This is a genomic window from Eggerthella sinensis (assembly GCF_003339815.1).
Taxonomy (GTDB): domain Bacteria; phylum Actinomycetota; class Coriobacteriia; order Coriobacteriales; family Eggerthellaceae; genus Eggerthella; species Eggerthella sinensis.
The window spans coordinates 1-46,973 of the sequence record NZ_PPTT01000030.1 but is presented as its reverse complement, the minus strand read 5'-3'; the positions used below and the strand labels follow the sequence as shown (position 1 = coordinate 46,973).

Here is a 46,973-nt window from a genome sequence, read left to right as displayed (position 1 = left end):
AGGGGGGTTCGCCTCGGGCCGGGTTTCCGTACAACAAGATTCATGTGCTTGGCTATGTTAATTCTTGCTTCTCAGTATCCGGTTTTCAAGGTTCTGCGGCGCCCCTGCGGGCGCCCCGCGCTTTCGTCTTTCTCAGAAGCGCAAGGAGATATATTACCGAACCGTTTACCCGCCGTCAAGAACTTTTTTCCAGTTTCTCGAAAAAGTTTTCCGGGCCGGCGCTCGCGCGCCCTCTCCCGGGAAGCCGGCGGAACCGGCGCCGCGCCCCTCTCCCGGAAAACGCAGCCCGAGTATATTACCCGCCCCGGGCGAAGCGCGCAAGGGGGCAATTTGAAACATGCAGGAATTGTGGAGAGGAGCCCCATGCCGGTACGCCGACAATGTCGTGACCGCTCCGCTTTTGCCGGTACGCCGAACGCGTGCATATATTAGTATAGGGAGCGACCGAAAGGAGCTGCGTCATGCCGAACCACACCGACCTCGATGCGATGGTGGACATACCCCTGCCGCCCTACGCCCTCGAGGCGCTTGCCGTGCTGGAAGCCGACGGCTACGAGTCGTGGGTGGTGGGCGGCTACGTGCGCGACGCCCTGCTCGGCCGTCCCTCGGTGGACATCGACATCGCCACGGTGGCGCACTGGCAGGACGTGCAGCGGACGTTCGAGGCCTGCGGGCATCGCACGCACGAGACGGGGACGGCGCACGGCACGCTCACGGTGATCGTGGACGAGCAGGCTCTTGAGATCACGACGTTTCGCAGCGACGGAGCCTACGCCGACGCGCGACATCCGAAGCAGGTGTCGTTCGTGCGCACCATCCGCGAGGACCTCGCGCGCCGCGACTTCACCATGAACGCCCTCGCCTACCATCCCGCGCGCGGGTTGTTCGACCCCTACGGTGGCTATGCCGACCTGCAGGCGGGCGTCATCCGCGCGGTGGGCGACCCGAACCGTCGGTTCTCCGAGGATGCGCTGCGCATGCTGCGCGCCTGCCGCTTCGCCGCCGAGCTCGGCTTCGCCATCGACCCCGCCACCTTCGAGGGCATGCTGGCGAACAAGGGGCTGCTCCCCCGCATCTCCATCGAGCGCGTCACCCATGAGCTGCAGCGCCTGTTGCTGGGAGCGCATGCGGGCGACGCCCTCGTTGCAACCGCGGGCGTGCTGGCCGCGGTGCTGCCGGAACTCGTGGCCATGCAGGGCTTCGAGCAGCGCACGCCCTACCATATATACGACGTGCTTGAGCACACGGCGCGCGTGATCGACGGCGTGCCGCCCTACCCGCTCGTGCGCTGGGCCGCGCTGTTCCACGACATGGGCAAACCCGCGGCGTTCTTCACCGACGAGGACGGCACGGGGCACTTCTACGGGCACGCCGCCATCAGCGTGATGCTGGCGCGCGGCATCATGGAGCGCCTGGCGCTGTCGTCGGCCTTCATCACGCGCGTGCTCGTGCTGGTGGAACGCCACGACGACGTGATCGAACGCACGCCGAAGGCCGTGAAGCGCGCGCTGTCGCGTCTTGGCGGCGACACCGAGCTGTTCGCCGCGCTTTGCGACCTCAAGCGCGGCGATGCGCGCGGGCAGGCGCCGCACTGCATCGGGCGTGTGGACGAAACCGACGAACTCGAGCGCATCCTGGCGAGCATCATCGCCGCCGACGAGGCCTTCTCGCTCAAAAAGCTCGCGCTGAACGGCGGCGACGTCATAGAGCTCGGCGTGCCGCAGGGCCCCTTCGTCGGACGCGCCCTGGCCGAAGCGCTCGACGCGGTCATCGACGAGCGCGTTGCGAACGAGCCCGACGCGTTGCGCGCCTTCATCGCAGGCTGGCGCGACGAACACGAGGACCGCGGCGCTTGGTGACGGCCGAACGACCGCCCGGTGACGAGTTCGCATACGGCACGCGCGACGCCGCTTCGCTTCCTATACTGATCTGATGCATCGTCATCACCTCAGGAAAGCGAGGAACGCCCCATGACTCCACCCTCCGCCCCCGCCCAGGCGCAGCCGGAAACCCAACCCGTTGCCGCGGACGAGCACGCCATGAGCATCACCATCACGCACAACGGCCCCTATCTCGTGAACGGCAGCGTGCCGCTCACCATCGAGGTCATCACGCCCGTCGGCGGGCATCGCGAATACCGCACGGTACGTTCCTTCCCCGAGCAGGAATCGTACGCGCTCTGCCGCTGCGGTCGCACGACAACCCCGCCGTTCTGCGACGGCTCGCACGTGTCCGCCAACTTCCACGGCACGGAAACCGCCTCGCGCGCTCCCTTCGAAGAGCGTGCCGACATCTACCCCGGTCCCGGCGTCACGCTCTACGACGACAACCGCTGCGCATTCGCCCGGTTCTGTCACCGCGAGGACGGCGACGTGTGGACGCTCACCGAGCTGTCCGGCGACGAGCGTCTCAAGCGCGAGGCCGTCAAGGAGTCCACCGACTGTCCCGCGGGGCGCCTCGTGCACATCGATTCCGAGACGGGCGCCATCTACGAGCCGGACTTCACGCCGTCCATCGCCCTGCTCGAAGACCCCGAGGAAGGGGTGAGCGGCCCGCTGTACGTGCGCGGGGGCATTCCGCTCATCGGCTCCGACGGCTCGATGTACGAGATGCGCAACCGCTATGCACTCTGTCGCTGCGGCGAATCGCGCAACAAGCCGTTCTGCGACGCCATGCATGTGACCGTCGGGTTCGAGGACGGGCTTGATTAGCTGCCCACCAGGCAAAACACCCGCGCAAGGCGGATCGACGCCCCGCGTGCGCATCAAATTCGTCAACTTTTCCAGAAAAATTTGGCAATAAGGCTTGACGAAGCAGCGCACACCCCGTAATATACCAACTCGCGCTTGCGACTGTTGCGAAAGCAGCACGAACACATCGGTTAGCCGATGGGGTGTCGTCTAATGGTAGGACAGCGGCTTCTGGTGCCGTATGTGAGGGTTCGACTCCTTCCACCCCAGCCATTATTACGGTATACTGTACAGCGCACTATGTGGCTCCGTCGTCTAGCGGTTTAGGACGCCGCCCTCTCAAGGCGGAGGTCGCCGGTTCGAATCCGGTCGGAGCTACCAAGAAATGACAGGCCAGCGGATTACTCCGCTGGCCTTTTTCTTTGCCTTCCTCCCCCGGAGCCCGCACGCCCCACCCCCGCACGCCACGCGGTGGCGTACAATGGCGGCGACAAAAGAAACCGGAGGATCTATGACTGAGAACAACGAATCTATCCCGGCCATGCGCGACCTCGCTTCCGACGCGCATCAGCCGTACAAGCAGGCCGTCGAGGAAGCGGAGTTCGGCGCGCCCATCCCCATCGTGGAGAACCTCTACCTCGTGCGCGTTCCGCTGCCGCACAACCCGCTCAAGGCGCTCAACTCCTACGTGATCACCGCGGAGGACAAAACCACCATCGTGGACGTGGGGTTCAACCACCCCGCCTGCGAGCAGGCGCTCGACGACGCGCTGCGCGCGCTCGGCCGCTCATGGGACAGCGTCGAGATCGTGCTGACGCACTCGCACCCCGACCACACGGGCAACCTCGACCGCATCTACCGCGACGGCATGTCCGTCTACGCGAACCTGCACTCGTTCCAAGAGGTGGAGAACTTCCTCGATTTGGAAGCGCACGTGTACGGACCGCTGCTCGTGCAGGCGGCCACCCCAAAACAGAGCGGCGGACTGTCGTTCGAGCGGGGCTACGCGCAGCCGCACGTGTCGGCCGAGCTGCTGCCGCTGCAGTACCAACCTGCCGTGACGTACCTGCACGAAGGTGACGTGTACCGCGCCGGAGGCTTCGCGTTCGAGATCATCGAAACGCCGGGGCACGACCAGTGGCACATCTGCCTGTACGACCGCGCGCACAAGCTCATGATCATCGGCGACCACGTGCTCGAACGTATCTCGCCGTCCATCTCGTCGTGGATATCGGTGCACAACGCCCTCGAAGAGTTCCTGGGCAGCTTGGGCAAGATCCACTCCTACGACGTCGACCTCGTGCTGCCGGCGCACGGCGTGCCGTTCTCCGACCTGCGCGGGCGCGTCATGGAGCTGATCGCGCATCACGAGGCGCGCCTCGACGAGATTTACGAGCTGGTGGCCGAAGGCCATCGCGACGTGGTATCTATCTCGTCGCACGCGTCGTGGAAGTACCCCAACTGGCACGAATGGCCGCTCGACCAGAAGTTCTTCTCCATGGGAGAGACCCTGGCCCACCTCATCTACCTGGTGAACGAGGGCAAGGTGAAGCAGACGCTCTGCGGCGACGACTACCGCTACGAACTGCCCTAAACCGCCTCACGAGCACTAAGAGAAACGAAAGGAGCCCGCATGCACATCGACCTGATCATCGAAAGCCGGCAGGTGTTCACGGGAACCGACGGCACGGCCGGACCGGCGGCCATCGCCATCGCCGGCGACCGCATCGCGGCCGTCGGCCCGCGCGAGGACGTGCGCGCCTTCGCGCTGAAGGAGAACGGCGACGGCCCCGCGCCCGCCATCCGCGACGTCGGCGACGCGCTCGTCGTGCCCGGATTCCACGACTCGCACCTGCACTTCTTCCATTCGGCCGTCTACGCCTCCCCCCTGGCCACCATGTTCCTCGGCAAGAACGAGGCCGACTGTGTGGCGCGCATGCAGGCCTTCGCCGCCGAACGGCCGAACGGCTGGCTGCTCGCGCAGGGCTGGCGCGAGTACCGGTGGGACCCGCCCGTGCTGCCCTCGAAGCACTCGCTGGATGCGGCGTTTCCCACCCGTCCCGTGGCGCTGTACTCGGGCGATGCCCATACGCTGTGGCTGAATTCGGCGGCGCTCGACGAGCTGGGGCTCACGCGCGACAGCGTACCGCCGGCGGGCGGGTCCTACGACCGCGACGAGCAGGGCGAGCTCACCGGCATCGTGCGCGAAGCGGCGGCCATGGCGCTCATGCCGCACATCATGGGCTCGTTCACCGACGAGGAGGTGGCCGACGCCTACCGCGGGTTCTTCGCCCGCCTGGCCGAGAACGGCGTGACGAGCGTCTGCGACATGTCGCTCATGGCGCACCCGGGGCTCGACTTCATCCGCGACGACGTGCATGCGGCGCTGCTCGCGCGCGGCGAGCTGACCGCGCGCGTCAACCTGTTCCCCACCCTACTCGACGACATGAGCCGCTTCGAGGACATGCGGGAGCGCTACACGGGGCCGTATTTGCAGGCGCCGGGCTTCAAGCAGTTCTTCGACGGCGTGTCGAGTCAGCATACGGCCTGGGTGACCGAGCCGTACGCGAACGCGCTGGTCGAGGGCGATTGCGGCCGCCCGACCGTGGATGCCGACGTCATGCGCTCCTACGTGCTGGCCGCCGCCGAGCGGGGCTATCCCGTGCGCATCCACACCATCGGCGACGCGGCCATCCATGCCGCCCTCGACATCTTCGAGGAGGCGCGCGCGACGTTCGGGCCCCTGCCGGAAGGGCGCCGCAACTGCCTCGAGCACCTGGAGAACTTCCTGCCCGAAGACCTCGAGCGCCTGGCCGACCTGCAGGTGGTGGCCGCCGTGCAGCCGCCCCACATGACGCTCGATCCCGGCGGCCCCGAGCGCGACTTAGGGCCCGAGCGCGTGCCCTACATGTGGCCGTTCCGCACGCTGCTCGACACGAGCGCGGTGCTGGCGTTCGGCACCGACTCGCCCGTGGTGGACGTGAATTCGATGGACGTGCTGTACAGCGCCGTGACGCGGCAGGACCCCGTCACGCACGAGCCCGCCGGCGGTTGGCTGCCCGCCGAGCGCATCGGCCGCGCCGAAGCGCTGCGCGCCTACACGCAGGGCAGCGCCGCGGCCGCCGGACGCCGCCGCGAGCTGGGCACGCTCGAGGTGGGCAAGCTGGCCGACATCGCCGTGCTCGATCGCAACCTTCTGACCTGCGACGACGAGGACATCCAAAAAACGCAGGTGCTGGCCACGTTCATGGGCGGCCGCTGCGTGTTCGAACGCGAGGCCTAACGGTCGTCTGAGGCATCGTCGGGAGCGCGCCGGTCGCGCTCCCGACGCTTCATGGCCGCCTTGTTCTGGTACATCGCCTCGTCGGCCCGCTTGAATACGTCGACGAAGGTCAAATCCACGCTCTCCTCGTACACCGCGATGCCGCGCGCGATGGATACCCGCCCTTCGGGATGGGCGTACTGGTTGCTCTCCTCGAGTTCGCGCTCGAACCGTTCGAGCAACTCGACGTAGTGCTCCAAATCCCAATGCTCGAGGATCACCGCGAACTCGTCCCCGCCGACACGGTACACGGGGCTGCGCTTGAACACCTTGCAGATGATGCGGCATGCATCGATGATGAGCATGTCGCCGAAGTCGTGCCCGCACGTGTCGTTCACGTGCTTGAGCCCGTTGATGTCGAGCACGAGCACGGCGAACTCCGGCTTGCCCGTCTTGGTGGCCTCCTCGAGGCGCTGCGCGGTGTCCTGGTAGGCGGTCTTGTTCTTCACGCCGGTCAGCCCGTCGCGATAGGCAAGCCCGTTGATGTAGTCGATGTACTGGCGCAGGTGGTTCACCGTCTGCTGGAAGCTTTCCGCAAGCGTGCCCACCTCGTCCTTCGTCCTGCTCGAGAGCTCGATGGACAGATCTCCTTCGGCGATTTGCCGGGCGGCCACGTTGAGCTCCTTGAGCGGGCGCACGATCCTGCGCGTCATGAGGGACGTCATCACGACGGCAAGCGCGGAGACGATCACCGTGAACACGCCGATCTGGAAGATCAGGTTGTTCTTTGCCGCGTCGATTTCCGCGGTGGGCGCCGTGATGGCCAGCCGCATGCCGTTGCTCAGGCTGCAGAGCGCCATCTGCTTCTCCACGCCGCGCCACGTATAGGGGAACAGGTACGATCCGTCGCCGCCGCCCTGCAGCTCGGCGGCCACCGGGCCCAGGCTCTCCTCCAACCCGCTCATCGGCGTGCCCTGCGCCAGCTCGCGATGGAACATGATATTCGCTTCCCCGTCGGTGAGGAACGCGTAGCCGCTCTCGTACACGTGGGTGTTCATCACCACGTCCTCGATCACGTCGAAGTCGATGTCCATGCCCACCACGCCCACCGTCTGGTTGTTCGCGTACAGCGGGATGACGTACGACAGCATTTCCACGTTGAGGTTCTTGTTGAAGTACGGCGCGATCCACGTGGGCTTGCCGTTCTTCACCGGCTCGTAGTACCAACCCACGTGCTCGGTATCGTCCGCCGCGTAGCGCGAGAGGTCGGTGGGCGCCACCGCCCGAAAGCTGCCTTCTTGCGAGGTCTTGCTCCAAAGGAGGCCGGCCGTGGCGTCGGTGAGTTCGGGATTGAAGCGGACGTACACGGCAAGCGCCCCTTCAGTGCTGCTCGCGGCGTTCACGGCCACCGACTGGATGCGCGCGGTGAGCTCGTCGACGTACGACGAATCCTGCAGCAGCGACGTATCGTCCAACCCGTCCATCGAGTACATGGCCAGCGTTCCCACCGACTGCTCGATCCGCGACAGGATGGCGTCGATGCTTTCGGCCTTCTCCCCGCACATCAGGTTCATGATGTGCGACGAATCGGCATCGACCACGCTGTTCGCGTTGATGATGCCCGCGCCTCCCACCACCGCGGCGCACAGCAGCGTGCAACCCAGCATGAGCGCGACGAACTTCGTCTGTATGGATTTCGTAAGCTTCCCCTTGCGCCTCGTCGATGGTCTTCAAACCAATCGAACGATCATAGCGAACGAAGCGCAAAGGAACCGCAAGCTAACGAAGACGCTCCAGGTTGCCGAGCGTCATCTCAGCCCAGCTGTACTGGGACAGGTACTCGCCCCGGTAGGCGTGCACCGCGGCCATATCGCCCTCGAGGAAGCGGAAGTAGTCGCATTCGACGCGCGCGCAGTCCACCGAGAAGCTGTTGCGGCGCTTCACGAGCACGTCGTCGGCGCCGACGCGTTGCAGCGCGTTGGACAGGTCGGACAGCAGCGTGCGCACGTAGCTGCGCACCGACGGGCCGTCGGGACGATCCTCCCACAGCACCGCGCACACCTCGGCCGTGTTCACCGACGCGCCGCGGCGGTCGATGAGGTAGGCGAGCAGCTCCTTTGTTTTCGCATGCGCGAAGCGCACGGGCTCGCCGTGTGCGAACACCTCGAAATGGCCGAACGTCTGCACCCGCACCACCGTGGCGGGCGGGCGCGCGGGCTCCTGCACATCCTCGAGCTCGGCGCGGATCTTCTCCACCGTGACCGGCTTGAGCACGTAGCCGCGCGCACGCACGTTGAACGCCTCGAGCGCGTACTCGGCATAGCCGGTGACGAAGACGATCTTCGTTTCGGGCGAGCGCTCGCGCAGGGCCTTCGCTAGGGCGAGACCCGTCATGTCGTACATCTCGATATCGAGAAACGCGACGTCGGGATGCGTGCCCGCATCGACGGCCACAAGCGCGTCGAGCGCGCTGCCGAACGCCTGCACCGTGCATGCGGGGGCCGCTTCCCGGATGGTGCGCTCGAGCAGGGAGAGCACCATGGGCTCGTCGTCGACCGCAAAGCACTTCATGGGCGCCCCTTTTTCGGAATGGTCATCTCGACCGTCGTCCCCTTGCCGACGGCGCTGGCCACCGTCACGCTTCCGCCGCATTGGCCGGCCAGTCGCGCCCGTACGTTGTCGATGCCCACATGCGCGCGACCGTCCTGCAAGGGCGCTGCAGGATCGAACCCCACCCCGTCGTCTTCTATCGTCACCACGTACGCCCCTTCCTCCTCGCGCGTGCCGACGCGCACGGTACCGCCTTCCCGCCGCTTCGTCACGCCGTGGCGCACCGCATTCTCCACGATAGGCTGCACGGTGAGCGGGGGCACGCGGAAATCCACGATCGGCGTGTCCCACACGACGCGCAGCCGGTCGCCGAAGCGCATGCGCTCGAGCTCCACGTAGCTGCGCACATGCGAGAGCTCCTGCTCGAACGCGATGGGATCGGCGTTCGTAAGCGAGCGCAGATCCCCGCGCAGGAAGTCGGAGAAGTAGTCGATGGCGCGCTCGGCCTGCCGCACGTCCGTCTGGCACAGGCTCTTGATGACGGCGAGCGAGTTGAACAGGAAATGAGGCTGGATTTGGGACAGCATGAGCGCGACCCGGCTTTGGGTGAGCTCCTGCTCGAGCTCCATCGCGCGCTGCGCCTGCTGCAGGGCTCCCTTGAGGTAGCCGATCGCGTGGGCGAACTGCGAGACGAGCAGCAGCACCAAACCGGTGAACAGCAGAACGGTCTCGCCGAAGAACTCAAGCTGGTAGTTGACGATTTCCGCAGCCACGAAGCACAGGAATACGGAACCCGGCGCCACGAGGAACCGCAGGCGGTCGCTCTGGCCGGAGCGCAGCGCCCACCCGACGTTGATTACGGCGAACACCGATACGAGCCCGAGCACCACCACGATGGGAGTGCGCACGGCGTACGCGTCCGTGAAGCCGAGCACCTGACCGACAAGGTAGAGGAGGGAGAACGCCAACACGCCCAGCAGCACGACATCGTTCGCCCGTCGCGGCGCTCCCGTCATGAACGACCCCACGTACGCGACGGCGAACAGAAGGGCCACGAGCATGGACACGGTTTCCAGCGCCAACACGAGCACGCTGTTGCCCAAGAGCAGCGTGCTGATCTGCGGCGTCAGGAGAAACATGGCGCCGGTGCTGATCGCGTAGCCCGCCAGCAAGAACACCGATGCGTGCGTTTTGACGCCCCGGCTCGCGAGGAGCAGCGTAGACAGGAGCAGCAGCACGCTTGCGAACAGCACGAACAGGCTGGCCACGAGGTACAGCCCGTGCTCGTTGAGCTCGGCGCGCGCCAGAGCGCCGCTGTCCCCCGTGGCCAGGCTCTCGACGAAATCGCGGTAGGCGCCGGAGAAGTTGTTCCCGTACGCGTTCGAAAGCTCGACCGTCCACACGTCCTCGTTCGAGACGTCCTGCGGCAGGACGAAACGCCCCCATCCGGAACCCGACGAGCGGAACGTGGCAGGATGGTTGTCGGGCGTACCGATGGCGCACACCTCCTGCCCGTTGAGGAGCAAGTGCACCTCGAGGTTCTCCACGAAGAAGAACAGCTGATCGCCGGCACGCAGGAAGCGGTCGAACCGCCCCTCCACTTCGACGGCGCGCACCTCGTTCGCGTTGACGTCGAGCAGGGCTTCCGCCTCGGGCTCGATCACGAGCCGCACCGGTTCGACGGAGGTCTCCTGCGCATTGTCGAACGGCAGCACCTGCGCGACGACGACCGTCGCAAGCACGAGGAAGGCCGCCGCGAGCACGGCGGCAATCGTCCGCTCGACACGTGTGTGGGTTATCGCCACTGATGATCCAGCGGACCCGAGCCCTTGCCGAGGTCGAGGCCCGCGGCGAGCGCGCCGGAGACGTAGTCCTTCGCGGCGCGCACGGCCTGCTCCACGTCACGCCCTTGCGCAAGGCCGCAGGCGATGGCCGACGACAGCGTGCAGCCCGTCCCGTGCGTGTTCGCCGTGTCGATGCGCGGAGCGCGCAGCCACACGGCCGGAGCAGCCGACGACGTCACGAGCGCGTCGTCGGCGCGGTCGGTGCGATGGCCGCCCTTCACGAGCACGGCCCCCTTCCCCGCTCCGGCCAGCTGACGCGCCGCGCGCTCCATCGTCTCTTCGTCCACCACGTCGAAGCCGCAGAGCACGGTGGCCTCGGGCATGTTCGGCGTGACGACGTCTGCAAGCGGAAGCAGCTCGTCCACGAGCGCACGCACGGCATCCTCGTCGATGAGGCGCGCGCCGCTCGTGGCCACCATAACGGGGTCGACCACGACGTTGCGCGCGCCGTGCGCCCGCAGCCGCTCGGCAATCGTAGCGATGATGGCGGCCGACGACACCATGCCTATTTTCACCGCAGCCGGCCGAATATCCTCGAACACGGCGTCGATCTGCGCCGCCACGAAGGCGGGTTCGATGTCGAGCACGCCGGTCACGCCGAGCGTGTTCTGCGCGGTAAGCGCGGTGATGGCCGTCTCGGCGAACAGATGATGCGCCGCGATGGTTTTGATGTCGGCTTGGATGCCGGCACCGCCGCTCGAGTCCGATCCGGCGATACTGAGAACTGCTTCCATAGCGCGCGCTCCTTACGCCTCGAGAAACGCCACCGCATCGGCGGTGGGAACCACCTTCGCAGCGTAGCACGTTTCCATGTAGGCCAAGCCCTCGTCCTGATCGCCCACGAGGAACGTGAGCGTGGCATCGCCCGCCACGACGATGCGGAAGTTGTTGAAGTACGCGTCGGCCACGGTGTGGCGCACGCAGATGTTCGTGTCCATGCCCACGCACAGAAGCGTGTCGACCCCCAGCTCGTCGAGCAACAGGCGCAGGCCCGTCTGGAAGAACCCGCTGTAGCGGCGCTTGGGCACCACGTAGTCGGCGTCGCTGCACGCAAGCTGCGGCGACGGCTGAGCCGCCGGCGTGCCCGCCAGCCCGTGCGCGCCCCACAGCTCGAGCTCGCGGTCGAGCCCGGGAATATGCGCGTCGTTCGTGAACACCACGGGCACGCCTGCCGCGCGCGCCGCGTCGCAGATGCGCGCAGCGTTGTCCACGACGGGCGTCATCTGCTCGCGCAAGGGCGACGGCAGCGCGGCGGGGTCGCCCAGCACGTCGATGACGAGCACGGCGACCCGCCCCTTGTCGAGGTCGGTCAGCTCGAACGCGTTGTTGTTCAGTTCGTCTCCAAGCACAGCGTCTCCTTCGTGATGGTAAGCAGTTCATCCGTTGCGGCGCGCACGTCGGCGGCAGCGAAGATGGCCGACACGACGGCCACGCCGTCGGCGCCCGTGCCCACGAGGGCGGGAATGGTGGCGGCGTTGAGGCCGCCGATGGCCACGACGGGAATGTCGACGGCGGCGCAGATGGCCGCGAGGCCCTCGGCGCCCACATCGGCGGCGTCGGGTTTCGTGGGCGTACCGAACACGGCGCCCACGCCCAGGTAGTCGGCGCCGGCCTCCTGGGCGGCCCGCGCCTGCTCCACCGTCTGCACCGACACGCCCACGATGGCGTCGGGACCCAGCTTCGCGCGCGCCTCGGCGCACGCGGCGTCGTCCTGCCCCACGTGCACGCCGTCGGCGCCCGCGCAACGCGCGGCTTCCACGTCGTCGTTCACGACGAACGGCACGCCCGCCGCCCGGCAGAGCGGCGCGAGCGCGCGAGCGCGCAGCACCACTTCGGCCTGCGGCGCCTCCTTCTCGCGCAGCTGGACGAACGTGGCGCCGCCCTCAAGCGCCTCTTCGACGCATGACGCGAGCGTGCGCTCGCCCAACCATGCCCGGTCGGTGACCGCATACAGCGCCATGGCCCGGCGCAACCGTTCCCGTGGATACATGAGCCCTCCTCGCTCCCGATGCCTTCCCTGCTCCCTACGCCACCTGCTCGACCTTCGCGCCCGCCTCGAGCGCGTCGCCGTCGAGATGGTACAGCGCGTCGAGCACATACGTGCGAAACGACCCGTTGCCGTCGTAGCCGCTCATGCGACCCTGCGCGATCTGACCCGCCAGGCCCATGCCGGCCACGGCGGCCACCGTCGCGTCGAGCAGCGCAGCGGGGTTCGCCACCGCGTACGCCGTGCACAAACACGACAGCATGCAGCCCGCGCCCGTGATGCGCCCCATGAGGGCGCTGCCGTTGCGGATGGCATAGGCGTGCTCGCCGTCGGCCACGATGTCGATGGCCCCCGTGATGGCCACGACGGCGCCGGTCTGCGCCGCGAACGCGCGGGCGAACGCCGCGCTTGCCGCCAGGTTGTCGTCGATCACGGCATCGTCGGGGCACACGTCCACGCCGCGCGTGGAGGAGGCGCCGCCGGCGAGCGCCTTCACCTCGGACATGTTGCCGCGGATCACGGACACGTCCAGCTTATCCAGCAGATCGCCCGCCGTGCGCGTGCGCAAAGCCGACGCGCCCGCCCCCACCGGGTCGAGCACGATAGGATGCCCGAGCTCGCTCGCGCGCGCACCGGCCACGAACATGCCCTCCACGCTGCGCGTGTTGAGCGTGCCGATGTTGAGCGTGAGCCCACCGCAGATGGTTTGGATGTCAACCACGTCGTTCGGCTCGTCGCTCATGATGGGGCTCGCGCCGATGGCCAAGAGCGCGTTCGCGCAGTCGTTCACCGTCACGTAGTTCGTGATGTTGTGCACGAGCGGCGCGCCGGATCGCACGTTGTCGAGCGCCCGCTTCAGGGCAAAGGGTTCCATAGGTCACTCCTTTCCGAGGTCGACCGTCAGGCCGTCCATGATAGTGTTCACCGTGCGCATGGCGCACATCTCGCCGCACATCGTGCAGGTGCCGTCCGTGGAAGGCGGGGCGCTTTCGAAGTAGCTGCGCGCCTTGACGGGGTCGAGCGCGAGGTCGAACATCTCGTCCCATGCCACGCGGCGTCGGGCGTCGCTCATGCGGTTGTCGCGATCGCGCGCACCGGGCAGGCCGCGCGCGATGTCGGCCGCATGCGCAGCGATCTTCGTTGCCACGAGGCCTTCGCGCACGTCGGCCGCGTCGGGCAGGCGCAGGTGCTCGGTCGGCGTGACGTAGCACAGGAAGTCGGCGCCCGATGCGGCGGCCACGGCCCCGCCGATGGCGGCCGTGATGTGGTCGTAGCCCGGCGCGATGTCGGTGACGAGCGGCCCGAGCACGTAGAAGGGCGCGTCGTGGCACAACCGCTTCTCCAGCTTCATGTTGGCGGCGATCTCGTCGAGCGCCATGTGGCCCGGCCCCTCCACCATCACCTGCACGCCCGCATCCCACGCGCGCTTCGTCAGCTTGCCGATTTCGATGAGCTCGGCGATCTGCCCCGCGTCGGTGGCGTCGTAGGTGGACCCGGGGCGCATGGCGTCGCCCAGGCTGATGGTCACGTCGTGCTCGCGCAGGATGGCCAGCACCTCGTCGTAGAACTCGTAGAAGGGGTTCTCGTTGCCGGTGGCTTCCATCCAGGCGAAGATGAGCGACCCGCCGCGGCTCACGATGTTCGTGAGGCGGCCCGTCTCGCGGAACGACTCGATGGTGCGCCGGTTCATGCCGGCATGCACGGTGACGAAGTCCACGCCGTCCTCGGCGTGCGCGCGCACCACGTCGAGGAAGTCGGCCGCCTTGATGCCGATGAGCGGCTTCTCCAGGTAGCCGATGGCGTCGTACATGGGCACGGTGCCTATCATGGCCGGCGACTTCTCGATGAGCTTGCGGCGAAACGCGGCCGTCTTGCCGTCGTTCGACAGGTCCATGATGGCCTCGGCGCCCAGCTCGAGCGCCACGTCCACCTTCTTCCACTCCTCGGCCTCGTCGGCGAGATCGCCCGAGATGCCCAGGTTCACGTTCACCTTCGTGCGCAGGCCGCCGCCTACGCCTTCGGGCGAGAGGCTTGCATGGTGGATGTTCGCGGGGATGGCGATGCGTCCCGCCGCCACGCCTTCGCGGATGAATTCGGGGTCGCGGCCTTCCTTCTCGGCCACGATGGCCATTTCGCGGGTGACGGTACCCGCACGCGCCGCATCGATCTGCGTCATAGAGCTCCCTTCGTTGGCATTACCCATGTCAGGTTCCTCGGGTCGAAGCGTGATCGGCGCTTCCTCTCAGCCTGCCCGGCCGCGATGCGATGCGGCTGCAAGCTCCCCGGTATGAAAAGGTACGACGGCCAGTATAAGCCAGGGCGCGGCTGCGCCATCCCCCAATTCGCGCTCTGCGCGAAAACACCCGCCCGCGGGCAGGTGCGCTCAGTCGGCGAGCAGCGGGTAGAAGACGTACAGCGTGCCCTGCTCGACGGCCACCGTGGCCTCCTCGCCGGTCAGCTCGTTCGACAGGCCGCGCGAGGTGCGGTTCGACAGCGGCTCGTCGTCGAGGGAGTACGCCATGCCGCGTTCGATGACGCCGCGTGCCGTGTCGTTGGCCGAGAACACCGACACGGTGCCCTGGGTGACGGGCAGCTCGAACACGTCGGGGCCGGTGAGCAGGCGCACGGCGTACGTGTCGCCGATGGCGGTCACGTACACGTCGCGCTCCGAGAAGCGCGCGAACAGCTGGAGGTTCGCCAGCGTGTGGTCGAGGCGCGCGCCGAGGGCGCCGTAAATGACGAGTTCGTCGTGATCCCAGGCGACGGCCTTCTCCATGGCCAGCTCCATGTCGCTCTTGTCCTTCTTCACGGGATGGCGCGACACGCGACGGGCCTTCGGCACGTAGCCGAGCGAATCGAAGTCGCCCACCGCCATGTCGGGCGCCACGCCGATGGCTTCGAGATGGGCGAAGCCGGCGTCCACCGCGATGACGAAGTCGAACTCGCCGGCGGCTTGCCGGGCCTGGAAATCCGCCGCGTTGAACTCGACCGCTCCCACCAATGCGCACGTCGTCATGAGCGCACCTCCTTCGCGCGGGCCGCGAGGGCGTCGCCCTCGAGCCGATGGACGATGAGCGCGTCAACCCGCGTCGCGCCCAGATGTTCGTAGAATGCGAGGCCCGAGGGGTTCGTGTCGCGACAGTGCCACGACAGCTTCCCGCACCCGCGCTCCTCGCACAGCGCGGCAAGGCGGCACATGAGCGCCCGCCCCACGCCTTCGCCGCGGTACGCTTCCTCGACGAACAGGTCTTCGAGGTACAGGTTGCTCTTCCCGTCCCACGTGGAGAACGTGCGGAAGAAGATGGCGCACCCCACCACGCCGTCCGACGCGTGCTCGGCCACGAGCGCCCCGCCCGCGCCTTCGTCGAACATGCGGCGCGCGAGGTCTTCCGCCGTGGCCGTGACGTCCTCCACCCGATCCATCGTGGCCGCGAGGCCGCGGGTCAGCCGCAGAAGATCGGCCGCGTCGTCGCGCGTGGCGAGACGATAGGTGATGATGGTATCCATGCGTGCCTCTTACTTTCTCATACCTGCAAGGTGTTCGGTTTGCTAGAATACCATACGCGAGCGGGCCAGACGATCGCGCGCCTTCGGGCGTGAGGAAAGTCCGGGCTCCACAGGGCAAGATGCCAGCTAACGGCTGGGCGGGGTGACCCGACGGACAGTGCCACAGAAAAGAAAACTCCCCCGCGAACACGCGCTTCGGTGCGCAGAAACGGGAGAAAAGCTGAAACGGTGCGGTAAGAGCGCACCAGCGCGTCGGCAACGGCGCGGCTTGGAAAACCCCATCTGGAGCAAGCGCAAATAGGAACGCGATACGGCTGCCCGCCGTACGTTCGGGTTGCGTGCTTGAGGCGTCTGGCGACAGGCGTTCGAGATAAATGGTCGTCCAACGACAGAACCCGGCTTATCGACCCGCTCGCCTTTCACTTTTTTGCAGCATCTCTGTCACAGCGCGTGCTCTTCCCCGTCTAATCATGGTGTACGAGGAACGCCGCGGCGCTCCTTTCCCGATGAAAGGCGGATACATGCAAGCAGAACACTCCGACACCACGTCCTACGACCTGATCGACCAGGCCATCGCCGGCGACAGCCTGGCGCTTGAGAAGCTGCTGGCCTCCACGCACGAGCTCGTGTTCAACCTTTCGCTGCGGTTTTTGGGCACCGTGCACGACGCCGAAGACGCCACGCAGGAAATCGCCGTCAAGATCATGACGCACCTATCCGCCTTCCGCAAGGAGAGCGCGTTTTCCACCTGGGCGTACCGCATCGCGGTGAACCACCTCAAAGACTGCCGCACCCACCAGTTCGCCCACGCGCCGTTCAGCTTCGAGATGTACGGCGCCGACATCTGCGACGAGCGGGCGCGCGACGTGCCCGACCTGTCCGAGGGCGTGGAGCGCAACCTGCTTGCACGCGAGCTGAAGCTGTCGTGCACGAACGTGATGCTGCAGTGCCTCGACGCCGACAGCCGCTGCGCCTACGTGCTGGGCACCATGTTCAAGGTGGACAGCGCCACGGCGGCCGACGTGCTGGGCATCACGCCCGAAGCGTACCGGCAGCGGCTGTCGCGCGCCCGCAAGACGGTGGCCGCGTTCCTGAGCGCGTACTGTCAGCACGGCGGGTCGGAGACGTGCTCGTGCGAGCGGCGCGTGAACTTCGCCATCGCCACGCATCGCCTGGCGCCGCACGACCTCGAATACAGCCGCCTCACGGAAAGCGAGCGGGCCGAGGACGCGTTCGTCGAGGCCATGGACGAGCTGGACGGGTACGCATGCCTGTTCGACGAGCTGCCGACGTACCGCCCCACGCCGCGCGCCAAGGAGCTGCTGGACGCGTGCATGAAGACGGCCAGCTTCGCCACCGTCGTGGGAACGGCCGCAACTGCGGACCAGGCGGCGTCCCATGTCTAGCGCCCTCATGCTCGACTTCCTGAGCGAGCTGCGCGAGCACAACTCGCTCGACTGGATGCACGCGCACGAGCAGCAGAAGAGGGACGCGCAGAACGCGTTCGTCGAGCTCGTGCAGGGATGCATCGACGAGCTGGCCGTCGAAGAGCCCGCTTTGGCGGCGCTCGACCCGAAGAGCCTCGTGTTCCGCACCAACCGCGACACGCGGTTCAGCGACGACAAATCGCCCTACAACCCGGCGTTCCGCGCGCACATCTCGCCGGCAGGGCGCCTGCCCGTGCCCGTGGGATACTACCTGCACGTCGCGCCGGGCGGATCGTTCGCCGGCGGCGGCCTGTTCGCGCCGCACTTCAAGGACGCCACGCGTTTGGTGCGCGAGCATATCGCCGCCGACCCTCAGGCGTTTTTGGACATCGTCGAAGAGCCGGCGTTCGCGGCGCGGTTCCAGTTCGTGGGAACGCCGCTCAAGCGCGTGCCGCAGGGGTTCGATGCCGACAGCCCCGCCGCCGCGTACCTGAAGTGCAAAAGCTGGGCGGTCGAGGAACACCTGCAGGACGACGCGATCGGGTGCGACACGCTGGTCGAGAGCTTCCGCGCGATGCGGGTGTTCAACCAGTGGATGAACACCGCGCTGGAAGGGTTCGAGATGCCGAGGAGGTGAGGGGGGCTTCACCCTCCCCCATCTCCGCGCGGTTCTACCCGGGAGGGGCCCTGCAGGTTGCACTGCCGCAATGGGGAGTGAGGCCCCTTGCCATCTCCGCGCGGTTCTACCTGGGAAGGGGCCCTACCGTGCGGCGCGCGAGGGGCGAGGACCTGCGGGTTGCACTGCCGCTATGAGGAAGCGGGAGCGGGGGCCGGGAACAGCGTGTACGCTCTTCCCTCTTTTGCTTCGTGGGGGTGGATGCTCACGCCGAAGGCGTGCTCGATGGCGCCGGCGGCCAGCACCTCCTCCACGGTGCCGGACGACACGGCGCGGCCGCGCTCCATCACGAGGAGGCGGTCGGAGTAGCGCAGGGCCAGGTCGAGGTCGTGGATGACCATGACGATGGTCTTGTGCGCTTCCTCGTTCAGGCGCCGCACGAGTTCCATCGTCTCGTGGCAGGCGCGGATATCGAGGTAGGTGGTGGGCTCGTCGAGCACGATGAGCTCGGTGTCCTGGGCCAGCGTCATGGCGATGAACGCGCGCTGGCGCTCGCCGCCCGACAGGCGCCGCAGCTCGTGCGTGCGGAACCGTGCGATGCCCGCCAGCTCGAGCGCGCACTCCACCTTTGCGCGATCCTCCCGCGAAAGCCTGCCCTGGCGCGCCTGGTGCGGGTAGCGGCCGCACGCCACGAGCGCCTCCACCGTCATGGCCGGCGGCCGGCTGGCCTGCGCGAGCACGGCCACCCGCCGGGCGCGCTCCTTCGCCTTGAGCGACAGCGTGGGCACACCGTCCACGCGCACCTCCCCCGCCTGCGGGCGCAGCAAGCCGTCGACGAGCTTGATCATCGTGGATTTCCCGCAGCCGTTCGGCCCCACGATGCTCGTCACCCGCCCATGGGGAAACGTCGCCGACAGCCCGTCGATGAAGGGCTCTTTTCCGTACGAGAACACCACGTCGCGCACGTCGATGGCGTCAGTCAAGGGAACCCCTCCTGTTCTTCAAGATGAGGTAGATGAAGAAGGGCCCGCCGAGGAAGGCCATGAGGATGCCCACCGGCACCTCGTAGGGCGCGAACAGCACGCGCGACAGCAGGTCGCACACGACGACGAACGCCGCGCCCGTCACGGCCGAAAGCGGCAGCACCACGCGGTTGTCGTGTCCGACGAAGAACCGCACGAGGTGCGGGATGATGAGCCCCACGAATCCGAGCAGCCCCGCGAAGCTCACCGCCGCGCCCGCCAGCACGGCCGCCAGGCCCAGCAGCGCCAGACGGCACGCGCCCACGTTCATGCCGAGCGCATGCGCCGTCTCGTCGCCGAGCGCCATGATGTTGAGCTTGCCCGCTGCCAAGAACGCCGCGGCCAGACCGCCCACGATATAGGCCGCGGGCCACAGCACGTCGTCCATGAGCACGCCCGCCAGCCCGCCCACGAGAAACGACGACGAGCCGATGTAGGCGTCGGGGTTCACGATGAGGATGGTATTCATGCCCGCGCCGAACACCGACGTGATGGCGATGCCCGCCAGCACCACGGTGAGCCGCGACGTCGACGCGCCCAGCGAGATGCCGAAGATGATGAGCGCCGTGAACAGCGCGCCGAGGAAGGCCGCAAGCGGCGGCAGCCACAACGCGCTGGGAAACACGCTGGCGGCGATGAGCACGAACAGCCCCGCGCCGGAGTTGATGCCGATGATGTTGGGGCTGGCCAACGGGTTGTCCAGCACGGCCTGGATGATGGCGCCCGCCACGGCCAGCGCGCCGCCCGCCAACAGCGCGGCCAGCACGCGCGGCAGGCGCACGTTCACGAGGATGCTCTTCGCCGCCGCGCTCACGTCGCCGCCCGTCGCCCAGGCGACGAGATCGACGAGGCTCACCGACGACGAACCCACGAGAAAAGCCGCCGCCGTCACCGTCATGAGGACGATGACGGAGACGACGGTCACGAGCGGCATGGCCCTATCACGATCGAACGCAGTCACCGATCTTCCTTCAACCTACGCATACAGCGCGTCGTAGAGCGCCTGGTAGCTCTCGGCCCAGCGCGCGTTCGGCTTGTAGAGGAACAGCTCCTTGTCAAGCGTGAGATAGTGGTCGCCCTGCACCGCCGACAGCGTGGACCAGGCGGGGTTCGCCGCCGTAGCCTCTTCGAGGTTCTTCATGGCCGCCGCATCGTCGTTGCCCATGGGCACCACGAGGATGAAGTCGGGGTTCATCTCGATGACCGACTCCAGGCTGAAGTCCTTGAGCAGGCTCTTGTTCTCGTCGGCGAGATTCCTCACCCCGAGGTCGGCCAGCATCGCACCCGTCATGGACGAGGAAGACTGCACGCGCGTGCCGCCGGAGAACGTGGTCATGAGCAGGGCGGAGGGCTGCTTGTCGGCAGGCACCTTCGCCTTGATGGCCTCGATCTCGTCGGCCACCTTCTGGCCGTTCTGCTCGTAGAGGTCGGCGCGGCCGGTGATGTCGGTGCAGGTTTTCAGCATACGCAGGTAGTCGTCGAACGTGGTCACCTCGAAGAAGGCCACCGGGATGCCCGACGCGTCGAGCGCAGCCTTGAGGTCGGCTTGGTTCGAGTCGCCGCCTCGCCCGCCGGAGCCGCTCGTCATGATGACGAAGTCGGGCTCGAGCGCGATGATGGCCTCGAGGTTCGGATTCGAGAAGTCGCCCACCTTCTGCGCGTCGGCCGAAGCGATGTCGTAGCTGTCGAACGCGTCGTCGGAGGCGCCCACGAGCGTGCCGCCCGCCAGCTCCCAGATATTCGCGAAGCTGCCCATGCAGGCCACGACGCGCTGCGGGTTCTCCACCGACACCTCGGCACCCGTATCGTCGGTGAACGTGACCGCCCCGCCCTGCTGCGCGCTCGGTTGCGCTTCAGCTTGCGCCGGGCCGCTGCCGTCGGTCGGCTGGCCGCTTGCGCAGCCGCCGAGCAGCAGCGTCGCGGCAAGGGAAGCCGCGAGGGCGGTTGGCAGAAGGTGTTTGGTCAAGGTCATGGGGAAGTCCTTTCTTCGGAGGTTCGCACGATCAACGGTCGGCGAGGACCCGGGCGCCGAATCTGCACGCCCTCGGCCTCGCCAAAAAACTAGCGAGTCACCAAGGCGTTGCCGTGGGCGCAGTAGTCGTCTTGGGCGAGGATGTCGCCGTCGTGGTAGTAGGCGGCGCGGGCGCGGCAGCCGCCGCAGCCGTCGCGGTAGTCGCACGTGCCGCACGAGCCGGAGTACGCCTGGGTGCGCAGCTTCTCGAACACGGGGCTCGAGGCCCAAATCTCGTCGAAGGGCGTCTCGCGCACGTCGCCCGCCTCCTCGGTCATGTAGGCGCATGGGCGCACGATGCCCTCGCTGCCGATGACGCAGTACGTGAGGCCCGCCAAGCACCCGCGCGAGAAGCGCGTGTCCACGCCGAGCTGCTTCGCCACGCGCGTGAACTGCGGCGCGCAGGTGGGCTTCACGTCGATGGGCACCTGGGAGGCCTTCATCATGATGTCGTTCAGCAGCTTCTCGTTCTCAAGCACCTCGAGCGAGGTCTCCTGGATGAACTTGCCGCGGCCCACCGGGATGAGGAAGAACACATAGTGCGCCATCGCGCCGATTTCCACGGCGAAGTCGGTGATGGCGCAGATCTCGTCACGGTTCCAATCCACGACGGTCGTGTGCAGCTGGAACGGCAGACCCGCCTGTTTGCAGGCCTCGATACCGGCCATGGTGAGGTCGTAGGCGTGCTCGAGCCCGCGGAACCTGTCGTGCTTGGCGGCATCGAGGCTGTCCACGGAGATGCCCATGGCGCAGGCCCCGGCCTCCTTCAGCCGCATGGCCACCTCGGGCGTGATGAGCGTGCCGTTCGAGCCGAACACAGGGCGCAGCCCGCGCGAAGCGGCATGGGCCACCAGCTCGTAGATGTCGGGGCGCATGAGCGGCTCGCCGCCCGAGAAGATCATCACCTTGAAGCCCGCGCGGGCGATCTCGTCGATCATCTTCTTGCCTTCGTCGGTTGAGAGCTCCTTCTCGGTGGCCTCTTCGGCATCCTGATAGCAGTGCACGCACTTGAGGTTGCACTTGTTCGTCGTCATCCACGACACGAGCATACGCATATCCTTTCCTTGTTTGAGACAGCACGTTCCTAGACGGCGCTGCCGTTACTGCTGAAACCTATGGGGTATGACGTGCCGCGTGGGAGCCGCAAAGGGAGGGTGGGAGAGATCGTTTGCGGCGCCCGCGCGGCGCTGTCGACGCGCGGCCTAGTCGGCCGGATCGGGGTGGGAACGATAGGAGGCGACGATGGCTTCCAGGTGGTCGAACACCGCCTGGCGCAGCTCGTCGAACGAGCCGTCGCCGCCCGCGTGGGGCGCGATGTTCTCCATGAGGATGAAGTTCTGCTCGGCGTGGACGTCCTGCGTCATGTCCAGCTCGAGGTAGCGCTTCGCCAGCTCGCGGTTGCGCTCGCTGTCCACCGGCTCGCCCGCCGGCATGAGGCGGATGGTGTCGGCGATGAGCTCGTGCCACTTCGACACCGACTGGCTGCGCGCCACCTGCTCTTCGGCGGCCGCCTCGGCGGGCGCATCGTCGCGGATGCAGGTGAGGCGCCAGAAGAACTGGCTCTCTCCCTGGCAGCGCTCGATGGTGTCGGCCATGGCCTCCCAATTGGCGGCATGCTCCCCCAACGACTCGTCGTGGAGGGAACGCAGCGTGGTCATGCGCTTGAACAGCGACTGGAACTGCTCTTCGATGGCGTCCATCTGCTCGTCGGCCAATTCCTGCACGGCGACGGCTTCCTGGTAAAGAGCTGCATCGGATTTGATCTGGGCCAGCGACAGCCCCAGGTACTTCAAGGTCAGAATGCGATACAGGTCTTTCACGTTGTCGTCGGTGTACAGGCGCTGATTCTGAGGCCCCTTCGCCGACGGCGACAGCAGCCCCTGCTGATCGTAGTACTGGATCGTGCGCACCGTCACGCCAACGCGCCGAGCCAGCTCGCCGATCGTCAGATACCTCGGTTCGGTCATGGATGCTCCTCCGCGACTACCGAAGCCCCGGTCGTCGCCTTTTATCTCGTCTTGCCGCGCGCCCCCGCGCGCTCGAACTGCTGTCGAGCATACGCGATGACGCTACGTCACCGTCAACTGCCTACAGAAGATAGCGACAAAACGTGCGGGAAAATCCCTAGGAGGAACACAGACGGCAAAAAAGAACGCGCTCCCCCGAAGGAAGCGCGTTCGTCAGTGCGGAATACGTGCGAGGTGCGCGATGCGGAACGACTAGTCGATTTCCTCGAACTCGAAAGCATCGTCAGCGTCGCCGAAGCCGGACAGATCCTTCTCGACGCCCGAGGGCATCGGCGTGGCAGGAGCCACCACGGCGCCCGTCGTGGTCGCCTGCGGCATGGAATACGCACCGGCGCCGTCGCGATTGATGGGAGCCTGAGCAGGAGCCGTCACGCGGCCCGTGGCACCGGCCTCCACCACGTCGACCGTGCGCGCATGCGCGCTCAGGGTCACGGGAGCAGGAGCGGCGCCGCCGATCTCCGCCAGCTTGCGCGTGGCATCGCCGATGAAGTCGGTGAGCAGGTCCTTGTAGTCCTCGCGCACGTCCTCGCGGTCGTCCTCGAGCTTCTTGATAGCGTCGAGCACCTTCTGGCGATCGGCCTCGGCCTTGTCCACGATACGGTTGCCCTCGTCCTCGGCATCCTTGATAGTGGCCGCAGCCTGGGCGTTCGCGTTCGCGATGATCTCGTCGGCCGAGCGCTGCGCGATGATGAGCGCCTGGGCGATGGCGTTGTCGTCGGCCTTCTTGGCCTCCAGCTGACGCTCGAGGTCGGCGATGCGCTCGTCCTTCGCGGCGAGCACGGAATCGTCCACCACGGGGGGCGCCTCGACGCGGGCGGGCGTATCGAAGCCTTCGAACTTGCGATCATCCAACTGATTTTCAAGCTGGGCGATCTGGGCGTTCATACCGTCGATCTCATCGGCGATATGCTCGAGGAACACGTCGACTTCGTCGACGTCATAGCCCTTGCGATCGATCGAGAAGCTCTGGTTGTGTATCTCAGCCGAGGTGATAGCCATCTGTAGTCCCTTCGTCTTGTTCGCGCGCGAACATGATTCTACGCATTAAAACAAGTTTATCAGTAAACGTACTCCAAATTGTAATACAAGCAGGGCGATGATGGGCGTAACGTCCACCATACCTCCAAGCGGGGGAATCAGTTTCTTGAACAGGTTAAGGTAGGGATCGCACACCTTCCCCAAGATTCGGTAGATGTCCGCCAAAATGCCCCGGTCGGTGGGAAGCCACGACATGAGCACGTAGACGAACAGCACCATGCTGTACGCGTCGGCAAGCGACACGATGAGGTACTTGATACTCAACATGCGGATTGCTCCTTAGAACGTCGAAAAAGGGAGCCGTCGGACATTACAGCACGCCCTGCCCGCGCAAGCTCATGCGCTCGGCATCGGTGAGGCCCATGCCGCGCGAGATGACGAACACCTTGTCCGCCACGCAATCCACGCTCGCATCGAGCGCGCTCGACACGCCGAAGGAGAAGTCGAGGATGCGCTTCGACAGGTTGTCGGGCGTGTTGCGCAGCGCGAGCACCACGACGTCGCCCGCCTTGAGCGCCTTCGCGATGCGCTCGACCTCGGCGTAGCTGGCCGGCTTGAGCACGGTCACCGAACGGGACGGGTTGTACTTCGCCGCGGCAGCGCCCGCATAGGGGTCGAACGCCGAAGCGGTGGCGGTTGCCACCGTTGCGGTGGGGCTGACGGCCGGCAGGCCCGCGGTGGCCGCGCTCGATGACGGAGCGGACGCATCGTCGGCCGTCGACGTGAACAGCGAGTTCAGGCTCTCGGAGCGCTCGCGGTTCGACGCGGCCGTCGCACGTGCGGTGGGCGTGTTGGCCGGCGCGGGCATGGCGGCATCCACCATGGTGCGCGACGAGGTCACGCGGCGCGGCGGCAGCGGATCGCGGTTGAGGCTCTCCGGCACCTGCGTGTGGGCGCGCACGTCGTCGATGGACACGAGCTTCGCCGCCGAAACGGACGATCCGCGCGCATGGGAGGCGCGCGCAGGGCGCGACGTCACCGGCGCGTACGGCTCGTAGCGCGAGCTGGGGGCGTCTTCGGCGGGGAAATCGGCCTCGTTGTAGTCGGGGCCGTACTCGCCGTACTCATCGTTGTAGTCGTCGAATCCCTCGTCGTAGTAGCCGTCGTCGTACTGCTGGTTGGCGTCCGCGAAACCGAGTTTCGATTTGATTCCCTCGAGCATTCCGTGCTCCGATTTCTTGATCTTTGGCAGCTCCATACCGTTCACCTGCTTCGTTTCTGATCCGGCGGTCCCGCCGCCGCTGCGTTCTGCGTCCTGGCTGCGTCGCGCTCTCACGCGTGCGCGGGGCCCTCGAAAGCGTCGTCGAACAGGGCTCGCCCGATGCGCACTATGGTAGCGCCCTCGGCTATCGCCTCGTGCCAGTCTTCGCTCATGCCCATAGAAAGCTCATTGAATACCGCGGCCCGATCGGCATCGAGGTCGCGCCGCAGGTCGTCGCGCAAGCGCGCCAAATCCGCGAAGCATGCCCGCGCCCGCGCCGCGTCGCCCTGCGGCGCCATCGTCATGAGGCCGCGCACCCGCACGTGCGGATAGCTTTCGCACAGCGCCAGCATCTCGGCCACGTCCTCGGGCGCAAGCCCGCTCTTGCTCGCCTCGCCCGACACGTTCACCTCGAGCAGCACGTCCTGCACCCTGCCCGCCGCCGCAGCCGCCGCGTCGAACTTCGCCACGTGCCGCTCCTGGTACAGCGAGTGCACGAGCGTTGCGTCCCGCACGATGTCGGGGATGCGCCGCGATTGCACGTTGCCGATGAAATGCCAGGTCTCCTGCGGGAACCGGGCGCGCTTCTCCGCGAGGGAGTCCGGGCGGTTCTCGCCGAAATCGTGCGCGCCGGCCGCGATGGCCGCGGCCACGGCGTTCGCATCCACCGTCTTCGACACCGCCACCACGCGCACATCGCGCGGATCGCGCCCCGCCGCCGTGCAGCATGCCGCCGCCTCGGCGAGCGTGCGTTCGTAGCGCTCCTTGAATCCCATGCACCTCACCTTGCCTTCCGAAACGCCACCGCACCGTGACGGCCGCACACGCCGCCCTCGGCCCGGTAGGAGAAATACTCGTCGTGCGCGCACACCGTGCACACCCCCGCGTCGGCCACGCGCTCGCGTGCGACGCCCGCCTCCTCGAGGCCGAGCGTCAGCGCCTCGAGCAGGTCGACATGCCGGTCGTCGGGAATGCAGGCGGGTCCGAACCGCGTCGCGAACCGATCGCGTACGTCGGCGCCCGTCTCGAAGCAGGACGCATGGATGTGCGGGCCCACGTACACGTTGTACGTTCCTGCGGCATCCGGCCCCAGCTCGGCGGCGTCCGCGCGTGCGAGCGCGCGCACGGCTTTGGCGGCAACGCCGTTCTCGACGCCGCGCCATCCGGCATGGGCCACCGCGAAGCGCCCGGTGGGCGACACAATGACCACGGGCACGCAATCGGCGAAGCACAGCAGGGCCGCCACGTCGGGCGCGGTGACCACGAGCGCGTCCGCGCCGGCACGCGCAGCCGCCCGCGCCTCGTCGATCGCTTCGGAAGACACCGCGTCGATGCTCACCACCTCGTCGCCGTGCACCTGGCTCGGCACCACGAGCGGCACGTCGGCCGCATCAAGCGCCTCGAGCAGCAGCGCGCGGTTGCGTTCGACGGCTTCGGGCTCGTCGCCCACATGATTGCCCAGGTTGAGCGAGGCGTACGGGGCGAGACTCACCCCGCCCTCGCGTCCGGTGAAGGCGATGCGCACGCCCGTGCGCTCGTACAGCGCCTCGTCGGTGAGCGCAGGAAGACAACGCGCGCCGAAACGGCGCGCGGTCATCTGTGGGATGGGCAGTTGTTCGGTCGCGACCATCAAGCGACCGTTCCTTACCGCTGGCGCTTCAGGAAATCGGGGATGTAGTCCTCGTCGGCAAAGCGGCCGTTGTTCGATGACGTGGAAAACGTCACGGGAGGAGCAGCCGGCGTCGAATCCATCGACGACATCGACGACATCGACGACGTGGAGGCGAACAGGTCCTTGCGCGAGAAGTCCATGGAGGACTGCTGCTGCGCGCCCATCTTAAACCCCGTCGCGATGACGGTGATGCGCACCTGATCCTGCATGCCTTCGTCGATGATCTGGCCGTAGATGATGTTGGCGCTCTCGTCGGCGCAGGCTTCCACCGTGCGCGCCGCCGCGTCAACCTCGGTGAGCGTGAGGTCGGGGCCGCCGGCGATGGAGAACAGCACGCGCGATGCGCCCGCGATGGACGCCTCGAGCAGGTTGGAGTTCGTGGCTTGCTGCGCCGCGTCGAGGGCGCGGTTCTCGCCGGAGGACAGGCCGATGCCCATCATGGCGGTGCCGGCGTCCTTCATGACGGTGCGGATGTCAGCGAAGTCGAGGTTGATGAGACCCGGGATGGTGATGAGGTCCGTGACGCCCTGGATGCCCTGGCGCAGCGTGTCGTCGGCAATGCGGAACGCGTCGAGCATGCTCGTCTTCTTGTCGACGATCTCGAGCAGGCGATCGTTCGGGATGACGATGAGCGTATCCACTTTCTGAGACAGCAGGTCGATGCCCTGATCCGCCTGGTTGCGACGGGTGCGTCCCTCGAAGGAGAACGGCTTGGTGACGATACCAACCGTCAGCGCGCCGATTTCCTCGCGCGCGATTTCAGCGATGATGGGCGCAGCGCCCGTACCCGTGCCGCCGCCTTCGCCGGCCGTGACGAACACCATGTCCGCCTCGGCGAGCGCCTCGCGGATTTCCGCACGGCTCTCTTCGGCTGCCTGGCATCCCACCTCGGGGTTCGCGCCGGCGCCGAGGCCGCGCGTCAGCTCTTCGCCGATGTGGATCGTTTTGTCGGCATCCGACATGAGCAGGGCCTGACGGTCCGTGTTCACGGCGATAAACTCGACGCCTCGCACGCCCGCTTCGACCATGCGGTTCACGGCATTCGTGCCGCCGCCGCCGACGCCGACGACCTTGATGACCGCCAAATGCTCGGAACCTATCTTGTTTGGCATTGTATCCTCCACACCTGCTGCGTTTTCAAATGCTGCGTTTCCCTTTGTGGGCACAGTTCACGTGGGGTTATTGTACACGATGATCAACCATTTGCAAATTACGCTGCGGTAATGAAAACCGCACGTTCACAATATGGCGACCAGGGGTATTCCCCTTCCGCGGACGGCCGTTGCGGGACGTTTCCCGCACGCGCCGGAAACGCCTAGAGCGCCCTCCAGGTTGGCCGGTCAACCACGCGCACGTTGATGTAGGCCAGCCCGTCGGGATGTTCCTTCATGATTTCGAGGCAGACGCGTTCCTTGTCACGGATGTTGTCCGCGGTGCCGAACACGATCTCCACCCCGCTTTCCAGCGTGAGCGTGGTGGACTCGGTCTCGGTGGCGGCCACCTTCTTCACCTGCCCCGCCAGCTCGGTGGTCATGCCGTCCACGATGGCGAGCGCGTTGTTCACGCTTGCATCGGAACAGTACGCGCCCACCTCCGGGCTCGTGCCGTAGGGCACCTCGGTGATGGCGAGCACGCTTTCGGCATCCTCGTACACCTTCGCGCTCGTCTTCTTGCCCGCCTCCGAATCCTTCGCGGGGATGGGCATGAGCCACATGCCGTCCGATGCGATGGCCCACTTCTGCGTGGACTCGGCGTTTTCGGTGGGCACGTCCACCACCGCGGCGATGGTGCGCTCGGTGACGGCCAGCTCGAGGGTGTTCGGGAAGATGCGGTTCACCGACACGTCCTGCACCCACGCGTCCTTGAGCAGGCGGTCGCGGATACCGGCCGTGTCCACGCGCAGCAGCGTCGTGCCCGCCGGCACGCTAGCCAGCTCGGACATGTCGCTTGCCGTGAGGTGCTCCACGCCGGTCACCGACACGCTTTCGATGGCGAAGAGGTTGGAGTAGTACACGGCGATGCCGCTCACCACGAGGGCGAGCACCAACGCCGCGATGACGCCGATGCGCACGAGGTGGCGACGATAGGTTTTCTGGGTGCGCGCCGAGCGCTCGAGGCGATCGATGTCGCCCACGCGCACCGACGAGAGCGACGGACGGCTTTGACCCGCACGCCGATTCGGCAGCTGACCGCCGGGTATGACGCGGTAGGACCCGTTCGACGACGGACGCGGCGCGGCGGTGCGCGGCATGCTCCCCCGGGCAGACGGGCGTCCCCCGCCGCCTGCGGGGCGCGGGGCTCTGCCGGCCGAGCCGGAAGCGCTTGCGCGGCGCGAGGTCGCTTTACGCGAACCCGAGGAAGCGGACTTCCGGTTGTAATTCGATGCCATACGTTTCGTACACCTTTGTCTTGACCAGGTTGATCAGTTCCAACACGTCGCGCGCGGTCGCGTCGCCCGTGTTCACGATGAAGTTCGCGTGCACGTCCGACACCTGCGCGCCGCCCACCGCAAGGCCCTTGAGCCCCGCTTCCTCGATGAGCGCTCCCACGGAGGCGCCCTCGGGGTTGCGGAACACGCTTCCGCAGGACGGAAGCGACAGCGGCTGCGACTTCTTGCGCCGCGCGTGCGATGCTTCCATCTTACCGCGGATGAAGAACGGGTCGGCAGGCTCTACGGAAAGTTCGCATTCGACGATCACCTCGTCGGGCCGAAACGAACTGGTGCGGTAGCCCCATCCGATCTTGTCGCCGTCGCGCCGGACGAGGCCGGTTTCGGGCGACAGCGTGGTCACCGACACCACGCGCGAGCCGATCCACTCCTCGCGCGAGCCTGCGTTCATGCGCAGCGCGCCGCCCACCGTGCCCGGCGTGCCCACCGCGAACTCGAATCCTGCGAGCGAACGGCGGAACGCCTCCTGCACCACCGACGACAGCGGCACGCCCGCGCCCACGCAGAAGCAATGCGTGTCCTCGTCGTAGCGGCACGTGCGGAAATCGCGCCCGAGCGTGATGACGACGCCGGAATACCCCTCGTCCGCCACGAGCAGGTTGCTGCCGCGCCCGATGGCTTCCCAGGGCACCGCGCTCGCATCGCACACGGCGATGAGTCGCTTGAGCGCGCCGACGGAGTGCACCTGCACGTAGAACCGCGCCGGACCCCCGATGCGGTACATGGTGTGCCGCGCCATGGGCTCGGCGGGATACACGTCGCCGTCGAATCCGTCGTCGACGAGCAGCGCTTCGAGCGCTGAAGTGTGCCGCGCGGTCATCGCCGCATCACGCCGGCGATCCCGCCACCGCGGGCGCGGGGGCATCCGTCTGCGAGAGCGCGTCGATGAGCTGCGGGCCGATGGCGGTCACGTCGCCGGCGCCCATGGTGATGAGCAGGTCGCCCGCGCTCAGCTTCGAGGCGAGGAACGGCACCACTTCGATGCGGCGCGGCACGTAGGCCGACTCGGGATGGCCCGCATGGTCGAGCACCACGTTGAGGAACGTCTTGCCCGACACGCCGGGCACGGGCGCCTCGCCCGCCGGGTACACGTCCATGAACGTGACGGCGTCGGCCTCGTCGAACGCGCTGCCGAACTCGTCGTGCAGCACCTCGGTGAACAGCGACACGCGCGAGTAGCGGTGCGGCTGGAACAGCACGTGCACATGGCGGTAGCCCAGCTTGGAAGCCGCTTCGATGGTGGCGGCGATCTCGGTGGGATGGTGGGCGTAGTCGTCCACCACGGTGATGCCGGCGGCCTCGCCCACGAGGTCGAAGCGGCGCTTCACGCCGGCGAACCCGGCGAGCGCGGCGGCGGCCTGCGCAGGATCGTAGCCGAGCGCCCACAAGAGGCCGACGACGCCGGCGGCGTTCAGCACGTTGTGGCGTCCGGGATTCTGCTTGATGTGCGCGCTCACCTGCGTGCCGTCCGGCAGCGCGAGCGTGAAGTCGCTGCCCACGCCGTTCGGCGCGCACGCCGTGATGCGCAGGTCGCATCCGTCGTCGAAGCCGTAGGTGAACAGGCGCTTGCCCGATGCGCGGGCCACGCGCACGAGCGCCTCGTCCTCGCCGCAGGCCACCACGACGCCGTCGTCTTCGGGCACCGAGCCGATGAACGCCGCGAACTTCTCGTAGATCTCGTCGAGGTCGCGGTAATGGTCGAGGTGGTCCGCCTCGATGTTGGTGACCAGCACGGCACGCGGGGACAGGTGCATGAACGACTTGTCGCTCTCGTCGGCCTCCACCACGTAGTGGGGGCCCTGCCCCGAGTGGGCGTTCGTGCCGTAGGCGCGCACGATGCCGCCGATGAGGAACGTCGGGTCCTCGCCCATGCCGTCGAGCACGCTTGCCAGCATGGACGACGTCGTGGTCTTGCCGTGCGTGCCGGCAACCGCGAGCGTCTCGAGGCCCCGGCCCAGGTGGGCCAGCATCTGGGCGCGATGCCAGATGACGAGGCCGCGCTCCTTGGCCGCGGCGAGTTCGGGGTTGTTGTCGAGGATGGCGGTGGACACCACGATGACGGGATTGCCCGCGGGGATGTTCGCCGGGTCGTGGCCGATGAACACGTCGATGCCCGCCTCGCGCAGCTGCTTGGTGTAGCGGCTTTCCTTGAGGTCGGAGCCGCTCACGCGCATGCCCTGATCGAATGCGACGCGCGCGATACCGCTCATGCCGACGCCGCCGACGCCGATGAAATGTACCTGCTCGATATGCGTAGTGTCCATCTTCATTCCCTCGGTCTCTCTCCCGTTGCTTGCAAACCGCTATTGTACCCTACCGTCGAACTGCCTGTCGCGCGCAGGGCGTCGTCATTGCTTCTTCGCAGCCTCCATGACCGCGTCGGCCAGAAGGCCCGCGGCGTCGCGCGTCTTCTGCGCGCGGGCCGCGGCGGCCATGCGCTCGCGCAGGGCCCCGTCCTCGATGAGCTCGCTCACCAGACGCGCGAACTCCGGCCCTTCCACATCGGCGTCGGCCACGAGGAAGGCAGCGCCGGCCTCGACGCAGGCCTGCGCGTTCGTGGTCTGATGGTCCTCGGTGGCGAAGGGAAACGGCACGAGGAGCGCCGGGAGCGCGCGGGCGGATATCTCGGCGAGCGAGGTGGCGCCGGCGCGCGACACGATGACGTCGGCGGCGGCCATGGCGTCGCCCATCTGATCGGTGTAGCCGAACAGCTGCCAACGCTGCTGCTCTTCGGGCGAAAGCGCCAGCTGCTCGCGGACGGCGTCGAGCTCTTTCGGGCCGGTCACCTGCACGATGTGCACATCGTCGTACGACAGCAGCTTGTCTTTGAGGGCCGCCACCGCCTGGTTGAGGTGGCGCGCGCCCAAGCTGCCGCCCGTCACCAGCAGCATGCGCGCGTCAGCCGGCACGCCGAACGTCGCGCGACCCTGCTCGCGCGTGGCCGCGAACACGCTTGCGCGCACGGGATTGCCCGTCACGCGCACGCGGCTCGTGTCGGCGAGCGCCGCAGCGGCGTGCTCGTAGGTGAGGCACACGGCGGCGGCCCGCTTGGCCAGGTACTTGTTCGCCATGCCCATGACGGAGTTCTGCTCGTGCACCACCACGGGCACGCCGCACTGCTCGGCGGCGCGGGCCACGGGAATGCACACGTATCCGCCGAAACCCACCACCACGTCGGGTTTGATCTCGTCGAACCAGGCGCGGGCGAGCTTCGTGCTCTTCTGGATTTTCAGCACGGCCTTCGGCAGCGTGAGCGGATGGTTGCGGTTGAAGCCCTGCGCCTCGAACGGCGTGAACGGAATGCCCGCCTCGCGCACGAGCCGCGCCTCCACGCCCGTCGGCGTGCCGGCGAAGCGCACGTCGCAGCCGCGCTCCTTGAGCACGTCGGCCAACGCGAGCGCAGGATTGATATGGCCGGCGGTTCCGCCGCCGGAAAGAACGACGAGCATAGTGCTACCTCCTACCTCTGCCCGACGACGGGCGCCTGCCGCGCTGCGGCGCGGGCGCCTCGTTCGTCGCGCGCACGACGCGCAGGTCGGCGCGTCGGCGATCGTAGATACTCGGCGCCTCGGCGCCGCGCGACACCGACAGGATGATGCCCACCATGATGAGCATGGCCACGAGCGACGAGCCGCCCGACGAGATGAACGGCAGCGGCTTGCCCACCACGGGGAACCACCCGATGACCATGGCGATGTTGAGGAACGCCTGGAACGCGATCATGATGGTGCATCCGCCCGCCACCATGGTGCCGAAGTTGTCGGGAGCGGACTGCGCGATGCGCGTGCCCGCGTACAGGAACAGCAAGAACAGGATGATGACCACCGCAGCGCCCACGAGCCCCAGCTCCTCGCCGATGATGGCGAAGATGAAGTCGGTGTCGGACTGCGTGAGGTACTGGTACTTCTCGTGCGAGTTGCCCAGCCCCAAGCCGAAGAAGCCGCCCCCGGCGAACGCGTACAGCGAATGGATGAGCTGGTAGCCCGTGCCGAAGCCGCCCTCGCCGTCGTTCCACGGGTCCATGAACACCATGAGGCGGTCGCGTCGATACGACGAGCCGAAGATGCCGACGAGGCCGAGCGCCACTACAACGCCGATGACGATGAGCATGGTGCGCAGGGGCACCTCGCCCAGCCACATGACCGCGAGGATGCCCACGACGCAGATCATGGCCGTGCCCAGATCCGACTGCGGGCCCAGGATGACCAGCACGGGCGCCAGCACGAGAAGGCCTATGAGCACGAAGAACACCATCACGGTGTAGCGTCCCTCGCGCCAATCCGTGAGCAGGCGCGCCGCCACCAGCACGAGCGCGATCTTCGCGAATTCCGACGCCTGCAAGCTTGACGACCCGATCATGAGCCAGCGGCGCGCGCCCCAGTCCTCGTCGCCCACGCCGAACAGCGCGGTGATCACGAGCAGAGCGAACGCGAGAGCCCAGACGATCCACACCGCGTTGCTGCGCCACAGCGTGACGGGCACGAATTTCCAGATGAGCACGGCCAAAATCACGCCGACCACGGCGAACTTGATCTGGTTGAGCGTCTCCCCCATAGGATCGACCGCAGCGTCGACCCCGGCCTTCGCCAAGGTATTGACCGCCGAAGTGGAGTAGATCATCACGAAGCCGATGAGCATGAGGGCGAACACCGACAGCAGCAGGATGATGCGGGGAGCCATGATGTGGGCGGGCGTTCCCCCCATGTCGCGTTGCGTAGCCATCATGCCTCGCTACGCGCCCGACGAGGCGTGCGACGCCACGAGCGATTTGAACACGGTGCCGCGCTCCTCGAACGAGCCGAACTCGTCGAAGGAGGCGCACGCCGGCGACAACAGCACGACGTCGCCCGCCGCCGCGCCCGCAAGCGCCGCGTCGAGCGCGTCGGCCAGATGCGCGGCGCGGCGCACGGCGAAATCGGCCGGAGCGCCGTCGGCCGCGGCCTCGAACGCCTCGGCGAACCGCGGCCCCGCGGCGCCAAAGCAGACGACGGCGCGGGCGTGCGCGTGCGCGGCCGCGACGAGCGGGGCGAGGTCGGTGCCCTTGTCGTCGCCGCCGAGCAGCACGATGGGATGCGCCGCCGGGAAGGCGGCGAGGGCCTTGAGCGTCGCATCGACGTTCGTTGCTTTGGAATCGTTGTAGCAGGCCACGCCCGCGACGGTGCCGCACGGCTCGATGCGGTGCTCGAGCGGGGCGAACGAGCGCAGGCCCGCGGCCACGGCCTCGTCGCTCACGCCGAGCGCGAGGACGGCGGCGGCCACGGCCAGCGCGTTCGACGCGTTGTGCTCGCCCAGGATGCGCAGCTCGTCAGCGCGCAGCGGGGTGTGGCTCGCGCCGTTCAGCGCCACGTGCAGCGTACCGTCGTCGGCGAGGAAGGCGGCATTGTCGCTGCCGCATGCGGCGCGCATGTCGCCCCCGATGCCCGCGGCCGTTCCCAGAGGAACGACGGCGAAGCCGCGCTCGGCGGCCGGCAGGGCACGCAGGCGGCGCACCTCGGCCCGCACGACGTCGTTCGTCGCGTCGAGCACCGCCACGGCGCCGGGCACCGTGCGCAGGTTCGCGAGCAGCTTGAGCTTCGCATCGCGGTACGCCTCGAAGCTGCGGTGCCAGTGCAGGTGGTCGGGCGTGATGTTGAGCAGCACGGCCACGTTCGGCGCGAAGCGTTTCGCGGACGCCAGCTGGTAGGACGACACCTCGGCCACGTAGACGTCCGTGCGCCCCGCGGCCACGGCGTCGATGCACGGGTCGCCGATGTTGCCCACGGCCGCGGCGGCGAGCCCCGCCTCCTGCAGCACGTGCGCGCACAGCGCGCAGACCGTCGTCTTGCCGTTCGTGCCGGTCACCGCCACCCAACGGCTGTCCGCCGCGCTCTCGCGCCAGGCGAACTCCACCTCGCTCACCACCTCCGTCGAAGCGGCGGCGGCCGCCTCGTAGAACGCGGAGAACTGCGAGATGCCGGGGCTCGCGATGCACAGGTCGAACGGCGCGCCGGCCTCCGCGGCCAGCGACGCCACGGCGTCGTCCTCGAACGCGACGAGGGCCCCGGCCGCGCGCGCCGTGCGCGCGAAGCGCTCGGACGCCTCGGTGCGCGCGCCCGCCGCGATGGCCAGCACGTCCACGCGCTCGCCCAGAAGCGGCAGGCAGTAGTCCACCGCGGCCCGGCCGCTCTTGCCCAGACCCAAAACGAGCACGCGCCCCAGATGGTGCGGCGCGTGCTTGCGATTCGCTATGAAATCCCGAGGCGCCATGGTTTAGGCCACCGCCATGAGGGTTTCGGCGAAGTAGATCGAGAAGCCCGTCGCCGCCAGCACGCCGGAGATGATCCAGAACCGCACGACCACCTTCGTCTCGCTCCACCCCTTCTTCTCGAAGTGATGGTGGAGCGGCGCCATGAGGAAGATGCGCTTCTTCGTCTTCTTGTAGTAGAACACCTGGATCATGACGGACAGGGCCTCGGCCACGAACAGGCCGCCGATGATGAGCGACACGAACTCGGACTTCGTGAGCACGGCGAGGCAGCCCAGCGCCATGCCGAGCGCAAGCGAGCCGGTGTCCCCCATGAAGATGTCGGCCGGGAACGAGTTGAACCACAGGAAACCGATGCACGCGCCCGCGAGCGCAGCCGCGAAGATGGCGGGCTCGAGCAGGTCGGAGCGGTACGCGATGGCCGCCATGACGATCATGACGATCATGACCGTGCCCGCCGCCAGGCCGTCCAGGCCGTCGGTGAGGTTCACGGCGTTGCACATGCCCACGAGCAGGATGTTCATGAACAGCAGGTAGAGCCACGGGATGGCGATGCCGTCGCCGATGGGAAGCACCGTGGTCAGGATGCCGAAGTCGAGCGTGACCACGAACGGGATTTCCACGGTGGGCTCGATGCCCAGCCAGTTCACGGCCACGAGCACGAACGCGCTCGCGATGGCCACCTGTCCCACGATCTTCGCCTTCGGCGTGAGGCCGAGCGAACGCTCCTTCACCACTTTCGACGCGTCGTCGATAAGGCCGAGCAGGCCCGTGAGCACGGTTGCCGCCAGCAGCACGAACGTCTCGGGCGTGGGGATGCCGATGAACAGCGCGGCCGCGATGACCGCCACCAGCATGATGACGCCGCCCATGGTGGGCGTGCCCTGCTTCACGAGGTGGCTTTCGGGCCCGTCGGCGCGCACCTGCTGCCCGATGTGGCTCGACTTGAGGAACGTGATCCACAGCGGCGTGAGCACCATGGTCACCACCATGGCGAACACGACGGCGAGGAATACGAGAAACGTCGGATATTGATTGAATACCGTAAGCATAGTTAGTTGACCAGTCCTTCGACGACGCGTGTCAGTCCCATGAAATGCGATGCCTTCACCAGCACGGCATCGCCCGGCTCGACGCAGACGTCCAAATCGCCGAACACTTCGGAAAGCGAGGCCGCGCGCACGATGCGCTCGGCGTCCATGCCGGCGCGCTCAGCGGCGTCGGCGATGTGCCGGGAGAGCTCCCCCACGCACACGAGCCGGTCGAGCGGCAGCGTTGCCGCGTACGTGCCCACGCCCGCATGGCAGGCGGGCGCGTAGCTGCCCAGCTCGCCCATGTCGCCCAGCACGGCCACGTGCTTGCCGGGCACGTCGAGCGCGCAGAACGTCGCGAGCGACGCGCGCATGGAGTCCGGGTTCGCGTTGTACGCGTCGTTCACCACGGTGAACCCGCCGCGCGCATGCAGCACTTCCTGACGGCCCGCTTCGGGCTGCGAAGCGCCGAGCGCCTCGGCGCACACAGCTAGCGGGATGCCGCAGGAGCGGCCCACCGCGGCAGCGGCGCAGGCGTTCGACACGTTGTGCAGGCCGCGCAGCGTGAGCGCGCACGGAGCCGTCTCCTCGACAGCGGGGTCGTCGGCGAACCCGACGGCGTGCAGCTCGAAGGCGGGACGGCCCTGCTCGTCGAGCTCCACGCGCTCGGCCCACACGGCGGGGCGCGCCTGCTCGGCGGCACCGGCGCTCGCGCGGCGCGCGGCCGCGTCGGCCGACCCGTCGAACAGCACCGTTTCCACGCGGCGCGCATCGAGGCGCGCGTGCTCGCGCACGAACGAGACGAAATCGTCGTCGGCGTTCACGAACGCGCGGCCCGTGCCCTCCGGCAGCGCGCACAAGAGCTCGGCTTTGGCGCGCGCGATGTTCTCGCGGCTGCCCAGCAGCTCGATATGGCTCTCGCCCACGTTCACCACGAGGCCCCAGTCGGGACGCACGTAGTCGCAGAGGTCGGCCAGCTGGCCCAAGCCGCGCATTCCCATCTCCACGACGACGGCCTGCGTGTCCTGCTCGGCGTTGAGCAGCGTCTTCGGCACGCCCAGCTCGTTGTTCTGGTTGCCGGCGGTGGCCACAACCGAAAGCGTGCTTGCCAGCACGTCGCGCACGAGGTTCTTCGTGGTGGTCTTGCCCGTCGAGCCCGTCAGCGCGATCACGCGGCCATGGAGATGCCCGCGCCACGCGCCCGCGATGTCCGCCACGGCGTGCGCGGTGTCGGGCACCTCGATGACGGCGGCGCCCAGCTCGTGGGCGAGCAGCTTCGTGGCCTCGTCGAGCGGCTGCATGACGAGCGCCGCGAGGGCGCCGTCGCGCAGGGCCGCGCCCACGAAGTCATGGCCGTCCACACGCTCTCCCGGCAGCGCAACGTACACGTCGCCCGCCTTCACGTCGCGCGAATCCCAGGTGAGCCCCGTGATGAGCGCACGCGGATCGAGCGCCTCCACCACGAACGCTCCGCCCGTGCACGCTGCTATCTGCTTGGCGTTCAACCGCATGGCGCCGCCCTATTCCGCCGCCGGCTCGGAGCCGAACGCGCGCGCGAGCTCTTCGGCAGCCACCACGCGATCGTCGAAGCTGAGCACCTGATCGCCCACCAGCTGGTAGTCTTCGTGGCCCTTGCCCGCGATGAGGATGGAGTCGCCCGCATGCGCCTGCGCGATGGCCTGCGCGATGGCGGCCCGGCGGTCGGCTTCCACTTCGAAGCGGTCCATGCCCGAGCCCATGCCGCTCACGATGTCCTCGATGATGGCCAGCGGGTCCTCGGTGCGCGGGTTGTCCGACGTCACCACGGCGTGGTCGGCCGCGAGCGCGGCGCGGCCCATGATGGGGCGCTTGCTGGCATCGCGGTCGCCGCCGCAGCCGAACACGCAGATGGTGCGGCCGGGCGTGAGCGCCATGATGGACGAGAGCGCCTTCTCCAACGCGTCGGGCGTGTGGGCGTAGTCCACGAACACGGACACGCCGCCCGTGTTCGGGGCGCTCACGCGCTCCAGACGGCCGGGAATCTGCGGCGCCTCTTCAAGCGCCTCGACGATGACGTCGGCCGAGAAGCCCAGCTGCAGCCCGATGCCGAACGCGCACATGATGTTCTCCACGTTGAACTTGCCCACGAGCGGGTAGTCGAACGTGTAGAGGCTGCCGCGCACGTCGAGCGTGACCGTGGTGTGCGTGGGCGCGTACTGCACGTCGGCGGGATGGATTTGGGCGGAGGGGTCGAAGCCCGTCGTGACCACGCTGTCCTCGGCCACCGAGCAGCGGCGCAGCAGTTCTTTGCCCCACTTGTCGTCGATGCAGATGACGCGCTTGGCCGGGTAGTCCTTCGAGAACAGGCGCGCCTTCGCCTCGAAGTAGGCCTCGAACGTGTGGTGGTAGTCGAGGTGGTCCTGCGTGAGGTTGGAGAACGCCGTGACGGCGAACTGCGTGTCCCACGTGCGGTCGAGGTCGAGCGCGTGCGAGCTCACCTCCATGGCCACCACGCCCACGCGCGCGTCGCGCATGCGCGCGAACAGCTGCTGCAGGTCGGGCGACTCGGGCGTGGTGTGAGCCGACTTCTCCTGCGCGTCGCCGATGCGGATGCCCACGGTGCCGATGACGCCCGTGCGCTTGCCGGCCACGCGGGCGATATGCTCCACGAGGTAGGTGGTGGTGGTTTTGCCGTTCGTGCCCGTGATGCCCACGAGCGCGATATCCTTCGAGGGATGGTCGTAGAAGTTGGCAGCCGCGGCGGCCATGGCCTTGCGAGTGTCCTTCACCACGATCTCGGTGACGTCGGTGGCATCGGCCAGGTAGACCTTGCGCTGCACGACCAGCACCTTCGCGCCCCGGTTGATGGCGTCCTGGGCGAACGAGTGACCGTCCGAGGTCATGCCCACCACGCAGAAGAACGCGTCGCCCGGTTGCACCCGGTCGCTTCGGTAGGCGATACCGCTCACCTCGTCGTCGGCGTTGCCGAGGACGGTGCAGTCGATACCTGCGAACAGTTCGGTACAGGTCTTGCCCATGGCTTCCCTCACTCCGGATATATATTGAATCGGTCGATGGCTGTTGACATTATATCCTTAAAAATAGGCGTGACCACACCATCGGTGGGAACCTCGTTGGCACCCACAAAACAAACCAATTGGCTCGATGAGTCGGCGAGGAAACCGGTGAAGGCCAGGTTGTACACCCCTTTTCGATAGCCGCCGTTCTCTTCGTCGTAAATCTCCGCCGTGGAGGTTTTGCCGGCCACGTTGTAGCCCTCGATAGCCGCGGCCTTGCCCGTGCCCTCCGTCACGACGGTCTTGAGCATGCTGGTCAAGTCGTCGATGGCAGCCGAATTGTCGATGACCTTCTCGCTTTCGTACTCCATCACCTCGCCGCTTTGGGGCTTCGACAGCAGGAAGTGCGGCGTGCATTCCACGCCGTCGTTCACGAGCGCGCTGTAGAAGCGGGTGATCTGCAGCGGCGTGAGCGAGAGGCCCTGGCCGAAGCTGATGTTGTAGCCCACCACCTTGCCCCACTTGTCGAAGGACGGCAGGTTGCCCAGGATGTCGGTGCCCAGCTCGCCCTCGCCGGGGAAGTCGACGCCCGTCTTCGTGTGCAGGTTGTACGCGTTGATCTTGTTGTAGAGGTTCTGGAAGCCCGACACGTCGCCCACCGTGGCGTTCTCGGTGGCCAGCGAGATGCCGATGTTCGACGACTGGTCCATGATCTGCTGCAACGTGAACGTGGCGTCGCCGCGGTCGTGCGCGTCGGAGATGATGTAGCCGTCGGCCTCGATGGTTGACGGGCAGAACAGCTCGGTGTCAGGCGTCATGGTACCCGCTTCGAGGATGGCCATGGCCGATACCGACTTGAAGATGGAGCCCGGCTCGAACAGGTCGGTCACGCACTTGAGCTTCGGCGCGTCGTCCTCCATGTCCGTGCGGTCGGCGGGATTGAACAGGGGCAGCGATGCCGCCGCGTAGATCTCGCCCGTGCCGCCGTCCATCACCACGGCGCTGCCGCCGTTCGACGTGATGCCTTCCTTGTCGGCGGTCAAACGGTCTTCCACGTACTGCTGCAGCTCGATGTCGATGGAGATGATGATGTCCTGGCCGTTCACGGCCTCCTTGGAGTCGTGCTCGCCGCCCGGGATGGGCGTGCCGTCGGGACTGGTTTCCTCGCGCGTGTAGCCTGCTTCGCCCGACAGAATGTCGTCGTAGTACAGCTCGAGACCCGAGATGCCCGTGTAGTACTCACGGTTGTTCTCCACTTCGGTGTCCAGCTTGCACGCGCCCACCACCTGGCCTCCCACCTGGCCGTTCGGGTACTCGCGCTTCCACAGCGTCTTGTAGCGGATGCCGAAGTCCTTGTCCTCGTAGGGCGCGTCGACAGCCGTGAGCTCGCTCACACGCGCCTTCACGCTCTCGCCCACTTCGACGTCGGCCTTCTCCTTCACCACCGCGTACCGGGTGTTCGCGGCCGTGATGGCCTCGAGGTAGTCGGACTTCTGCCCGCCCAGCACGTCGACGAGCACCTGCGCGGTGGCGTCGGCGTCGTCCACCTCGGTGGGGTCGATGTAGATGGTGGTGGTTTCGACGGAGGTTGCCAGCACCACGCCGTTGCGGTCGTAGATGGTGCCGCGCCGCGGCTCGATCCACGTGTACTTCATGCGCGCGTTCTCGCCTTCCGCCGCATTCTGCGGGGCCGCGATGACCTGCAAGAACGCCAGGCGCAGCACGAACAGCGCCGCGAGGGCGGCGAACACGAGGATGGGCAGGAACACGCGGTTGGAGTTGGGATTGACGGGCATCGAGGCGCCGCGCGCAGGCGTCCGCACGGGTCGCGACGTGCGCGATCCGTGCGGACGGGAAGGACGTGCGGACGAACGCGAGCTTCCGCGATTGCGAGCGGAACGCTCGCCTCGCGGCGTGTGAGGTCTTTCGGCCACGATTTACGCTCCGAGACCAGCCGCGATGGCCACGCTCTTTGAAAGGGACAGGGCGCCGGACTCGTCGGTGGCGACGACGTCCTGAGCAAGGTCGATGACGCCCACGGTTTCGGGGGACGACATGCCCAGCTTGCCCGCCTGCTGCTTCACCTTCGTGGGGTTCGACAGCGCGCTTTGGGACACCTCGAGGGCGGCGCCCGACGAGCGGGTGTCGCTGATCTCGTTGGAAAGCTGGTTCGCTTCCATCGTGGTGGAGACCGTGGCGGACATCAGGCCGATGCGCACGAAGCCCACGAGGGAGACCACGAGCAGCACGACGGCCACGGCCTTCGCCAGGAACACCACGTTGGCGGGAAGCGACGGGGCTTGGGTGCGGGTGCCGCGACCCGGCACGACGCTGATGCGCTCGCGCGGGGAGCGCTCGGGTGCGCGCTCGGGATAGAACGAATACGCTGGTGCTGCGCCCATGTCCAACCCCCTTTCTGTGTTTTGGCTGCGTTTGGTGGTGGCGGGTGGTGCGTGGTCGTGCTTGGTATGTTCTTAGCGCTTCTGCGCGACGCGGAGCTTGGCGCTGCGCGCGCGAGGGTTGCGCTCGATTTCTTCGGCCGTCGGCACAATCGGCTTACGGGTGACGATGTCGAGTATCGGCTGCTTTCCGCACGCGCAGACCGGAAGGTCGGGCGGGCAGGTGCATCGGTTCGCGAAGGAGGCGAACGTGTCTTTGACGATGCGATCCTCGAGCGAGTGGTAGCTGATCACCACGAGCCTGCCGCCGGGGTTGAGCCAGCGGATAGCCGCGTCGAGGCCGCTTCTCAGCACGTCGAGCTCGCCGTTCACCTCGATGCGCAGCGCTTGGAACGTGCGCTTCGCCGGGTGCCCCCCTGCTCGGCGGGCCGAGGCGGGGATGGCGGCTTTGATGACGTCGACCAACTGAGCGCTCGTCTCGATCGGGGCGTTCTGCCGTTCGCGCACCACGAATTCCGCGATGCGGCTGGCCCATTTCTCGTCCGAGTAGGTACGGATGATCCGAGTGAGATCTGCTGCGTTGTAGGTGTTGATGATCTCTGCTGCGGTCAGGGTTTGTTTGCCCGGATCCATCCGCATATCAAGAGGGCCGTTCTCCTTGAAGGAGAAGCCTCGAGACGGCGTGTCGATCTGCACCGAAGATACCCCCAGGTCGAACAGGAACGCGTCGACGCCGGGCACCTCCGTGCTGAGGAGTGCTTCGTCCATAGCTCCGAAGTTGCCGCGCACCAGTTCGAGACGCGGGCGCACATCATCAGGCAGCGTCCCGAGTTTTTGACGGGCGGCGGCAAGCGCCACTTCGTCTTGATCGATGCCGATGAGCGTTCCCCCGCTGCCGATGAGCTTGGCCGCTTCGGATGAATGCCCTGCGCCGCCGAGTGTTGCGTCCACGAATGTGTGCTGTGGTTTGAGGTTCGAGTATTCGAGGCACTCGGCGAGCAGAACGGGTGTATGCCGATATTCGCTTGTCATATCGCTCACGCCTTACATCAGCCGAACAACAGACCGAGATCGGTCTCGTCGTCAACGGCGTCGTAGCGCTTTGCGTCCCAGATTTCGAAGTAGCCCGTATTGCCCACGACGACGACGTCCTTGTCGATGCCCACGGCCTCACGCTGCTCGGCTGAGATCATGATGCGGCCGGATGCGTCGATGGACACATCGGCGGCGCGCGACTTCAGCTTGCGGCGCAGACGCACATGGAGATCGTTCGTGGCGTCGTACTTCTCGAACTTGTCCTCGAACACGCTTGCGACCCAGTTGTTGAAAGCTGCGGGTTCAAACACGTAGAGGCACTCGTCCTTCGGGTTGCGCGTTACTACCAAATCGGTCGAAAGCACCTTGCGAAACGAAGCGGGAAGAGACATGCGGCCTTTGGCGTCCACCTTATGGCGGTACGCGCTATTGAGATCAACAACCTTGTTGTCCTCCTCGGCCATGCCTTCCTTTCCGCCGTCCCACGTACGGCCCTTTCGATGTTTGGAATTCTATCCCACTTCGCCCCACTTCGCAACAAAATATGCTCCTTGGCCCCCTTTTTGCCCATTCTGAAACCCCCCGTATTCCCTCCCGTCACGTTGGCGACCATCGGTTGGAAAAGCGTTCGTCTACATCTTGCTCGAACGCGCGCAACGGGGCACAAGATATTGATCGGGGTTCGCGGTGTCATATCGTGGGATGGAATTATGCGGAATCTGTGGCTGCCGCAATCCTCAACCGATTTTTTAGGGCAAAAGGCCTGATAGCGAACGAATGTTTCACGTGAAACATTCGTTCGATGGGAAGCTGGAGGACGCGCGCGGCGCGCGAGCCTAGCGAGCGCGGGGGTGCGCGTGGAGGTACTCCTCGCGGATGTGCGCGCGGTTGACGTGCGTGTAGATCTGCGTGGTGGAAATGTCGGAGTGACCGAGGATCTCCTGGATAACGCGCAGGTCAGCGCCGCCCGAAAGCATGTGGGTGGCGAACGAGTGGCGCAGCGTGTGCGGGTGGAGGTTCGCCACGCCGATGGTGCGGCCGGCGTCGGCGACGAGCGCGTGCACGCTCTGGCGGGTGAGCCGTCCCCCGCGCGCGTTGAGGAATACGGCCGACGTGGGTTTGGCGTAGGAGCGGATAAGCTCGGGCCGCCCGTGCTCGAGGTAGTCGGTGAGCGCGCGCAGGGCGACGCCCGAGATGGGGGCGATGCGCTCTTTATTCCCCTTGCCCACGATATGCAGGTAGCCGTCTTCGAGGATGGTGTCGCTCAAATCGAGGCCCGTGCACTCGCTCACGCGCAGCCCGCACCCGTAGAGCACCTCGAGGATGGCCTGGTTGCGCAGGGCGAGCGGCCCGCTGCCGAGCGGGCGCGACAACATGGTGTCCACCTGCGCCACCGACAGCACGTCGGGAAGCCGATCGGGCGCTTTCGGCAGCTGAATGGTATCGGCCGGGTTGCGCCGCGCGTAGCCCTCGCGCACGAGGAAGCGATGGAAGCCCTTGAGCACCGACACGTGCCGGTCCACCGTGGAAGCGGCGTAGCCGCGGTCGAACAGGTGCGCCTCGTAGGCCACTACCGCGTGGCGGTCGACATCGTCAACCGACGTGATACCGATGGTTTCGAGAAAGGCGACGTATCCCTTGAGGTCGGCGGCGTAGGCCGCCACCGTCAAAGGAGAGCTTCCGCGCTCGACACGCAGATACGACAAGTACTCCTGAACCTGTTCCTCCACGCGAGCCTCCCCTAGCCGCTTCTGACCGTTCAGCCGCGCCCTGTGAAGCTCGACCATCGCACATTTTAGGATAGCAGCCCACCCCGTGCGTCGGCTTGGCTAATTTCACACGCCGGAAACAACCTTCGCCCTCCTAAGTAGGCTATAATCGTGCCCAATGGCACAGCTTCCCAGGAAAGGGGCACCGTTTTCTTATGCGCATCGGATTCGACAACGACAAGTACATCGCACTCCAAGCAGAGCACATTCGCAACCGTATCAACCAGTTCGGCGGCAAGCTCTATCTGGAATTCGGCGGAAAGCTGTTCGACGACTACCATGCCGCGCGCGTGCTGCCCGGCTTCGAGCCCGACTCCAAGATTCGCATGCTCAAGAGCCTCGCGGACGACGTGGAAGTCATCATCGCCATCAACGCGAACGACATCGAGAAGAGCAAGATTCGCGGCGACCTGGGCATCACCTACGACGAAGACGTGCTGCGCCTCATGGACATCTTCCGCTCCATGGGCTTCGCCACGAGCGGCGTCGTGATCACCCACTACGCGAACCAGCCCTCGGCCGGCGCGTTCCGCAAGCGCCTCGACAGCCTGGGGATCAAGAGCTACCTGCACTACCCCATCGCCGGCTACCCCTACGACATCGACCACATCGTGAGCGACGACGGCTACGGCAAGAACGAGTACATCGAAACCACCCGCCCGCTCGTGGTGGTGACGGCCCCCGGCCCCGGCTCGGGCAAGATGGCCACGTGCCTGTCGCAGCTCTACCACGAGCACAAGCGCGGCATCGCGGCCGGCTACGCGAAGTACGAGACGTTCCCCGTGTGGAACCTGCCGCTCAAGCACCCCGTGAACATCGCGTACGAGGCGGCCACGGTCGACCTCGACGACGCGAACACCATCGACCCCTTCCACCTCGAGGCGTACGGCACCACCACCGTCAACTACAACCGCGACGTTGAGATATTCCCCGTGCTCAAGGCCATGATGGAGCGCATTTCGGGCACGAGCCCGTACCAGTCGCCCACCGACATGGGCGTGAACATGGCCGGCAACGCCATCGTGGACGACGACGCCGTGCGCGATGCCGCCAAGATGGAAATCGTGCGCCGCTACTTCCAGACGGCGGTGGAGGTGAAGCGCTCGGGCATCGGCCAGGAGCGTTTGGAGCGCCTCGAGCTGCTCATGAACCAGGCCGGCGTGAACGCGAGCCTGTCGCCCGCGCGCTCGGCGGCGCTGCTCAAGGAGGAGACCACCGGCGGCCCGGCCGGCGCCATGGTGCTGCCCGATGGCTCCGTGGTGACGGGCAAGACCTCCACGCTGCTCGGCGCGGCGTCGTCGCTGCTCATGAACGCGCTCAAGGGCGTGGCCGGCGTCGACGACACGAAGGACGTCATCAGCGACGAGGCCATCGAGCCCATCTGCAGCCTCAAGACCGACCAGTTGCACAGCCGCAACCCGCGTCTGCACTCCGACGAGACGCTTATCGCGCTGTCCATCAGCTCGGCTACCGACCCGCTTGCAGCGAAGCTCATCGACCACGTGAACGACCTGCGCGGATGCGACGCGTTCTTCAGCGTGATTCTCTCGGCAACCGACGAGAAGCTGTACCGCACGCTCGGCATCAACGTCTGCTGCGAGCCGAAGTACGAGCAGCATCGCTACTATCACAAGTAAGCGAAGGACCCTCCTTCACCGCACCATGCTGTCGCCCGAAACGTTCGCTTTTCGCCTCGAAAACGAACGTTTCGGGCGACGGTTCGTTTTGCGGCATTAGGCGGCGGCGACGATCCAGATCATGGAGCCGTAGGCGAATCCGTTGTCGCCCGCGTCAACCGCAGCGCTCACCAGCTGCTTCATGCCGTAATCGGTGAACTCGCCGTGCCAGATGAGCACGGTGCTCTCGTCGCCCGCAGCAAGCACCACGGGACGATCGAACGTCGCTTCGAGCCCCAGCGGCGTGAAGCGAGCATCCTGCACGAACATGGTGGAGCCGCTTTCGGTGGTGAGCGACCACGAACCTCCCGGCAAGTCCTGACTCGCGCGCTTGAGACGCGCGCCCACGATGGCCACATTGCGCTCCGAGCGATTCGCGGCGAGCACCGGGATGATGGCGGTGTTGTCGCCCTCGGCGCCCAGCATCATGGACACCGACGAGGGAACCGTGATGTTGACCTGGGTGTCCTCGGGTTCGGGGGATGCGGGGGCGGGATTGGGTTCAGGCTCGGGATCGGGA

At 66.8% G+C, this 46,973-nt stretch carries 42 protein-coding genes, 2 tRNA genes, 1 other RNA gene and 1 pseudogene; 10 read left to right on the top strand and 36 right to left on the bottom strand.

Features of this window, described 5'->3' with window-relative positions:
* The first annotated feature begins 461 nt into the window (after positions 1 to 461).
* The 6 genes from C1876_RS14390 (at position 462) to C1876_RS14365 (ending at position 5,973) form a co-directional block, all read left to right on the top strand.
* On the top strand, positions 462 to 1,859 hold the full coding sequence (locus tag C1876_RS14390) for a CCA tRNA nucleotidyltransferase (RefSeq protein WP_114547414.1): 1,398 nt from the start codon (positions 462 to 464) through the stop codon (positions 1,857 to 1,859).
* A 111-nt stretch (positions 1,860 to 1,970) separates the two neighbouring features.
* A complete protein-coding gene (locus tag C1876_RS14385; protein WP_114547413.1) occupies positions 1,971 to 2,711 on the top strand; it encodes a CDGSH iron-sulfur domain-containing protein in 741 nt (246 codons plus the stop codon).
* 178 nt (positions 2,712 to 2,889) lie between these two features.
* Positions 2,890 to 2,963: transfer RNA gene (locus tag C1876_RS14380), tRNA-Gln, on the top strand.
* Between the two features lie 31 nt (positions 2,964 to 2,994).
* Positions 2,995 to 3,071: transfer RNA gene (locus C1876_RS14375), tRNA-Glu, on the top strand.
* 130 nt (positions 3,072 to 3,201) lie between these two features.
* On the top strand, positions 3,202 to 4,284 hold the full coding sequence (locus C1876_RS14370; protein ID WP_244910167.1) for an MBL fold metallo-hydrolase: 1,083 nt from the start codon (positions 3,202 to 3,204) through the stop codon (positions 4,282 to 4,284).
* Between the two features lie 39 nt (positions 4,285 to 4,323).
* A complete protein-coding gene (locus tag C1876_RS14365; protein ID WP_114547412.1) occupies positions 4,324 to 5,973 on the top strand; it encodes an amidohydrolase in 1,650 nt (549 codons plus the stop codon).
* On the opposite strand, the gene C1876_RS14360 is transcribed toward C1876_RS14365, so the two are convergent.
* The 10 genes from C1876_RS14360 to C1876_RS14315 all read right to left on the bottom strand — a co-directional run bounded on the left by C1876_RS14360 (position 5,970) and on the right by C1876_RS14315 (position 15,840).
* Entirely contained in the window at positions 5,970 to 7,619 is a 1,650-nt protein-coding gene (locus tag C1876_RS14360; RefSeq protein WP_114547411.1) for a sensor domain-containing diguanylate cyclase, read from the bottom strand. The two genes, C1876_RS14365 and C1876_RS14360, sit on opposite strands and share 4 nt — an antisense overlap.
* Before the next feature lie 112 nt (positions 7,620 to 7,731).
* Positions 7,732 to 8,523, bottom strand: a complete 792-nt coding sequence (locus C1876_RS14355; RefSeq protein WP_114547410.1) for a response regulator — start codon at positions 8,521 to 8,523, stop codon at positions 7,732 to 7,734.
* The gene (locus tag C1876_RS17860) at positions 8,520 to 10,307 is read right to left on the bottom strand and encodes a sensor histidine kinase (RefSeq protein WP_211309557.1); all 1,788 of its coding nucleotides are present in this window, start codon (positions 10,305 to 10,307) and stop codon (positions 8,520 to 8,522) included. Before C1876_RS17860 ends, C1876_RS14355 begins: the two co-directional genes overlap by 4 nt.
* Positions 10,298 to 11,080: a bifunctional hydroxymethylpyrimidine kinase/phosphomethylpyrimidine kinase gene (thiD, locus tag C1876_RS14345; RefSeq protein WP_114547409.1), complete on the bottom strand. Its 783-nt coding sequence runs from the start codon at positions 11,078 to 11,080 to the stop codon at positions 10,298 to 10,300. Before thiD ends, C1876_RS17860 begins: the two co-directional genes overlap by 10 nt.
* Before the next feature lie 12 nt (positions 11,081 to 11,092).
* The gene (locus C1876_RS14340) at positions 11,093 to 11,695 is read right to left on the bottom strand and encodes a cysteine hydrolase family protein (RefSeq protein WP_114547408.1); all 603 of its coding nucleotides are present in this window, start codon (positions 11,693 to 11,695) and stop codon (positions 11,093 to 11,095) included.
* Positions 11,677 to 12,336 carry a thiamine phosphate synthase gene (gene thiE, locus C1876_RS14335; protein ID WP_114547407.1) on the bottom strand — a complete coding sequence of 220 codons (660 nt, stop codon included), beginning with the start codon at positions 12,334 to 12,336 and terminating at the stop codon, positions 11,677 to 11,679. The genes C1876_RS14340 and thiE overlap by 19 nt, the downstream gene beginning before the upstream one ends.
* Positions 12,337 to 12,370: 34 nt before the next feature.
* Positions 12,371 to 13,207, bottom strand: coding sequence for a hydroxyethylthiazole kinase (thiM, locus tag C1876_RS14330; RefSeq protein WP_114547406.1), 837 nt, complete (start codon positions 13,205 to 13,207; stop codon positions 12,371 to 12,373).
* A 3-nt stretch (positions 13,208 to 13,210) separates the two neighbouring features.
* Entirely contained in the window at positions 13,211 to 14,509 is a 1,299-nt protein-coding gene (gene thiC / locus C1876_RS14325; protein ID WP_114547405.1) for a phosphomethylpyrimidine synthase ThiC, read from the bottom strand.
* 207 nt (positions 14,510 to 14,716) lie between these two features.
* Positions 14,717 to 15,349: a thiamine diphosphokinase gene (locus tag C1876_RS14320; protein ID WP_114547404.1), complete on the bottom strand. Its 633-nt coding sequence runs from the start codon at positions 15,347 to 15,349 to the stop codon at positions 14,717 to 14,719.
* Entirely contained in the window at positions 15,346 to 15,840 is a 495-nt protein-coding gene (locus C1876_RS14315; protein ID WP_114547403.1) for a GNAT family N-acetyltransferase, read from the bottom strand. The genes C1876_RS14320 and C1876_RS14315 overlap by 4 nt, the downstream gene beginning before the upstream one ends.
* A gap of 57 nt (positions 15,841 to 15,897) precedes the next feature.
* On the opposite strand from C1876_RS14315, the gene rnpB reads away from it, so the two are divergent.
* The 3 genes from rnpB to C1876_RS14300 all read left to right on the top strand — a co-directional run bounded on the left by rnpB (position 15,898) and on the right by C1876_RS14300 (position 17,904).
* An RNA gene (rnpB, locus tag C1876_RS14310) (RNase P RNA component class A) lies at positions 15,898 to 16,259 on the top strand.
* Positions 16,260 to 16,361: 102 nt separating this feature from the next.
* Positions 16,362 to 17,246 (top strand): RNA polymerase sigma factor, encoded by an 885-nt coding sequence (locus tag C1876_RS14305; protein WP_114547417.1) that lies wholly within the window; start codon positions 16,362 to 16,364, stop codon positions 17,244 to 17,246.
* Complete coding sequence (locus C1876_RS14300) at positions 17,239 to 17,904, top strand: DUF2461 domain-containing protein (RefSeq protein WP_114547402.1); 666 nt, start codon at positions 17,239 to 17,241, stop codon at positions 17,902 to 17,904. The genes C1876_RS14305 and C1876_RS14300 overlap by 8 nt, the downstream gene beginning before the upstream one ends.
* Before the next feature lie 170 nt (positions 17,905 to 18,074).
* Here C1876_RS14300 and C1876_RS14295 read toward each other — a convergent pair whose 3' ends face one another.
* The 25 genes from C1876_RS14295 to C1876_RS14175 form a co-directional block, all read right to left on the bottom strand.
* Entirely contained in the window at positions 18,075 to 18,866 is a 792-nt protein-coding gene (locus C1876_RS14295) for an ABC transporter ATP-binding protein (RefSeq protein ID WP_244910166.1), read from the bottom strand.
* Complete coding sequence (locus tag C1876_RS14290; protein ID WP_114547401.1) at positions 18,859 to 19,866, bottom strand: FecCD family ABC transporter permease; 1,008 nt, start codon at positions 19,864 to 19,866, stop codon at positions 18,859 to 18,861. The genes C1876_RS14295 and C1876_RS14290 overlap by 8 nt, the downstream gene beginning before the upstream one ends.
* 15 nt (positions 19,867 to 19,881) lie before the next feature.
* Positions 19,882 to 20,877, bottom strand: coding sequence for an ABC transporter substrate-binding protein (locus C1876_RS14285; RefSeq protein WP_114547400.1), 996 nt, complete (start codon positions 20,875 to 20,877; stop codon positions 19,882 to 19,884).
* Between the two features lie 89 nt (positions 20,878 to 20,966).
* Positions 20,967 to 21,971 (bottom strand): putative heme d1 biosynthesis radical SAM protein NirJ2, encoded by a 1,005-nt coding sequence (nirJ2, locus tag C1876_RS14280; protein ID WP_244910165.1) that lies wholly within the window; start codon positions 21,969 to 21,971, stop codon positions 20,967 to 20,969.
* Positions 21,972 to 22,118: 147 nt separating this feature from the next.
* Positions 22,119 to 22,883 carry a MerR family transcriptional regulator gene (locus tag C1876_RS14275; RefSeq protein ID WP_114547399.1) on the bottom strand — a complete coding sequence of 255 codons (765 nt, stop codon included), beginning with the start codon at positions 22,881 to 22,883 and terminating at the stop codon, positions 22,119 to 22,121.
* Positions 22,884 to 23,135: 252 nt separating this feature from the next.
* Entirely contained in the window at positions 23,136 to 23,942 is an 807-nt protein-coding gene (locus C1876_RS14270; RefSeq protein ID WP_114547398.1) for a DivIVA domain-containing protein, read from the bottom strand.
* A gap of 45 nt (positions 23,943 to 23,987) precedes the next feature.
* A complete protein-coding gene (locus C1876_RS14265; RefSeq protein ID WP_114547397.1) occupies positions 23,988 to 24,248 on the bottom strand; it encodes a YggT family protein in 261 nt (86 codons plus the stop codon).
* Positions 24,249 to 24,291: 43 nt separating this feature from the next.
* Positions 24,292 to 25,179, bottom strand: a complete 888-nt coding sequence (locus C1876_RS14260; RefSeq protein WP_114547396.1) for a cell division protein SepF — start codon at positions 25,177 to 25,179, stop codon at positions 24,292 to 24,294.
* Between the two features lie 74 nt (positions 25,180 to 25,253).
* Positions 25,254 to 25,958, bottom strand: coding sequence for a YggS family pyridoxal phosphate-dependent enzyme (locus tag C1876_RS14255; RefSeq protein WP_114547395.1), 705 nt, complete (start codon positions 25,956 to 25,958; stop codon positions 25,254 to 25,256).
* A gap of 5 nt (positions 25,959 to 25,963) precedes the next feature.
* Complete coding sequence (locus C1876_RS14250; protein ID WP_114547394.1) at positions 25,964 to 26,812, bottom strand: purine nucleoside phosphorylase YfiH/LACC1 family protein; 849 nt, start codon at positions 26,810 to 26,812, stop codon at positions 25,964 to 25,966.
* A gap of 14 nt (positions 26,813 to 26,826) precedes the next feature.
* Positions 26,827 to 27,966 (bottom strand): cell division protein FtsZ, encoded by a 1,140-nt coding sequence (ftsZ, locus tag C1876_RS14245; RefSeq protein WP_114547393.1) that lies wholly within the window; start codon positions 27,964 to 27,966, stop codon positions 26,827 to 26,829.
* 203 nt (positions 27,967 to 28,169) lie between these two features.
* On the bottom strand, positions 28,170 to 29,105 hold the full coding sequence (locus C1876_RS14240) for a cell division protein FtsQ/DivIB (RefSeq protein ID WP_244910164.1): 936 nt from the start codon (positions 29,103 to 29,105) through the stop codon (positions 28,170 to 28,172).
* Between the two features lie 91 nt (positions 29,106 to 29,196).
* Positions 29,197 to 30,123, bottom strand: coding sequence for a UDP-N-acetylmuramate dehydrogenase (gene murB, locus C1876_RS14235; RefSeq protein ID WP_114547391.1), 927 nt, complete (start codon positions 30,121 to 30,123; stop codon positions 29,197 to 29,199).
* A 7-nt stretch (positions 30,124 to 30,130) separates the two neighbouring features.
* A complete protein-coding gene (gene murC, locus C1876_RS14230; RefSeq protein ID WP_114547390.1) occupies positions 30,131 to 31,567 on the bottom strand; it encodes a UDP-N-acetylmuramate--L-alanine ligase in 1,437 nt (478 codons plus the stop codon).
* An 84-nt stretch (positions 31,568 to 31,651) separates the two neighbouring features.
* Entirely contained in the window at positions 31,652 to 32,752 is a 1,101-nt protein-coding gene (murG, locus tag C1876_RS14225; protein WP_114547389.1) for an undecaprenyldiphospho-muramoylpentapeptide beta-N-acetylglucosaminyltransferase, read from the bottom strand.
* Between the two features lie 4 nt (positions 32,753 to 32,756).
* A complete protein-coding gene (locus C1876_RS14220) occupies positions 32,757 to 34,007 on the bottom strand; it encodes an FtsW/RodA/SpoVE family cell cycle protein (protein ID WP_227112960.1) in 1,251 nt (416 codons plus the stop codon).
* Between the two features lie 27 nt (positions 34,008 to 34,034).
* The gene (gene murD / locus C1876_RS14215; RefSeq protein WP_114547387.1) at positions 34,035 to 35,549 is read right to left on the bottom strand and encodes a UDP-N-acetylmuramoyl-L-alanine--D-glutamate ligase; all 1,515 of its coding nucleotides are present in this window, start codon (positions 35,547 to 35,549) and stop codon (positions 34,035 to 34,037) included.
* A 3-nt stretch (positions 35,550 to 35,552) separates the two neighbouring features.
* Positions 35,553 to 36,599, bottom strand: a complete 1,047-nt coding sequence (gene mraY / locus C1876_RS14210; protein ID WP_114547386.1) for a phospho-N-acetylmuramoyl-pentapeptide-transferase — start codon at positions 36,597 to 36,599, stop codon at positions 35,553 to 35,555.
* 2 nt (positions 36,600 to 36,601) lie between these two features.
* On the bottom strand, positions 36,602 to 38,089 hold the full coding sequence (locus tag C1876_RS14205; RefSeq protein ID WP_114547385.1) for a UDP-N-acetylmuramoyl-tripeptide--D-alanyl-D-alanine ligase: 1,488 nt from the start codon (positions 38,087 to 38,089) through the stop codon (positions 36,602 to 36,604).
* 9 nt (positions 38,090 to 38,098) lie between these two features.
* Positions 38,099 to 39,595 (bottom strand): UDP-N-acetylmuramoyl-L-alanyl-D-glutamate--2,6-diaminopimelate ligase, encoded by a 1,497-nt coding sequence (locus tag C1876_RS14200; protein WP_114547384.1) that lies wholly within the window; start codon positions 39,593 to 39,595, stop codon positions 38,099 to 38,101.
* An 8-nt stretch (positions 39,596 to 39,603) separates the two neighbouring features.
* Positions 39,604 to 41,370 (bottom strand): peptidoglycan D,D-transpeptidase FtsI family protein, encoded by a 1,767-nt coding sequence (locus tag C1876_RS14195; protein ID WP_114547383.1) that lies wholly within the window; start codon positions 41,368 to 41,370, stop codon positions 39,604 to 39,606.
* 141 nt (positions 41,371 to 41,511) lie between these two features.
* A complete protein-coding gene (locus C1876_RS14190; RefSeq protein WP_114547382.1) occupies positions 41,512 to 41,976 on the bottom strand; it encodes a cell division protein FtsL in 465 nt (154 codons plus the stop codon).
* Between the two features lie 72 nt (positions 41,977 to 42,048).
* A complete protein-coding gene (rsmH, locus tag C1876_RS14185; protein ID WP_114547381.1) occupies positions 42,049 to 43,005 on the bottom strand; it encodes a 16S rRNA (cytosine(1402)-N(4))-methyltransferase RsmH in 957 nt (318 codons plus the stop codon).
* Positions 43,006 to 43,022: 17 nt separating this feature from the next.
* Positions 43,023 to 43,472: a division/cell wall cluster transcriptional repressor MraZ gene (locus tag C1876_RS14180; RefSeq protein ID WP_114547380.1), complete on the bottom strand. Its 450-nt coding sequence runs from the start codon at positions 43,470 to 43,472 to the stop codon at positions 43,023 to 43,025.
* A gap of 372 nt (positions 43,473 to 43,844) precedes the next feature.
* The gene (locus tag C1876_RS14175) at positions 43,845 to 44,738 is read right to left on the bottom strand and encodes a site-specific tyrosine recombinase (protein WP_114547379.1); all 894 of its coding nucleotides are present in this window, start codon (positions 44,736 to 44,738) and stop codon (positions 43,845 to 43,847) included.
* Between the two features lie 194 nt (positions 44,739 to 44,932).
* Here C1876_RS14175 and C1876_RS14170 point away from each other — a divergent pair, with 194 nt between their 5' ends.
* Positions 44,933 to 46,414, top strand: a complete 1,482-nt coding sequence (locus C1876_RS14170) for a DUF1846 domain-containing protein (RefSeq protein ID WP_114547378.1) — start codon at positions 44,933 to 44,935, stop codon at positions 46,412 to 46,414.
* A gap of 96 nt (positions 46,415 to 46,510) precedes the next feature.
* Here C1876_RS14170 and C1876_RS14165 read toward each other — a convergent pair.
* Positions 46,511 to 46,973, bottom strand: a pseudogene (locus C1876_RS14165) (hypothetical protein); the annotation flags it as partial.

Coding starts and splice junctions, on each gene's coding strand:
- C1876_RS14315 (WP_114547403.1), bottom strand. CDS start 15,840: ATGGATACCATCATCACCTATCGTCTCGCCACGCGCGACGACGCGGCC.
- C1876_RS14390 (WP_114547414.1), top strand. CDS start 462: ATGCCGAACCACACCGACCTCGATGCGATGGTGGACATACCCCTGCCG.
- C1876_RS14265 (WP_114547397.1), bottom strand. CDS start 24,248: ATGTTGAGTATCAAGTACCTCATCGTGTCGCTTGCCGACGCGTACAGC.
- C1876_RS14385 (WP_114547413.1), top strand. CDS start 1,971: ATGACTCCACCCTCCGCCCCCGCCCAGGCGCAGCCGGAAACCCAACCC.
- C1876_RS14220 (WP_227112960.1), bottom strand. CDS start 34,007: ATGGGGGGAACGCCCGCCCACATCATGGCTCCCCGCATCATCCTGCTG.
- murB (WP_114547391.1), bottom strand. CDS start 30,123: ATGACCGCGCGGCACACTTCAGCGCTCGAAGCGCTGCTCGTCGACGAC.
- C1876_RS14275 (WP_114547399.1), bottom strand. CDS start 22,883: ATGACCGAACCGAGGTATCTGACGATCGGCGAGCTGGCTCGGCGCGTT.
- C1876_RS14190 (WP_114547382.1), bottom strand. CDS start 41,976: ATGGGCGCAGCACCAGCGTATTCGTTCTATCCCGAGCGCGCACCCGAG.
- C1876_RS14300 (WP_114547402.1), top strand. CDS start 17,239: ATGTCTAGCGCCCTCATGCTCGACTTCCTGAGCGAGCTGCGCGAGCAC.
- thiE (WP_114547407.1), bottom strand. CDS start 12,336: ATGTATCCACGGGAACGGTTGCGCCGGGCCATGGCGCTGTATGCGGTC.
- C1876_RS14195 (WP_114547383.1), bottom strand. CDS start 41,370: ATGCCCGTCAATCCCAACTCCAACCGCGTGTTCCTGCCCATCCTCGTG.
- thiC (WP_114547405.1), bottom strand. CDS start 14,509: ATGACGCAGATCGATGCGGCGCGTGCGGGTACCGTCACCCGCGAAATG.
- C1876_RS14250 (WP_114547394.1), bottom strand. CDS start 26,812: ATGGTCGCGACCGAACAACTGCCCATCCCACAGATGACCGCGCGCCGT.
- C1876_RS14180 (WP_114547380.1), bottom strand. CDS start 43,472: ATGGCCGAGGAGGACAACAAGGTTGTTGATCTCAATAGCGCGTACCGC.
- C1876_RS14305 (WP_114547417.1), top strand. CDS start 16,362: ATGCAAGCAGAACACTCCGACACCACGTCCTACGACCTGATCGACCAG.
- C1876_RS14370 (WP_244910167.1), top strand. CDS start 3,202: ATGACTGAGAACAACGAATCTATCCCGGCCATGCGCGACCTCGCTTCC.
- thiM (WP_114547406.1), bottom strand. CDS start 13,207: ATGGAACCCTTTGCCCTGAAGCGGGCGCTCGACAACGTGCGATCCGGC.
- murG (WP_114547389.1), bottom strand. CDS start 32,752: ATGCTCGTCGTTCTTTCCGGCGGCGGAACCGCCGGCCATATCAATCCT.
- C1876_RS14205 (WP_114547385.1), bottom strand. CDS start 38,089: ATGCGGTTGAACGCCAAGCAGATAGCAGCGTGCACGGGCGGAGCGTTC.
- ftsZ (WP_114547393.1), bottom strand. CDS start 27,966: ATGCCAAACAAGATAGGTTCCGAGCATTTGGCGGTCATCAAGGTCGTC.
- C1876_RS14170 (WP_114547378.1), top strand. CDS start 44,933: ATGCGCATCGGATTCGACAACGACAAGTACATCGCACTCCAAGCAGAG.
- thiD (WP_114547409.1), bottom strand. CDS start 11,080: ATGGAAGCAGTTCTCAGTATCGCCGGATCGGACTCGAGCGGCGGTGCC.
- C1876_RS14320 (WP_114547404.1), bottom strand. CDS start 15,349: ATGACGACGTGCGCATTGGTGGGAGCGGTCGAGTTCAACGCGGCGGAT.
- nirJ2 (WP_244910165.1), bottom strand. CDS start 21,971: ATGCGTATGCTCGTGTCGTGGATGACGACGAACAAGTGCAACCTCAAG.
- C1876_RS14365 (WP_114547412.1), top strand. CDS start 4,324: ATGCACATCGACCTGATCATCGAAAGCCGGCAGGTGTTCACGGGAACC.
- C1876_RS14285 (WP_114547400.1), bottom strand. CDS start 20,877: ATGACCTTGACCAAACACCTTCTGCCAACCGCCCTCGCGGCTTCCCTT.
- C1876_RS14360 (WP_114547411.1), bottom strand. CDS start 7,619: ATGCTGGGTTGCACGCTGCTGTGCGCCGCGGTGGTGGGAGGCGCGGGC.
- murC (WP_114547390.1), bottom strand. CDS start 31,567: ATGGACACTACGCATATCGAGCAGGTACATTTCATCGGCGTCGGCGGC.
- C1876_RS14200 (WP_114547384.1), bottom strand. CDS start 39,595: ATGGGCAAGACCTGTACCGAACTGTTCGCAGGTATCGACTGCACCGTC.
- C1876_RS14255 (WP_114547395.1), bottom strand. CDS start 25,958: ATGGGATTCAAGGAGCGCTACGAACGCACGCTCGCCGAGGCGGCGGCA.
- C1876_RS14260 (WP_114547396.1), bottom strand. CDS start 25,179: ATGGAGCTGCCAAAGATCAAGAAATCGGAGCACGGAATGCTCGAGGGA.
- C1876_RS14240 (WP_244910164.1), bottom strand. CDS start 29,105: ATGCCGCGCACCGCCGCGCCGCGTCCGTCGTCGAACGGGTCCTACCGC.
- rsmH (WP_114547381.1), bottom strand. CDS start 43,005: ATGACAAGCGAATATCGGCATACACCCGTTCTGCTCGCCGAGTGCCTC.
- C1876_RS14355 (WP_114547410.1), bottom strand. CDS start 8,523: ATGAAGTGCTTTGCGGTCGACGACGAGCCCATGGTGCTCTCCCTGCTC.
- mraY (WP_114547386.1), bottom strand. CDS start 36,599: ATGCTTACGGTATTCAATCAATATCCGACGTTTCTCGTATTCCTCGCC.
- C1876_RS14270 (WP_114547398.1), bottom strand. CDS start 23,942: ATGGCTATCACCTCGGCTGAGATACACAACCAGAGCTTCTCGATCGAT.
- murD (WP_114547387.1), bottom strand. CDS start 35,549: ATGGCGCCTCGGGATTTCATAGCGAATCGCAAGCACGCGCCGCACCAT.